At 61.6% G+C, this 56,455-nt stretch carries 57 protein-coding genes, 3 tRNA genes and 1 riboswitch (1 of these 61 cut by a window edge); of the genes, 26 read left to right on the plus strand and 34 right to left on the minus strand.

Annotation, left to right across the window (positions count from 1 at the left end):
• A partial coding sequence (locus G473_RS27825) for an IS110 family transposase (protein WP_035708337.1) occupies nucleotides 1-303 on the plus strand: 303 nt, incomplete at its 5' end.
• 92 nt (nucleotides 304-395) lie between these two features.
• On the opposite strand, the gene G473_RS0118935 is transcribed toward G473_RS27825, so the two are convergent.
• The gene (locus G473_RS0118935; RefSeq protein WP_029014394.1) at nucleotides 396-770 is read right to left on the minus strand and encodes an Mth938-like domain-containing protein; all 375 of its coding nucleotides are present in this window, start codon (nucleotides 768-770) and stop codon (nucleotides 396-398) included.
• 141 nt (nucleotides 771-911) lie between these two features.
• Nucleotides 912-1,265 carry a preprotein translocase subunit YajC gene (gene yajC / locus G473_RS0118940; RefSeq protein WP_029014395.1) on the minus strand — a complete coding sequence of 118 codons (354 nt, stop codon included), beginning with the start codon at nucleotides 1,263-1,265 and terminating at the stop codon, nucleotides 912-914.
• A 223-nt stretch (nucleotides 1,266-1,488) separates the two neighbouring features.
• Between yajC and G473_RS0118945 the strand changes: the two genes are divergently transcribed.
• The 4 genes from G473_RS0118945 to G473_RS0118960 all read left to right on the plus strand — a co-directional run bounded on the left by G473_RS0118945 (nucleotide 1,489) and on the right by G473_RS0118960 (nucleotide 5,112).
• Nucleotides 1,489-2,358: an ATP-binding protein gene (locus tag G473_RS0118945; protein WP_029014396.1), complete on the plus strand. Its 870-nt coding sequence runs from the start codon at nucleotides 1,489-1,491 to the stop codon at nucleotides 2,356-2,358.
• Nucleotides 2,359-2,451: 93 nt separating this feature from the next.
• Nucleotides 2,452-2,784 (plus strand): XdhC family protein, encoded by a 333-nt coding sequence (locus G473_RS0118950; protein WP_029014397.1) that lies wholly within the window; start codon nucleotides 2,452-2,454, stop codon nucleotides 2,782-2,784.
• On the plus strand, nucleotides 2,781-3,512 hold the full coding sequence (locus G473_RS0118955; protein ID WP_029014398.1) for an XdhC family protein: 732 nt from the start codon (nucleotides 2,781-2,783) through the stop codon (nucleotides 3,510-3,512). The genes G473_RS0118950 and G473_RS0118955 overlap by 4 nt, the downstream gene beginning before the upstream one ends.
• 4 nt (nucleotides 3,513-3,516) lie before the next feature.
• Complete coding sequence (locus tag G473_RS0118960; RefSeq protein WP_029014399.1) at nucleotides 3,517-5,112, plus strand: NTP transferase domain-containing protein; 1,596 nt, start codon at nucleotides 3,517-3,519, stop codon at nucleotides 5,110-5,112.
• Here G473_RS0118960 and G473_RS29550 read toward each other — a convergent pair.
• The 7 genes from G473_RS29550 to G473_RS27840 all read right to left on the minus strand — a co-directional run bounded on the left by G473_RS29550 (nucleotide 5,096) and on the right by G473_RS27840 (nucleotide 11,397).
• On the minus strand, nucleotides 5,096-5,968 hold the full coding sequence (locus G473_RS29550) for an alpha/beta hydrolase (protein WP_051330481.1): 873 nt from the start codon (nucleotides 5,966-5,968) through the stop codon (nucleotides 5,096-5,098). The two genes, G473_RS0118960 and G473_RS29550, sit on opposite strands and share 17 nt — an antisense overlap.
• Nucleotides 5,968-7,794, minus strand: coding sequence for an ABC transporter ATP-binding protein (locus G473_RS0118970; protein WP_245580172.1), 1,827 nt, complete (start codon nucleotides 7,792-7,794; stop codon nucleotides 5,968-5,970). Before G473_RS0118970 ends, G473_RS29550 begins: the two co-directional genes overlap by 1 nt.
• A 126-nt stretch (nucleotides 7,795-7,920) precedes the next feature.
• Nucleotides 7,921-8,262 carry a PilZ domain-containing protein gene (locus tag G473_RS0118975; RefSeq protein ID WP_029014401.1) on the minus strand — a complete coding sequence of 114 codons (342 nt, stop codon included), beginning with the start codon at nucleotides 8,260-8,262 and terminating at the stop codon, nucleotides 7,921-7,923.
• A 1-nt stretch (nucleotide 8,263) separates the two neighbouring features.
• Entirely contained in the window at nucleotides 8,264-9,457 is a 1,194-nt protein-coding gene (locus G473_RS0118980) for a PP2C family protein-serine/threonine phosphatase (protein ID WP_029014402.1), read from the minus strand.
• Nucleotides 9,454-10,209 (minus strand): ATP-binding protein, encoded by a 756-nt coding sequence (locus tag G473_RS29555; protein ID WP_154667480.1) that lies wholly within the window; start codon nucleotides 10,207-10,209, stop codon nucleotides 9,454-9,456. Before G473_RS29555 ends, G473_RS0118980 begins: the two co-directional genes overlap by 4 nt.
• A 19-nt stretch (nucleotides 10,210-10,228) precedes the next feature.
• Nucleotides 10,229-10,534: an STAS domain-containing protein gene (locus tag G473_RS0118990; protein WP_029014403.1), complete on the minus strand. Its 306-nt coding sequence runs from the start codon at nucleotides 10,532-10,534 to the stop codon at nucleotides 10,229-10,231.
• A 17-nt stretch (nucleotides 10,535-10,551) separates the two neighbouring features.
• Nucleotides 10,552-11,397, minus strand: coding sequence for a protein phosphatase CheZ (locus G473_RS27840; RefSeq protein WP_161631013.1), 846 nt, complete (start codon nucleotides 11,395-11,397; stop codon nucleotides 10,552-10,554).
• A gap of 288 nt (nucleotides 11,398-11,685) precedes the next feature.
• Here G473_RS27840 and G473_RS0119000 point away from each other — a divergent pair, with 288 nt between their 5' ends.
• Nucleotides 11,686-12,639, plus strand: a complete 954-nt coding sequence (locus G473_RS0119000; protein WP_029014404.1) for a hypothetical protein — start codon at nucleotides 11,686-11,688, stop codon at nucleotides 12,637-12,639.
• A gap of 59 nt (nucleotides 12,640-12,698) precedes the next feature.
• Nucleotides 12,699-13,886 (plus strand): sialidase family protein, encoded by a 1,188-nt coding sequence (locus G473_RS0119005; protein WP_210163366.1) that lies wholly within the window; start codon nucleotides 12,699-12,701, stop codon nucleotides 13,884-13,886.
• A 24-nt stretch (nucleotides 13,887-13,910) separates the two neighbouring features.
• Here G473_RS0119005 and G473_RS0119010 read toward each other — a convergent pair whose 3' ends face one another.
• From G473_RS0119010 to G473_RS0119055, 10 genes are all read right to left on the minus strand, one after another.
• Nucleotides 13,911-15,782 (minus strand): acetyl-CoA hydrolase/transferase C-terminal domain-containing protein, encoded by a 1,872-nt coding sequence (locus G473_RS0119010; protein WP_029014406.1) that lies wholly within the window; start codon nucleotides 15,780-15,782, stop codon nucleotides 13,911-13,913.
• Between the two features lies 1 nt (nucleotide 15,783).
• Entirely contained in the window at nucleotides 15,784-17,889 is a 2,106-nt protein-coding gene (locus G473_RS0119015) for a 3-hydroxyacyl-CoA dehydrogenase NAD-binding domain-containing protein (protein WP_035708341.1), read from the minus strand.
• Entirely contained in the window at nucleotides 17,886-19,238 is a 1,353-nt protein-coding gene (locus G473_RS0119020) for an acetyl-CoA C-acetyltransferase (protein WP_210163367.1), read from the minus strand. Before G473_RS0119020 ends, G473_RS0119015 begins: the two co-directional genes overlap by 4 nt.
• Nucleotides 19,238-21,508, minus strand: a complete 2,271-nt coding sequence (locus G473_RS0119025) for an acyl-CoA dehydrogenase (RefSeq protein WP_029014409.1) — start codon at nucleotides 21,506-21,508, stop codon at nucleotides 19,238-19,240. Before G473_RS0119025 ends, G473_RS0119020 begins: the two co-directional genes overlap by 1 nt.
• A gap of 68 nt (nucleotides 21,509-21,576) precedes the next feature.
• Complete coding sequence (locus G473_RS0119030; protein WP_029014410.1) at nucleotides 21,577-22,734, minus strand: MFS transporter; 1,158 nt, start codon at nucleotides 22,732-22,734, stop codon at nucleotides 21,577-21,579.
• Complete coding sequence (locus G473_RS27845; protein WP_210163368.1) at nucleotides 22,731-23,945, minus strand: HdeD family acid-resistance protein; 1,215 nt, start codon at nucleotides 23,943-23,945, stop codon at nucleotides 22,731-22,733. The genes G473_RS0119030 and G473_RS27845 overlap by 4 nt, the downstream gene beginning before the upstream one ends.
• Before the next feature lie 377 nt (nucleotides 23,946-24,322).
• Nucleotides 24,323-24,398, minus strand: a tRNA-Lys gene (locus G473_RS0119040).
• 118 nt (nucleotides 24,399-24,516) lie between these two features.
• Entirely contained in the window at nucleotides 24,517-25,026 is a 510-nt protein-coding gene (coaD, locus tag G473_RS0119045) for a pantetheine-phosphate adenylyltransferase (RefSeq protein ID WP_029014411.1), read from the minus strand.
• Between the two features lie 92 nt (nucleotides 25,027-25,118).
• Nucleotides 25,119-27,869 carry a DNA gyrase subunit A gene (gyrA, locus tag G473_RS0119050; RefSeq protein ID WP_035708608.1) on the minus strand — a complete coding sequence of 917 codons (2,751 nt, stop codon included), beginning with the start codon at nucleotides 27,867-27,869 and terminating at the stop codon, nucleotides 25,119-25,121.
• Nucleotides 27,870-27,981: 112 nt separating this feature from the next.
• A complete protein-coding gene (locus G473_RS0119055; RefSeq protein ID WP_029014413.1) occupies nucleotides 27,982-29,340 on the minus strand; it encodes an MATE family efflux transporter in 1,359 nt (452 codons plus the stop codon).
• 144 nt (nucleotides 29,341-29,484) lie between these two features.
• Here G473_RS0119055 and G473_RS30445 point away from each other — a divergent pair, with 144 nt between their 5' ends.
• The gene (locus tag G473_RS30445) at nucleotides 29,485-29,676 is read left to right on the plus strand and encodes a hypothetical protein (RefSeq protein ID WP_154667481.1); all 192 of its coding nucleotides are present in this window, start codon (nucleotides 29,485-29,487) and stop codon (nucleotides 29,674-29,676) included.
• Nucleotides 29,677-29,799: 123 nt separating this feature from the next.
• The gene (gene trmFO / locus G473_RS0119060) at nucleotides 29,800-31,152 is read left to right on the plus strand and encodes a methylenetetrahydrofolate--tRNA-(uracil(54)-C(5))-methyltransferase (FADH(2)-oxidizing) TrmFO (protein WP_029014414.1); all 1,353 of its coding nucleotides are present in this window, start codon (nucleotides 29,800-29,802) and stop codon (nucleotides 31,150-31,152) included.
• A gap of 105 nt (nucleotides 31,153-31,257) precedes the next feature.
• Here the strand turns inward: trmFO and G473_RS27850 are convergent, their stop codons facing one another.
• The 3 genes from G473_RS27850 to G473_RS30450 are packed head-to-tail and all read right to left on the minus strand — an operon-like array spanning nucleotide 31,258 to nucleotide 32,740.
• The gene (locus tag G473_RS27850) at nucleotides 31,258-31,539 is read right to left on the minus strand and encodes a PspC domain-containing protein (RefSeq protein ID WP_051330484.1); all 282 of its coding nucleotides are present in this window, start codon (nucleotides 31,537-31,539) and stop codon (nucleotides 31,258-31,260) included.
• A 60-nt stretch (nucleotides 31,540-31,599) separates the two neighbouring features.
• Nucleotides 31,600-32,274, minus strand: a complete 675-nt coding sequence (locus G473_RS0119070; protein ID WP_029014415.1) for a PspA/IM30 family protein — start codon at nucleotides 32,272-32,274, stop codon at nucleotides 31,600-31,602.
• Nucleotides 32,275-32,329: 55 nt separating this feature from the next.
• Nucleotides 32,330-32,740: a hypothetical protein gene (locus G473_RS30450; RefSeq protein WP_154667482.1), complete on the minus strand. Its 411-nt coding sequence runs from the start codon at nucleotides 32,738-32,740 to the stop codon at nucleotides 32,330-32,332.
• Between G473_RS30450 and G473_RS0119080 the strand changes: the two genes are divergently transcribed.
• The 4 genes from G473_RS0119080 (at nucleotide 32,739) to G473_RS0119090 (ending at nucleotide 36,679) form a co-directional block, all read left to right on the plus strand.
• Nucleotides 32,739-33,701, plus strand: coding sequence for a homoserine kinase (locus G473_RS0119080; protein ID WP_035708343.1), 963 nt, complete (start codon nucleotides 32,739-32,741; stop codon nucleotides 33,699-33,701). The genes G473_RS30450 and G473_RS0119080 overlap by 2 nt on opposite strands.
• A gap of 5 nt (nucleotides 33,702-33,706) precedes the next feature.
• Nucleotides 33,707-34,180 (plus strand): ribonuclease HI, encoded by a 474-nt coding sequence (rnhA, locus tag G473_RS0119085; protein ID WP_029014417.1) that lies wholly within the window; start codon nucleotides 33,707-33,709, stop codon nucleotides 34,178-34,180.
• A 281-nt stretch (nucleotides 34,181-34,461) separates the two neighbouring features.
• Nucleotides 34,462-35,394 (plus strand): YveK family protein, encoded by a 933-nt coding sequence (locus G473_RS30005; protein ID WP_084438369.1) that lies wholly within the window; start codon nucleotides 34,462-34,464, stop codon nucleotides 35,392-35,394.
• The gene (locus G473_RS0119090; protein WP_161631014.1) at nucleotides 35,387-36,679 is read left to right on the plus strand and encodes a hypothetical protein; all 1,293 of its coding nucleotides are present in this window, start codon (nucleotides 35,387-35,389) and stop codon (nucleotides 36,677-36,679) included. Before G473_RS30005 ends, G473_RS0119090 begins: the two co-directional genes overlap by 8 nt.
• A gap of 27 nt (nucleotides 36,680-36,706) precedes the next feature.
• On the opposite strand, the gene G473_RS29560 is transcribed toward G473_RS0119090, so the two are convergent.
• From G473_RS29560 to G473_RS0119135, 9 genes are all read right to left on the minus strand, one after another.
• Nucleotides 36,707-37,204: a hypothetical protein gene (locus G473_RS29560; protein WP_154667484.1), complete on the minus strand. Its 498-nt coding sequence runs from the start codon at nucleotides 37,202-37,204 to the stop codon at nucleotides 36,707-36,709.
• Between the two features lie 65 nt (nucleotides 37,205-37,269).
• Complete coding sequence (locus tag G473_RS27860) at nucleotides 37,270-38,499, minus strand: LysM peptidoglycan-binding domain-containing M23 family metallopeptidase (protein ID WP_154667485.1); 1,230 nt, start codon at nucleotides 38,497-38,499, stop codon at nucleotides 37,270-37,272.
• Nucleotides 38,496-39,134 (minus strand): protein-L-isoaspartate(D-aspartate) O-methyltransferase, encoded by a 639-nt coding sequence (locus tag G473_RS0119105; protein ID WP_029014420.1) that lies wholly within the window; start codon nucleotides 39,132-39,134, stop codon nucleotides 38,496-38,498. Before G473_RS0119105 ends, G473_RS27860 begins: the two co-directional genes overlap by 4 nt.
• The gene (gene surE / locus G473_RS0119110) at nucleotides 39,131-39,913 is read right to left on the minus strand and encodes a 5'/3'-nucleotidase SurE (protein ID WP_029014421.1); all 783 of its coding nucleotides are present in this window, start codon (nucleotides 39,911-39,913) and stop codon (nucleotides 39,131-39,133) included. The genes G473_RS0119105 and surE overlap by 4 nt, the downstream gene beginning before the upstream one ends.
• A complete protein-coding gene (serS, locus tag G473_RS0119115; protein ID WP_029014422.1) occupies nucleotides 39,913-41,181 on the minus strand; it encodes a serine--tRNA ligase in 1,269 nt (422 codons plus the stop codon). Before serS ends, surE begins: the two co-directional genes overlap by 1 nt.
• 123 nt (nucleotides 41,182-41,304) lie before the next feature.
• Nucleotides 41,305-42,120 (minus strand): twin-arginine translocase subunit TatC, encoded by an 816-nt coding sequence (tatC, locus tag G473_RS0119120; RefSeq protein ID WP_029014423.1) that lies wholly within the window; start codon nucleotides 42,118-42,120, stop codon nucleotides 41,305-41,307.
• Nucleotides 42,117-42,665: a Sec-independent protein translocase protein TatB gene (gene tatB, locus G473_RS29565; RefSeq protein WP_051330485.1), complete on the minus strand. Its 549-nt coding sequence runs from the start codon at nucleotides 42,663-42,665 to the stop codon at nucleotides 42,117-42,119. The genes tatC and tatB overlap by 4 nt, the downstream gene beginning before the upstream one ends.
• Nucleotides 42,666-42,709: 44 nt before the next feature.
• On the minus strand, nucleotides 42,710-42,961 hold the full coding sequence (locus G473_RS27870) for a Sec-independent protein translocase subunit TatA/TatB (RefSeq protein ID WP_154667486.1): 252 nt from the start codon (nucleotides 42,959-42,961) through the stop codon (nucleotides 42,710-42,712).
• An 88-nt stretch (nucleotides 42,962-43,049) separates the two neighbouring features.
• The gene (locus G473_RS0119135; protein WP_245580176.1) at nucleotides 43,050-44,234 is read right to left on the minus strand and encodes an ABC transporter ATP-binding protein; all 1,185 of its coding nucleotides are present in this window, start codon (nucleotides 44,232-44,234) and stop codon (nucleotides 43,050-43,052) included.
• 239 nt (nucleotides 44,235-44,473) lie between these two features.
• Here G473_RS0119135 and sseA point away from each other — a divergent pair, with 239 nt between their 5' ends.
• The 11 genes from sseA to G473_RS0119190 all read left to right on the plus strand — a co-directional run bounded on the left by sseA (nucleotide 44,474) and on the right by G473_RS0119190 (nucleotide 52,593).
• A complete protein-coding gene (sseA, locus tag G473_RS0119140; protein ID WP_029014425.1) occupies nucleotides 44,474-45,346 on the plus strand; it encodes a 3-mercaptopyruvate sulfurtransferase in 873 nt (290 codons plus the stop codon).
• Nucleotides 45,343-45,954 (plus strand): GNAT family N-acetyltransferase, encoded by a 612-nt coding sequence (locus G473_RS0119145; protein WP_029014426.1) that lies wholly within the window; start codon nucleotides 45,343-45,345, stop codon nucleotides 45,952-45,954. Before sseA ends, G473_RS0119145 begins: the two co-directional genes overlap by 4 nt.
• Before the next feature lie 16 nt (nucleotides 45,955-45,970).
• Nucleotides 45,971-47,152 carry a cystathionine beta-lyase gene (gene metC, locus G473_RS0119150; RefSeq protein WP_029014427.1) on the plus strand — a complete coding sequence of 394 codons (1,182 nt, stop codon included), beginning with the start codon at nucleotides 45,971-45,973 and terminating at the stop codon, nucleotides 47,150-47,152.
• 5 nt (nucleotides 47,153-47,157) lie between these two features.
• Nucleotides 47,158-47,586: a phosphoribosyl-AMP cyclohydrolase gene (gene hisI, locus G473_RS0119155; protein ID WP_029014428.1), complete on the plus strand. Its 429-nt coding sequence runs from the start codon at nucleotides 47,158-47,160 to the stop codon at nucleotides 47,584-47,586.
• Nucleotides 47,587-47,694: 108 nt separating this feature from the next.
• A complete protein-coding gene (locus G473_RS0119160) occupies nucleotides 47,695-48,066 on the plus strand; it encodes a hypothetical protein (protein ID WP_029014429.1) in 372 nt (123 codons plus the stop codon).
• A 114-nt stretch (nucleotides 48,067-48,180) separates the two neighbouring features.
• A complete protein-coding gene (locus tag G473_RS27875; RefSeq protein WP_035708348.1) occupies nucleotides 48,181-49,089 on the plus strand; it encodes a DMT family transporter in 909 nt (302 codons plus the stop codon).
• Nucleotides 49,090-49,174: 85 nt separating this feature from the next.
• A tRNA-Pro gene (locus G473_RS0119170) sits at nucleotides 49,175-49,251 on the plus strand.
• A 36-nt stretch (nucleotides 49,252-49,287) separates the two neighbouring features.
• Nucleotides 49,288-49,593, plus strand: a complete 306-nt coding sequence (locus G473_RS0119175) for an ETC complex I subunit (protein WP_029014430.1) — start codon at nucleotides 49,288-49,290, stop codon at nucleotides 49,591-49,593.
• 34 nt (nucleotides 49,594-49,627) lie between these two features.
• Nucleotides 49,628-49,704: transfer RNA gene (locus G473_RS0119180), tRNA-Arg, on the plus strand.
• Nucleotides 49,705-50,302: 598 nt separating this feature from the next.
• Nucleotides 50,303-52,174 (plus strand): flagellin N-terminal helical domain-containing protein, encoded by a 1,872-nt coding sequence (locus G473_RS0119185; protein ID WP_029014431.1) that lies wholly within the window; start codon nucleotides 50,303-50,305, stop codon nucleotides 52,172-52,174.
• Nucleotides 52,175-52,347: 173 nt separating this feature from the next.
• A complete protein-coding gene (locus G473_RS0119190; protein ID WP_029014432.1) occupies nucleotides 52,348-52,593 on the plus strand; it encodes a DUF6460 domain-containing protein in 246 nt (81 codons plus the stop codon).
• Nucleotides 52,594-52,615: 22 nt separating this feature from the next.
• Here the strand turns inward: G473_RS0119190 and G473_RS0119195 are convergent, their stop codons facing one another.
• The 3 genes from G473_RS0119195 to G473_RS0119205 all read right to left on the minus strand — a co-directional run bounded on the left by G473_RS0119195 (nucleotide 52,616) and on the right by G473_RS0119205 (nucleotide 55,044).
• Entirely contained in the window at nucleotides 52,616-53,167 is a 552-nt protein-coding gene (locus tag G473_RS0119195; RefSeq protein WP_154667487.1) for a hypothetical protein, read from the minus strand.
• A gap of 163 nt (nucleotides 53,168-53,330) precedes the next feature.
• Nucleotides 53,331-53,840 (minus strand): DUF192 domain-containing protein, encoded by a 510-nt coding sequence (locus G473_RS27880; protein WP_035708356.1) that lies wholly within the window; start codon nucleotides 53,838-53,840, stop codon nucleotides 53,331-53,333.
• 40 nt (nucleotides 53,841-53,880) lie between these two features.
• The gene (locus G473_RS0119205) at nucleotides 53,881-55,044 is read right to left on the minus strand and encodes an acetoin utilization protein AcuC (protein ID WP_051330486.1); all 1,164 of its coding nucleotides are present in this window, start codon (nucleotides 55,042-55,044) and stop codon (nucleotides 53,881-53,883) included.
• Between the two features lie 101 nt (nucleotides 55,045-55,145).
• Nucleotides 55,146-55,251: riboswitch (TPP riboswitch) on the plus strand.
• Between G473_RS0119205 and G473_RS0119210 the strand changes: the two genes are divergently transcribed.
• Both G473_RS0119210 and G473_RS0119215 read left to right on the plus strand, forming a co-directional pair.
• The gene (locus G473_RS0119210; RefSeq protein ID WP_029014435.1) at nucleotides 55,244-56,002 is read left to right on the plus strand and encodes an ABC transporter ATP-binding protein; all 759 of its coding nucleotides are present in this window, start codon (nucleotides 55,244-55,246) and stop codon (nucleotides 56,000-56,002) included. (Overlaps the previous riboswitch by 8 nt.)
• Nucleotides 55,999-56,455, plus strand: partial view of an ABC transporter permease gene (locus tag G473_RS0119215; protein WP_029014436.1) — the 5' portion only. The gene runs 302 nt beyond the window's last position; 457 of the gene's 759 nt are visible here — the first part of the coding sequence; it begins with the start codon at nucleotides 55,999-56,001; its stop codon lies off the right edge, out of view. Before G473_RS0119210 ends, G473_RS0119215 begins: the two co-directional genes overlap by 4 nt.

Here is a 56,455-nt window from a genome sequence, read left to right on the forward strand (position 1 = left end):
CGGGCTTTCTCGCATAACAAGCAGATCACCGCCTTCGTCGGGCTGGACCCAAGAGACCATCAGTCCGGCAGTTCCGTAAACCGTCGAGCCCACATCAGCAGGGTCGGCAACCCCAGGGTCCGCGCCGTCCTCTACATGTGCGCCCTGTCCGCCAGACGCCATAATCCCGTCCTGAAGGCCTTTGCCGACAGGCTGATGGAAAACGGCAAGGCACCAAAAGCAATCCTCGTCGCCGTCGCCAGAAAGCTCTTGGTCATCGCCTACGGCGTCCTGAAAACACGCACACCCTTCAAACCCGCTTGACTGCAAACACGGTATCTTGATCGTAACCGATCCAGGGAGGTTTTGTGTTCCCTCACTCGCCGGGCGGGCGCATCCGCGCCCTTGGCTTGGTATTAGACCGGCAGCAGCGCGGCAGCCACTCGGCGACCTTCCGCCAGCAGGATATTATAGGTGCGGCAGGCGGCAGGGCTGTCCATGACATCGGCCACGATGCCCGCCTCCCGTAATTGCCGACGCAACGCCGACGGCATCAGTTGCATGCGCGGCCCGCAGCCGACCAGCAGCACCTCCACCTTCGGGTCAAGGCCCAGCAGCGGCGCGAAATCCGTCAGGGTCAGGGCGGCGAAGCTGGTAACCGGCCAGGGGATCGTCTGGCCCGGCTGCACGATCACGGCCCCCTCATGCACCTGATTGCTGACGCGGAAGATGCCGGGGCCATAGGTGTCGATGACCTGACGGTCAGCCGGGATGATCGGGGTGATGTCCATGAGTGCGCCTCCCCAGGTGCAGATGGTTTTCCATGCCGGACAAGGCAAGGCCCGCAAGTGCCAGGGACACTGCGGGCCTTATAACCAACCTTCCCGCTCGCCCTGGATGGGCAATCGGGCCGGCTCCGCCTGCAGGCGGTATTACTTCTTGGTCTCGACCTCGGCCTTGGCCGGCTCGGTCTTGGCCAGAACATTGGTGATGGTGCCGCGCATGACGCGCACACGCACGCCCTCGGCGATTTCCACCGTCACATCCTCTTCGGTGCCGACCTTGACGACGGTGCCGATGATGCCGCCACCGGTGACAACCCGATCACCGCGACGCAGCGCACCCAGCATCGCCCGGTGTTCCTTCATCTTCTTCTGCTGCGGACGGATCAGCAGGAAATAGAAGACGACGAAGATCAGCACCAGCGGTGCCAGCGACATCAGGGATTCCATACCGCCACCCGGTGCGGCCCCGGCAGCCTGGGCATAGGCCGTGGAAATGAACATCAACTGCTCCTCATGTGACTTTCGGCTTCGCGCCAGACGCCGGGACTATACAAGCCACTGGTCCGGTTGCAACCGAAACCGGCGGCCAGCCATGCGGCAGCGGCGTCTTCGGCTGGTGCCGGCTTGCATGATAGGGTCCATCGCATTGCCATCCCGCGCCAGATGGGCCCGCATACTCCCATGCGCAAGCCCTTGTCCGACCTGAAAAACGCCAGAAAGACCGATGACCGATCTTCAGGATAAAAACGCCCTGCTGCCGCTTCTGTCCCGTATCGCCGATGCGCTGGACCGGCTGGCCCCTTCCGCCGTGGCCAAAGCCGATCTGTCGGCTGCCGACGCCTTCGTCTGGCGGGCGGCGGAACTGACCCTGGTGCCGGTAACGCGCGTCTCCTTCGTGGAACTGGAGCTTTTGCAAGGGGTGGAACGCCAGTGCCAACAGTTGCTGGAAAATACAAAGCGCTTCGCCCAGGGGCTGCCGGCCAACAACGCCCTTCTCTGGGGTGCGCGCGGCATGGGCAAAAGCTCCCTGGTCAAGTCGGTCCATGCCCGCATCAACCGCGATGCGCCGGGCAGCCTGGCGCTGGTGGAAATCCACCGGGAGGATATCCCCACCCTGCCCAAGCTGCTGGATGTGCTGCGCGCCAGTGACCGGCGCTGCGTGCTGTTCTGTGACGACCTGTCTTTCGGCAGTGACGATGGCAATTACAAGTCGCTGAAGGCCCTGCTGGAAGGTGGGATCGAGGGGCGGCCGGATAATGTGATCCTCTACGCTACCTCCAACCGCCGGCATCTGATGCCGCGCGACATGATCGACAATGAACGTTCCACCGCCATCAACCCGTCCGAAGCGGTAGAAGAGAAAATCAGCCTGTCCGACCGTTTCGGCCTGTGGCTGGGCTTCCATTCCTGCAATCAGGATACGTTCTTTGCCATGGTGGAGGGCTATGCCGCCGCCTATGGGCTGGACATCCCGACGGAGGAACTGCATGCCATTGCCGTGGAATGGTCGGTGACGCGTGGCAACCGGTCCGGCCGTGTAGCCTGGCAGTTGCTGAACGAACTGGCTGGCCAGCATGGCAAGCGCCTGGACTGACAGCATAATGGGGGGCGGTGACAGGTATCACTGACGCCGCCCTGTCTGCCGCGTGATGCCATTCCCCGCAAGGTCGCCGCCAAGGGAGAAGAGATGAGCCTGATCGCTTCCGACAATGCCATGATACTGGAAAGTGCCGCTGGCTGGCTGGCGGCGGGTCGGGGCGTGGCCTTGGCCACCGTCACGGGCTGCTGGGGCTCTGCCCCGCGCCCTGTGGGCAGCCTGATGGCCATTGCCGATGATGGCGCCATGGCCGGTTCCGTTTCCGGCGGCTGTATTGAGGGGGCGGTGGCGATGGAAGCCGCCAGGGTGATCGAGGATGGCGAACCCCGTCTGCTCTCCTTCGGGATCAGCAATGAAATGGCGTGGGAGGTTGGGCTGGCCTGTGGCGGCAAGCTGGAAATTTATCTGGAGCCTCTGGCATGAAGCGCCGCCTGTTCGATGCGCTGCACCGCGCCCTGGCTGACCGGCGGGCTGTGGCCCTGGTCACTGATATGGGCACGGGCTTCCAGACCCTGGTGGGGGCCGATGGCCGCCAGCAAGGCGATGCCGGGCTGGAGGATGAGTTTCTGCCCACTGTGCAGGACGCCATCCGCCGCGACCGCAGCGGCATGGTGGATTATTATGATGGGCGCTTTTTCATCAACGTCTTCGCCCCGCCGCTGCGTTTGATCATCGCCGGGGCGGTGCATCTGGCCCAGGCCCTGGCACCGGCAGCGAAACTGGCGGGCTATGACGTGACCATCGTCGATCCCCGCGCCACTTTCGCCACACCGGAACGGTTTCCAGACTTTACCCTGGTGGGAGACTGGCCGGATGAGTCGCTGACGACGCTGAAGCCTGATATGCGCACGGCCATCGTCACCCTGACCCACGACCCCAAATTCGATGATCCGCTGTTGATTGCCGCCTTGGGCACGCCCGCCTTCTATATCGGTGCGCTGGGCAGCCGGAAAAGCCATGCCGCGCGGGCCGAAAGACTGGCGGCTGCGGGGGTGGATATGGCGGATTTCGTCCGGATCAAGGGGCCGGTGGGCCTGGATATTGGCGCTGTCAGCCCGTCAGAAATCGCCATTTCCATCCTGGCAGACATGACACTGACCCTGCGCGGCACAAAGCAGAAGAGCCCTGCCACCCCCGTTGAGGCGGGCTGAGCGCATGTGGTTCGGCACCCTCCCCAGCGGGGAAGCGGAAGGGGCGATCCTGGCCCATGGCGTGCGGCTGCCGGAAGGGCATTTCGCCAAAGGGCGCGTCCTTTCTGATGCCGATATCGCGCGGCTTCGGACGGCGGGTATTGATCACGTCACCGTCGCCCGGCTGGAGCCGGGTGATATCGGGGAGGATGAGGCGGCAGCCCGTCTGGCCGCGCGGCTGTGCGGCGCCGGGACCAGCGCCAGCGCTCCCTTCACCGGCCGGGTGAATTTATTCGCCGATACCGATGGCGTGGCGGTGATTGAAGCCGCCGCCATCCATGCGCTGAACCGCCGGGACGAGGCGGTGACCATCGCCACCCTGCCCCCCTTCACACCGGTGCGGGCGGGGCAGATGCTGGCGACGGTGAAGATCATCCCCTTTGCCGTGTCGGAAAAGGTGGTGACCGATCTGGAATGGATGATGGCGGGGCCCGCCCCGGTTTCCCTGTCGCCCTGGCAGGGCCTGTCCGTCTGCCTGATCCAGACCGTGCTGGATGGCACCAAGCACAGCGTGCTGGATAAGACGGAGATGGTGACCGCTGCCCGGCTGGATGCGGTCGGGGCCCGCCTTGCCCGCACCCTTCGCCTGCCACATCAGGTGGATGGGCTGACTGACGCCCTGTCGCACGTGACGGAGGATATGGTGCTGGTCGTGGGGGCGTCCGCCATCACCGACCGGCGCGATGTGATTCCGGCGGCGCTGACGGCTGCCGGCGGCACCATCCGCCATTTCGGCATGCCGGTCGATCCCGGCAATCTGCTGCTGCTGGGGGAAATGGACGGGCGTCCTGTCTTGGGCCTGCCGGGCTGTGCCCGCTCGCCCAAGCTGAATGGTGTGGATTGGGTGCTGCAACGCCTCTGCGCCGGGTTGCCGGTGGCGCCTTCGGACATCATGGGCATGGGTGTGGGGGGATTGCTGGCAGAAATTCCAGGCCGTCCCCAGCCGCGCAGCGCCGCCCCCCGACGTGCCCAGATCGCCGCCTTGGTGCTGGCCGGCGGCAGCAGCCGGCGCATGGGGCCTGAAAACAAGCTGCTATTGCCCTTCCAGGGCCGTCCTATCCTGCGCCATGTGGTGGAAGCTGCCCTTGCGTCCCAGGCCGGGCCGGTTCTGGTCGCGACCGGCCATCAGGCCGACCGTATCCATGCTGCGTTGGTGGGGCTGGATCTGGCGCTGACCCATGCCGATGCCCATGAGGACGGCTTGAGCGCTACCCTGCGTGCCGGCCTTGCCGCTTTGCCCGAGGATATTGACGGGGTGATGGTGTTGCTGGGGGACATGCCGCTGATCACGCCGGCAGAAATTGATCGGCTGATCGCCGCCTTCAACCCGGCGGAAGGGCGGCGCATCTGCGTGCCGGTCCAGGGCGGGCGGCGCGGCAACCCGGTCCTGTGGGACAGGACATTGGTCGCCGATATCATGGCCCTGTCAGGCGATCACGGCGCGCGGTCGCTTCTGGACCAGCATCCGGACATGATCTGTGAAGTACCCATGGCCAATCCCGGCATCCATCTGGATATCGATACGCCGGACGATTGGACCACACTTAACGCCGGGGGATAAGGGCGGTGCCACCACCGGGCCGACCCCGCTGTTCCAGGATCGGCCCTTCCGCCGGGCGATGTCCACCGGCCAGGAAATCCAGGATTTCCCCCAAGGCACCATGGGCGAAAAGATCATGATGCCCTGCCTGTGACGGCCGCCAGGATCGTACCGGGCTGGTGATCGCCTTTTCCAACGCCTCCCCCAGATGCACCGGCACCGTGCGATCAGCCCGGCCATGCAGGATGAGAACCGGCGCGCGGACATGGGCGATGGCAGCGGCGCAATCGGCATGGTGGCGCAACAGGGCACGCACCGGCACCAGCGGATAGCGACTGGCCGCCAGATCGACCAGCCGGGTAAAGGGTGCTTCCAGGATCAGGGATGCGATGCGCCGCTCCGCCGCCAGGGCAATCGCCACTGCCGTGCCCAGGCTCTCGCCATACAGTACCAGATGATGGCCGGAAATGCCCTGGCCGATCAGGTAATCCAAAGCCGCCCTGCCATCGGCCACCAGCCCCGGCATGCTGGGCACACCATCATTGCCGGCATAACCGCGATATCCGGCGATCAGCACGCCATAGCCGGCATCGGCCAGCCCGCGTGCCTTCTGTGCCCGCAAGCCCGGATGGCCGCCATTGCCGGGCAGGATGACGATGGTGGGTTTGGCAAAACCATCGGCTGGCCGATACCAGCCATCCAGAAACAGGCCATCACCGGTGGCCGCCTGAATGATGCGGAAATCCCCCAGCCCCCAATCCGCCGGGGCCACCCGGCCGCGATGGGGCCTGAAGATTAACTGGTCCTGCCGCAGGGCCAGCCAACCGATCAGGCCGGCATAGATCCCCAATAATATCAGCAGCAGGACCAGAAACATCAGCCCTCCCCGGTCGCCGCCGGTTCCAGCCCCGCCTGGAGCGCGTAATAGCGGGCATAGGCCCCGCCGCGCGCCAGCAACTCCTCATGCGTGCCGGATTCTACAATGCGCCCATGATCCATCACATGGATGCAATCGGCATCGATGATGGTGGACAGACGATGGGCGATAACCATGGTGGTACGCCCGACTTGCAGACGGCGCAGCGCTTCCTGGATCAACCGTTCCGACTGGCTGTCCAGGGCAGAGGTCGCCTCATCCAGCAGCAGGATAGGCGCATTCTTCAGCATGGCGCGGGCAATGGCGATGCGCTGGCGCTGACCGCCTGACAGCTTCACCCCCTGCTCCCCCACCATCGTTTCATAGCCTTCCGGCAGGTCGAGGATGAAATCATGCGCGGCCGCGTCGCGGGCCGCCTGTTCGATCTCCGCCTCCGAGGCGCCCTGGCGGCCATAGGCGATGTTGGCACGGATCGTATCATCGAACAGGACCGATTCCTGGCTGACCAGCGCAATATTGGCGCGCAAGGATGCCATGGAGACATCCCGCACATCCTGCCCGCCAACCAGCACCTGCCCTTGGCCCACATCGTAAAAGCGCGGCACCAGGTTCAGCATGGTGGTCTTGCCGGAACCGGAGGCCCCCACCAGCGCCACGGTGCGCCCCGCCGGCACATCCAGATCGACCCCATCCAGGGCACTGCGATCCCCGCCATACCCGAATTGCACGGATTTGAACTGGATGCCATGCCGGGCCGTGGGCAGGGCAATGGCGTCCGGCCTGTCGACGATGGCCGGCTTGGCATCCAGCACCGCCAGCACCCGCTCCGCCGCCGCCAGGCCGACCTGAAGCTGGGCATTCAGCTTGGTCAGTGCCTTCATCGGCTGGAAGGCCAGCATGAAGGAACCGATGAAGCTGACCAGCTGACCTGCCGTGCTTTCCCCGGCGGCGATAGCAATGCCGCCATAGACGATGACGCCAACCACAGCCATACCGCTGAAAATCTCGTTGATCGGCATGGTGGTGGCCGCCGTGCGATAGCTCTTGGCTGTCAGCTTGCGCAGCCGGTCGATGGTGCCGCCGACCCGCTTTTCCTCATACGCCTCCATGCCATAGGCCTTCACATGGCGCGCGCCCTGAAAGGTCTGGCCCAGCACGGCGGAGAAATTGCCAAGTTCCGCCTGCTGGCTTTTGGCGATACGGCGCAGTTTTTTGCCCAGACGGGACAGGAACCAGCCGGAGAATGGAAAAACCGTAAAGGCGATCAGCCCCAGCCGCCAATCCTGATAGAACATGACCCCGATCAGCACGATCAGCGTCAGGCTGTGATTGACCAGCCCGGTCAGGCATTCCGACACGGCCAGCCGCATCTGGTTCACATCATTGACCAGATGGGAGATCAACTGGCCCGACGCATGGCCTTGCAGGAAAGCCAGATCAGAGCGGATCAGGTGGCTATAGACCTGTCCCTGGATCTTGGCCACGACCCGCTGGCCGACATGGTTGACCATGACGGAATGGCCATAAGAGGCCGTGCCCCGGATGACAAACGCCAGGAAGATCAGAAGGCCGAAAGGCAGCAGAAAACCCTGATTATCCGGCTGGAACGCAACATCCAGCAGCGGCTCAAAACCCCAGCCGATGGCGCCGGTGGCCCCGGCTTCCATCGCCATCAACAGCAGCGCCAGCCCCAGCCGCAGGCGATAGGGGCCCAGATAGGCGCGCATCAACCGGCCCAGCAGCTTGGACGTGCTGTTGCGGGGCGAACCAGCCAGATCCAGCGGGCGGGCCGGGGCGGAATTGTTCAACGAGGCGGCTTTGGACAATATGAAGGGCTTTTCTGGCAATGTGGATCAGAATGGCAAAGGTGCATCCATGCCAGGGAATATCGGTCCCTGCCCGCCAGACCGCAAGGTTCGGCTGCGCATGGCGGCCCCTGTTTTACTTTGCCATCATCCTGCCAGGGGTGTTTGCCCCTGGGTCCAGCCGGCAATGATGGCCCCGACCCCGTCCCTGGAAAATTCGATGGCAATACCCGCCGGCAGGTTCCGCACCACGCGCGCCTCCGCGCACAATGCAACGGCCGGAATTTCCAGTATTACCGGTGTGCCGGGGGGAAGTACCGGTGCGCCGGAAAGAAGCGCGCCGCTGGGCGATACATCCCGGATCAGGCAATCATGTCCGGCATCCTGCACAAGCAGCCGCACCGCGCAGGCAACATTACGCCGGTCGTACCGCCGCCGGTTCAACTTCATCTGGGTAAGCCAGGCACGGATGAAAGCGGGCATCGGCATATTATAACCTGCTGATGCAGATCGCGGTCAGGTCATCGGCCAGGGGCCGCTGTACTTCATTGTCAAAGGCTGCGATCAGGCGTGCAAGCCTGTTCTCGCGATGCGGGAAAATATCGCGCACCAGACGGATCAACCCGTCCTCTCCCAATAGATGCCCCTGACGATCCAGCGCCTCTGTCACCGCATCGGAATAGATCAGCAGGCATGCCCCGGCAGGGAACGGCACCTGATCGGCGGTCATGATCGGGTTGCGCGTTACCCCCAGCATCAGGCCGCTGGCATCCAGCATCGTGACCTGACCATCCAGGAACATAAGCGGGCTTGGCGCCCCCGCCGCCGCATAGGAAAGCGTGCCTTCCCGGCTATCGATGATGGCATAAAAACAGGTGGCAAACTGGCCAACCGGCAGCAAATCCTTCAAGGGCCGGTTCAGCATTCCCAACCATTCCGCCGGTTCATACCCATGCGGGGGGATGCGTTCGATCAATGTATGGAAACGGAACGTGTTGATGGCGGCAGAGATACCATGACCGGAAAAATCAGCCGCCAATATGCCCAGACGGCCTTCGCCCAGGTCGAACAAGGTCCAGAAATCACCGCCCAATTCGTCAGACGGCTCGAAACGGCCTTCGATCATCAGGCCATGACGGGCACCGGCATCGGCCAGGACACGATTGTCCGGAATCAGGGATTTTTGCATGCCCCGCGCCAGTTTCAGATCATTCTGCAGGCGGCGGTGAAAGTCCGTCAGATTGCGGAAGAAAAACTGTTTCTCCAGATTAAGCCGCACCCGGGCCATGAACTCCCCGGCATTGATCGGCTTGCCGATAATGTCGCTGGCGCCCGCTTCAAAACAGCGGACTCCTGCCGGATCGGAGGCGGGTGATGTCTGCATCAACACGGGCAGGTCGGCCCAGCCGGGCGTCGCGCGGATGCGGCGGCACATTTCCAGCCCGTCCATGACAGGCATATCGATATCGAGCAGCACCAGATCATAGGTCTGGGCCGCCATCCGCTCCAGCCCGCTTTCCCCGTCGGCGGCGAAATCAATCCCGCCGATACCAACCCATTGCACGAATCGCGACAGGATTTCCCGGTTGAAGCGGCTGTCATCCACAACCAGAACCCGGCAATCAGAAAAGCTGATACGGTTGGGACCGGCAATCGGGGCAGGCAGATCAAGAGCGGGGATCATGGGCGGAAAATCAGCATTACACGCCGTCCCCCGTCAGAGAAGACCACATCATCGGCCAGTTCCCGCATGATCTGGATGCCCCGTCCCGATTTGGCATCGGGCGGGGCAAGGCTGCGCCCCTGATGGGCCTTATGGCCCTCACCTTGATCCTGAATGGTGATACATAATCCTCCTGCATCGGCGGCGGCGTCAATGATCACGCGGCGCCTGGCCCGGTCAGGATCATCCAGCCGACGCCGGATTTCCGCATAAAACCGGTCGAAGGCCCCCTCTTCCCCACCCGGACCTTCCTTCAGGCCCAGATTGCCATGGATCAGGGCATTATTGAGCGCTTCGTGCAGGCAGATTTCTATATCCCCACGCCGCATGGGTGGCAGCCAGCCCCGCAGCTCCATTGCTGCGCAGAGAAGAGGTGCCAGATCCAGCCCGAATGTACCCGCCGTGGTAAGGCACAAATGCAATGAACGGGGCCGTTCAACCAGTCGGGAAAGGCCATCTTCTGTCAGGTCCGCAGCACCGCGCCGTTCCACATAGGCCCGACACCCGGACGCCAGCACATTGATTAACTGGCGCGGATCCGCCAGGGCGGTGAGGAAAATCTGCGGTTTCTCGCCCTTTTCCGGATCGGCGACGGTAAGCCCATGCCGGATGGCAGTGGCAGCCAGCTCATCCGGCGGCAGGGTCCCGCCAACAAGGAAAGCCGGCAGCGGCGGAAGCGGTGGCGGAGGTGTGCCGGGAAGCGTGCTGGTCACATCCACACACTCCCGCTGGTCAGGGGGTGACCCGGAACAGGGTGTTGAACTTGGCGATCTCCAGGATACGTTTTACCGTATCCTGCGCACCGGCAAGTTCAATCTCCACGTCCTTGGGTTGGGCAATGTCGCGGGCAATCAGGAACATGCCCAGGCCCGAACTATCGACAAATTCCAGACTGGAAAGGTCGAACACGCAAACCTGCCCCTCCATCCGTTCGATCGCTTCCACGACGGCACGGAATTTCTCGTGATCGATCAGAGTCATACGACCGTTAAGGGCGACACGCATCCCGTTGGGGGTGGTGTGGACGGTATAGTCCATCAAAGGTCTCCGTTTGATCAGTCGAACAGATTGTCGATTTCCGATTGGTCCAGCGGGTTGGGAGGATCATCATCCGCCGCTGCCGGTGCGGCGGGCCGCGCCGGGGCCGCAGCCGCCGGTGCAGGAGAGGCAGCCGGCTTCGCAGCCAGTGTCTGACCGGACAGAAGCGCATCCACATCATCCTGATCCACACCGTCCGACCGGGGGCCGCCCAGCAGATGCGCATCAGGACGGTTGTCCACCGGACCGGTGGCCGTGGGCGTGATCCCCTCAATGTTCCAGATGGAGATCATGGCATTGACGCGTTGTTCGACATAGCGCAACGCATTCACCACCTTGCTGGTCCGCTGGCCGGTCAGGTCCTGGAACGAGCAGGCGGTGAAGATATTGGTGACTTCGTTCTCGATATCGGCGCAAAGGTCGGGATCAGCCCCCAAACGCTTCAACCGGCCCGCCACTTCCATCAACCGCTCGGCCGATTGCAGAATCTCGATGGATGCCCGTTCCGTGGTGGAGACGATGGCATCCAACTCGTTCGTGGCGATATCCAGCCGATTATTCTCTGTATCCTTGGGGCGGAGTGCAGCAATTTCCCGCCGCGCCTGCTCAATGGAGGCGGCCATTTCCAGAAGTTCGTTGCGCAAGGCTGCGGCGCGACCGGCAGTCTGGTGCATGCTGGCCTGGGAAACGAACATCTGCCGCAGATCGCCCATCAGCGCATCAAGCCGTGTTTGCCCGCCATCGCCGGCACGGCGCGCATGTTCGCGCAGGAATGCCAAACCCTGCGGCGATTGCGCGATACGATCATAGAAGGCCGCGTACTCGCTTTCCGACAGGCCCAGAATAGTGCCCATTTCGTACAAGATACTGTTCTTCCCTGCCCTTTTACCGGTTCGTCCCGCACACCACCCCGATGCCCGATCCCCGGCCTGACCATATTGCTACCACCATCCGGGTTAGGGCAGCAAATTGATTACAGCACTCTTCCGGTCAGCTTTTTACCCTTGCTTGTGTTTCATTTCAGATACCGGAAATTGATACGTTTCCTTGATGACATCTTTTCCATCTTTCCAGACTGGACATAGGCAACGGCCTTGATATGTTGTCCAAAATGGACAGGCAATGGCTTTGGATAGGGCCGCACCCAAGCGATGCTGGATTTTACGAAACTGGCCAAGGTCCTGGCCCTGGCCGACAGCCCTAATGTGGGCGAAGCATCGGCGGCGATTGAATCGGCACGGCGCATCCTGGCCCGTGACGGCAAAGGCTTTGCCGACCTTGCATCATTGCTGATCAAGGCACAGGGCGCTTCTGCCCTGCCAGCCACTGCCGCTCCACCCGCCACACAGCATCCCCCAGGCCCTGCCGCCACCCAGGCTGAAAGCCCTACCGATGCACAGCGACTCCAGTCCCTGATCACACGCTATGGCAGCCGGGAAGCGGTACTGGCCCCTTGCAGCCGGGAAAAGTTGCTGCGCCAGGCCGTAAACCGCTGGGCCCGCCATGCGCCTCCCCCTTATGAGCGGTGGACGGTCAGTCTGGACGGTTGGACGGTGGACAGCCCGCCGCGCCACATGCCGGCAGAGATACGTCGCGCTGTGGAGGCTGCCTACTCCCTGCCGACCAGCGTGACAGGGGCCATTGCTGAACTGGAATATTGGGAAAGGCGGGATGGCGAGATTGCGCTGTTACGCCCAGCGGCAAGCCGGGGCACGGAACGGGCCGACGTTTCACAACTCGACCTGCCCGCCCTGGCGCGGGCCACGGTGATCCGACGCATGGTTGAACATGGGTTGCGTGCCCGGACCGTTGGTGACGCCCTGGCCCGTGTGGAATATTGGCGGCGGCGCAATGGGCGCGGCACATGGATGGAAGCGGCAATCCTGGAGGATTTGCGCCATCTGGCCAGCCAGGAATTGGCCTCGGCCCCACCGGATCAGGGCGAAAAGCCCCCCACGCATTTCCGCACCGCGTCGGAACGCCGAGAAGAGGTGATTCGTCTTTTGAGCGATGAAGCCATTGCCGCCCTGCCGGACCGGGAAATTGCCCGTCGTGTCGGCGTCTCACCGCAGACGGTCGGTAATCTCCGCCGCCGCGTAGGGTGACAGGCGCCCCCTATCCTCTTACCATCAGGCGCAACGAAGAATGATCATCGGGAGCGCCCATGGTTTCCCCCTTTCTCAAAGCAGGCTTTGCAGCCTTGCTGATGATCGCGGTTCCTTCTACCGGCCTGGCAACGTCAAAGCCGCCCTACACCATTGCACCCGACCTGTTCGACATGACAAGGCCAGGGCATCTGGGCCTGGAACTGGCACCGGGAACGGAAACCTTCACCATCTTCGCCCCTGATGAGACGAGCGATAAATTCCACAATGGTGTGGTGCTGATCCCCTTCAAAGGGCGGCTTTACGCACAATGGCAGGCCTCCGCCTGCGACGAGGATTCCGCCGATACCTGGGTCGCTTACAGTCATAGCGACGATGGCGCGCGATGGAGCCCGCCCGCCACCCTGGCCCCCAGGGGCAGCCGGCCGGGGGAGATGCGGTCGAACGGCGGCTGGTGGACCGATGGCAAGGTGCTGATCGCCTTCACCAATGTCTGGCCTACCGGCTTCCAGTCCGGCGACGGTGGCCATGCGGAATATCAGGTGAGCAGCGATGGCACCCATTGGTCACCGCCGTCACGGGTGATGGGGCGGGATGGCCAGCCGGTCGAGGGCATTATCGAACAGGACCCCCACGCTTTGCCCGATGGCCGCATCATCACGGCCTTCCATCGCCGGCCGGGGCTGATTGCCACCCCCTTCTATACCGATCATCCTTTGGGGATTGCCGGCTGGGTGGCAGGGCAGATGGAAAATCTGCCCCAGGACGCCAAGGCGGAAAAGAATGTCAGCCGGGAGTTGGAGCCCAGCCTGTTCCTCCGGCCCGATGGCTGTGCTGTGATGGTGTTCCGCGATCAGGCCAGCAGCTTCAAGCAGTTAGCGGCGGAAAGCTGTGACCGGGGGGAAAGCTGGACCCGGCCAGTGCTGACAGAGATGCCGGATTCCCGGTCCAAGCAAAGTGCGGGCAACCTGCCCGACGGCACCGCCTATCTGGTCAACGCGCCATCACAAGACCGGGTACGGATGCCACTGGCCGTGACGCTCAGCCCTGATGGCCGGCATTTCACCAAGGCCTATCGGCTGCGGGGCGTGGACGACCTGCAGCCCCTGCGATTTGCCGGGCAATATAAGCGGCCCGGTTACCATTATCCCAAAAGCACGCTTTGGCAGGGCTATCTCTATGTCGGATACACCACCAACAAAGAGGATGTGCAGGTGACGCGGATACCGCTCTCTTCCCTTCAATAAGGGAGAGGGTGCGCTTCAGACAGCTTATGGCTTATCTTCATCCTTTACCTGACCTAATGCCCATAACAGCATGGATTGATAGATTTTTTCTTTAAAATCATCAGGCTGGTTAAGTTTCATACGCGACAGGGCGTCAACATGGCCACCCGCATTCTGTTTCGCTGTCAGGGCGGCCAGAACCGTCTTTGCCGCCCCCCATGTCGTTGCCGTCTTTTCCTTCAACACGCCAAGCGCCGGCAACAGTTCCCGCTCCACCGGTGTAAAGTCCGTCCCAAAAGGAAAAGTCTGACAATGGCCGGCATCGCGGGCTGGTCGCAGGGCATGGCTGATCTGGTCGGGATTGTTGCGGTGGGCGGGGCGGTAACCCGCTTCGATCTTCCCCACCTTCTGCGCCTGCTCCAGCAATTCATCCTGAGAGGCGCTATCTGTAATCGCCAGCATCGCATCAATACAATCGCGGTCACTTTTGCCGCGAAGATCGGCGATGCCGTATTCGGTGATGAAGATATCGCGCAGGTGGCGGGGAATGGTGATATGCGGGGCACGGGCCAGGATGCGCGACTGGCGCTGTCCCTTTGATTGCCTTGTGGCGTTAAGGGTGATGATCGACCGCGCACCTTCCAGCGCGAAAGCCTGGGAGACGAAATTATACTGCCCGCCAACGCCCGACACGACACGGCCATCGTCCAGCGTGTCGGAAACGGTTTCGCCCAGCAGCGTCACCATCATCGCACTGTTGACGAAACGGGCATCTGCCCGGTCCCGGCGTTTATCCGCTTCCCCGCCATAAAGCTCATTAACGAAAGAGATGCCGCGCATGGCGAAAAGATCGCGTTCCGCCGCCGGCAGATCGCGCAGAAAACGATAAAAATCCCGGGTTCCGAGGAAGAAGCCCGCATGGAGAACAGCCCCATCCGCTGCCTTGCGCTTCAGGATGCCCGCTTGATAAAGCAGCATGAAACCATCGACGAACATCTCCGTCGCGGCATAAAGTCCAGCCTCAAAAGGCCCGGTTTCCAGCCCCGCCGGCAAGGTGCCGCCATTCAAGGCGGTCAGGGTTTGGCGGAACAGGTCTGGTGCCTGATGGCGCATTATCAGCGCCGCAACGAAGGCATCACCCAGAGAGCCAATGCCGATCTGGATCGTGCCACCATCCTTCACCAGGGAGGCGGCATGGATGCCGATGGCATGGTCAGCAGCGGATACAGGCTGTTTTGGCACCACGAACAGGGACGGCTCCCGCCCCGGCGTATGCAGCACATGGTCGAATTCATCGGCGGACAAGGCCGCCTCGCCCCCCATGAAAGGCAGGTCGGCGCTGACCTCTGCCGTGAGCAGGAAGGGGCGCCCGGCTTTCCGCAGGCTGGAGAGGATATCCAGGGTGATGTCGCTGTTACAGGCGACGCTGTAGCGGGTTTGGCCGTCAGTGTCCTGACAGGCGACCAGTTGCGCCAGGACATTGACGCCCTTATCCAGCAACATCTGGCCAGCATGGGTATAGTTGGCGGAAATATAGTCCTGCTGCACAGCAGGCACCCCCAGCCAGCGACCGGCCATCAGGAAAAATTCGCTGACCCGGATATTGTCCGGCAGGGAGCCATCTCGCAACGCCTCGGCATAGGCCAGCCGCTCGTACCCGCCATAAAGCCGTTCGGCAAACGGCTCTATGAAACGCTTTTCCATGTCGGATGTGCCGACGGGCGGCGCCAGCGTCAAGGCCGTAATGATGTGCAACGATATGGCCGGATCACCCGCTGCGCGGCGATAAAGCGCGTTGGCGATACGGTTGGCCTTGCCCAGTCCCAAGGGCAGCCCCAGCACGATACGCCCATCCAACGTTTGGATGATGCGGTCAGCCAGCCTGTCCGCATCATCATGGATTATAGGGCCGGCCATATCAGGCCCCCAGGCGCAGCCGGGCCCAGCCCTCATCGGGGGTGAAACGGGCACCATGGGTGGCCGCCAGACGATGCAAGGTCGCCTCCACCTCTGCGATACCGCGCTGGCGGGCATAATGAAGGGGACCACCCCGGAAAGGTGCGAAGCCGGTGGCAAAGATCATGGCAGCGTCCACCGTCTCCTCATCCGGGGCCACACCTTCCCGCAGCAGGCGGACACAGGTGTTCAGCACCGGCAGGATCAGACGATCGGCCATATCGGCAGGCGGGGTACCGGCTTCTCCCTTCCTGGGTTTGCCCTTGTCATCATAATCATAAAGGCCCCGGCGGACCTTGCGCCCGATTTCCCCCTTCTTCACCTTGGTTTCCAGCCAGGCGGGAATGTCCGGCACCTCACCGGGGAAGGTTTCACGCAGGGTGCGGGCAACCTCCAGCCCGATGTCCAGGCCGACACGATCAGCCAGTTCGACCGGCCCCATGGGCATGCCGAATTCTTCGGCCGCACGGTCGATCACCTCCTTCTTCACGCCTTCATCCATCAGCAAGAAGGCTTCCACCAGATAAGGCGTCAGCGCGCGGTTGACGAGGAAGCCGGGCGCACTTTTCACCGCAGCCGGCAAACGCCCGATATCGCCACAAAAGGCCGCCGCCCGTTGCACAACATCTGGGGCGGTTCCGTCATGGGCGACGATCTCCACCAGTTCCATCTTCGTGACGGGATTGAAGAAATGGATACCGACCAGTTGGCCCGGATCCGGCAGCCCGTCACGCAGCATTTCCAAGGGGATGCTGGATGTATTTGTTGCCAGGATGGCGCCCGGCTTCAGGCGCGGCACCAGATCGGCGAATATCTTGCGCTTGATCTCCACCTTTTCGGCTGCCGCCTCGATAATCAGATCGGCACCAGCGACACCATCGCCATTGAAATCCGGGATCAACCGGTCCAGCGCATCCCGCCGGTCGATGCTGGAATGCAGCTTCTTGTCATAAAATTCGGTAGCAATGCCAATGGCCTTGGCCAGCGCTTTGGGGTTCAGGTCGGCCAAGGTCACCCTTTTACCGCGGGCGGCACACCAGGCGGCAATCTCCGCCCCCATGGTGCCGGCACCGATAACATGGACATGGTGAATGTCAGAGACACCCTTGCCCGCTGCGCGCAGACCTTCCCGCAGGAAATAGACCCGGATCAGGTTTTGCGCCGTCTCCCCCGCCAACAAACCGGCAAAGGATGTTATCTCCGCTGCCCGCATGGCGCGGATGTCATCGCCATGCTGTTCCCACAGGTCGATCAGCCGTTGCGGGGCGGGATAATGCCGCGCCGGGGCTCGCTTCTCCACCTCCGCCCGCATGCGCTTTGCAATGATCCGCCGGGCTGGCGCCAGGACCATCAACCGGGATTTAAGGCTGGTGGCTGGCCGCTTCAACGTGCCATCAGCCGCCGCCTTTACCGCGGCCGCCGCATGCCGCTCCTCCACCACCGCATCCACCAGACCCAGGCGCTTGGCCTTGACCGCCGGCACGGATTTGCCGGTCAGCATCATGGTCATGGCGGTTACCGGGTCGATCAAAGCTGGCAGGCGGAGTGTGCCGCCCAGGCCTGGATGCAGGCCCAACAACACTTCCGGGAAGCCCAGCTTCGCGTCCGGCGTGGCGATGCGATAGCGGCACGCCAATGCCAGTTCCAACCCGCCCCCCAGACAATGGCCATGGATCAGCGCGATAGTGGGAAAGGTCAGGCCGGCAAGACGGTCAGTTATGCGGTGCGCCTCCTTCATCCGGGTTTCGATTTCCGCCGCATCGGTGACGCCACGGAAATCCCGGATATCGGCACCGGCGGCAAAACCACCCTTCTTGGCCGACCGGATCACCAAAGCGCGGGGGGACAGGCCAAGGACGCGATCCAACATGGCATCCAGTTCCGCCAGGACGGTCGCCGACAGGGTGTTGGTACCCTCCCCGGCCCTGTCCAGGGTCAGCCATGCCACGCGGTCTTCATCCACCGCCAGACGCCAATGGGTGAGATGGTGCTGAACCGCTGCCGGTCCGGCTTCCCGCTCGCGATCCGCAAGGGCGGCGCGCACGCCTTTTTCCGCTACCTCGATCATACCGCCTCCAGCAGCATGGCGCCGCCCTGACCGCCACCAATACATTCCGTCGCGATGCCGCGTTTGTCGCCGCGGCGGCGCATGGCATTGGCGAGGTGAAGCACGATGCGGCTGCCGCTCGTCCCCACCGGGTGGCCCAGGCTGATGGCCCCGCCATCGACATTCAGCCGCTGATGATCGATACGCCCGAAGGGCTGGACCAGGCCCAGCACATCACGGCAAAAGCCTTCATCCTCCCAGGCTGCCAGACAGGCCAGCACCTGCGCCGCGAAGGCCTCATTCAATTCCCACAGGTCAATATCCTCCCGAACCAGCCCCTGGCGCTGCAGGATCGGCGTGGCGGACATGACCGGCCCCAGCCCCATGATGGACGGGTCCAGGGCCGCCCATTCACTGTCCAGGATGCGGGCGAGCGGCGTCAGCCGGTGGCGCTCCACAGCCGCTTCCGATGCCAGCACCACCCAGCAGGCGCCATCGGTGATCTGGGATGAATTGCCGGGCGTTACCTTGCCATAGGGCCGTTCGAAGGCCGGTTTCAGCCTTCCCAGCTTTTCCATACTGCTATCCGGTCGTACCCCGTCATCCGCCTCATACAGGGTGCCGTCACGGGTGATGGCGGGCACCACCTCTCCCGTCAGGTCGCCCGCCGCCTGGGCGCGCGCCAGCCTCTGGTGGCTTTCCATCGCATAGGCATCCGCTGCTGTGCGGGAAATATTGAACAGATGCGCCAGCACTTCCGCCGTCTGGCCCATATTCAGGCTGGTCACGGGATCGGTCAGCCCCCGTTCCAGCCCGATGACGGGGGACAGGAAATGCGGTCGCAGACCGGCCAATGCCCGCAGACGCTGGCCAACATTTTTGGCCATGGCGAAACGACCGAACCATTCCGTTGCATCACGCCGCAGCACCAGGGGGGCATGGCTCAAGGCTTCTGTGCCGCCCGCCAGGATGAGATCGGCCTTGCCGGCCTGGATGGTGCGGAAAGCGGTGTCGATGGATTGCATGCCGGAGCCGCAATTAATCTGCACCGTGAAGGCGGTCATCTCCTCCCCCATGCCCATGCGCAGGGCCGCCACCCGGGCCGGGTTCATTTCATCCGCCACAACATTGACGCAGCCGAGAATGACCGTATCGAACAGCGTGGGCGCGAAGGGCTGACGCATCAACAGCGGTCGCCCGCATTGCACCGCCAGATCAACCGGGGTGAAGGGACCGGGCCTTCCCTTGGCACGAAGGAAGGGTGTACGCGTCCCATCCACCAGATAAACCGGGCGCCCGACAGATTGCGCATTCTGTTGAAGGGCCAAGGGGTCCAGGGCTGGCATCAAGGCTGTTTCCAGGGGTGCCATTACTCTGCCGCCTCCTGCGTTCGCAGAGACGGATCAGGCCGGTGCTGGCGTGACAGGGGGGAAACCTTTTCCATGGGGAAAGCATCCACCGCCACCACACGGGCACTGGCCGCCTGGGCGGCACGAACCCGCGCCAATTCCTCATCCGTGATGATGCCAGCGCTACGCGCCTCTGCGGCATCCCGGATTTTCGCTTCCTTCATCTTCTTTTCGATCGGGCCGATGCCGACGACAAGACGGAACGCTTCCTCCAGATCGCGGGCCGGATGCTCGTCATGCTCCTCGCCGAGATAAAGGTTCGGGGTCAACCGTTCCCGTTGGGCCGTAGGATGCAGCAGGATTTCCGCCACCTCATTCACCAGCCTGTCGGACGGCGTGGCATAGGGAACACCCGTTGGGAATGCCAGGAAACGCACCAGCCACGCCGCCCACCGCGCCGGCAGGTTGGCCAGCACGCCATCAAAAGCCACGGCGATACGGTCCAGTCCCCGCAGCATCAGGTAATCGACGATGGGAAGGTCTTCTTCCGGACGCCCCTCATCCTCATACCGTTTCAGGACCGCGCCCAGCAGGTAAAGCTCGGCCAGGATGTCACCCATCCGGGCCGACAGCATCTCCTTACGCTTCAGCGCCCCGCCCAGGGTCAGCAGGGAAAGGTCGGATAACAAGGCGAAGGCGGCGGAAAAGCGGGAAAGCTGGCGCCAGTGATGCGGCAAGGCCGCATTATCCGGCACAGGCCCTACCCGGCCACCGGTCCAGCCCCGCCCCAGGGTGCGGAAGGCATTGGTGATGGCGTGGCCGGCATGGGCCCAGAAATTCCGGTCAAAGGCATCCAGCCCCGCATCTGTGTCGGGATCTGACAGGGCCGCCATTTCCTTCAGCATATAGGGGTGGGACCGGATGGCGCCCTGACCGAAGATCATCAGGTTCCGCGTCAGGATATTGGCCCCTTCCACCGTTATGCCGATCGGCACCGACCGGTGCTGGCCGCCCAGATAATTTTTGGGGCCGTCGATGATGGTTTTGCCGCCATGGATATCCATGGCCTTTTCAATCGACCGGCGCATATGCTCGGTCGCGTGATATTTCATGATGGCGGAAAGCACGGAAGGCCGGTGGCCTGCATCCAGCGCCGCCACAGTCAGGCGCCGCGCCGCGTCCACCAGATAGGCATTGGCCGCCAGTTCGGCCAGATGCTCCCGCACCCCCTCGAAATCACCGATGGCGATATTGAACTGGCGGCGAACGCGGGCATAAGCACCCGTCACCCGCGCACACATGGCCGTGGCACCGGCTGATTGGGATGGCAATGAGATGCCGCGACCGGCGGCCAGCGCCGTCATCAGCATCTTCCAGCCCTGGCCGATCTGTTTCTCCCCACCCAAAATCCAATCCAGCGGGATGAAAACATCCTTGCCGTAGAGCGGACCGTTCTGGAAATGGGTGAATTGCGGGATATGACGCTCACCATGGCTGACGCCGGGTGTGCTGGTGGGGATCAGCGCTACGGTGATACCCCGATCCACCCCGCCGCCCAGCAGATTGTCCGGATCGCGCAATTTGAAGGCCAGCCCCATGACGGTAGCGATGGGGCCCAGCGTGATGTACCGCTTATGAAAATTCAGCCGGATGCCCAGCGTCGGCTTTCCCTCGAACATCCCCTGTTCGACAATGCCCATATCGGTCATGGCCGCGGCATCGGACCCCGCATCTTCAGATGTCAGGCCGAAGCAGGGTATTTCCCGCCCATCGGCCAGACGCGGCAGCCAATGGTCTTTTTGCGCCTCGGTGCCGAAATGCAGCAGCAATTCACCGGGCCCTAAGGAGTTGGGCACCATGACGGTGACACCCGCCACCACGCTGGCCGTGGAAATGGTGCGCACCACTTCCGAATGCATGGTGTTGGAAAAACCCAGGCCGCCATACTGCTCCGGGATGATCATGCCGAAGAATTTCTGCTCCCGCATGAAGGACCAAACCTCCGGCGGCAGGTCATGATCTCTCCAGGCGATCTTCCAATCATCGATCATGCCGCAAAGCTGGCGCACCGGCCCATCCATGAAGGCCTGTTCGCGCGCATTCAGCGTCGCTGGCGGCAGGGAGAGCAGCGCGTTCCAATCCGGGTTGCCGGAAAATAGCTCCCCATCCCACCAGACAGTGCCGGCATCAATCGCATCCCGCTCCGTTTCCGATATGGGCGGCATGACGGTGCCTGCCCAACGGAAGATCGGCTTGGTGAGATAATCTCTGCGGAAGGTCTGGAAGGGCATGGCTTTTTCCCGGCAAAATCAACCGGTAAACACCTCTTGCCCCTTAAATGTTCCCCATAAAACGGTAGTCAGGCCCGCCCGCGCCCGATCAATGTAGAGGCTGCAAAGGCCAGACAGGCACCCGCCGCGAAGAAGGCCAGACCATGACGGTACCATTCCATCGCCGTACCGGCCATGACCGGCCCGGCCAGCGCACCGATCCCCCAGACCAGCCCCATGGCAGCATAAATGCCTACCAGCATCGCCCCCTGGAAGCGGCTGCCAACAATGGCCAGCATGATCGTATAGATGCCGACAAAGGCCCCGCCCCACAGGAACAGCAACGTATAGGTCGCCAGCGCATGGCCCAGTGCCAGGGGCCAGGCCAGCGCGCCAGCCGCCGCAATCAGCGCCAGGATGCGGACCAGCAGCACACGGTCCATCTTGTCCCCCAGCCAGCCGATGGGAAGCTGAAGCAGGATGGCCCCCACCATCATGACGGACATGAGTTGTGTGGCTTCTGCCTCCATCCAGCCGAGTTGGGTGGCGTAAATTGCCAGGAAAGACAGACCCGCAGTCTCAATCGCCGCATTCAGCATCACCGCCCCCATGGCAACAGGGGCAAGGCGGATGAAGTAAAGCGGTGTCTCCCGCGCAGGCTTGTCGAAAACAGGGGCCACCACGCGCGGTGAGGCGATCAGCAGTGCCGCCGCCCCGGCAATGATGCTGCCTGCCAGATAAGGCAGGAAGCCACTGGTGCCGATAACCGATAAAAGGCCGGGGCCGGCAGCAAACCCCACCGACAGGGCCGCCGTATAGGCCGCCATGGCACGGGCGCGGGTGGCTTCGGTGCTAAGGCTATTGGTCCAGGTTTCCGACAGCACGAACAGCACTTCCGATGCGGCCCCCAGCAACAGGCGCAGCGGAAACCAGAGCCAGACCAGCGGCAGAAGCGGAAACAGGCTTAAAAGGATGGAAGCCGATAGCAGGGCCAGAATGACCATGACACGGATGCCAACCCGCGATACCAGCCGGGGCAGCAGAAACGCCATGATCAGCACCCCGATTGCGTGCATGGCCGCGTTGGCACCGATCAGGCTTTCCGACAGGTCGCGCCGCGCCAGGTCCAGCGCGATAAGGGTGGCGGACAGGCTGTAGGTCAGCCCGAACATCATCGCCACCACAATGACAGCCGCCCGCGACAAAAGACCGGGCGGCATTTGCGTTGCGGGTTGGGCTGGGGTCATGATGTCTGGACCTTACTGTCATCATCAGGGGACGAAGGCAGGTTTGCCGCCCGCCTGGCGCGCAACGCCGCCAAAAAACCGCGCAGGCGTCGGCCCCAGGGGGCTTCACGGCGATCCACAATGCGGCCCAGCACGCGGGCATAATCCAGGATGAAGCCTGGCGTCCAGGTCATGGATTCCGCGCGCCCCCGGACCAGGGCCGCCAGCCATAAATCCGGATCAGCCAGCAATCGCAGCAGACGCAGCCAGGGGTAACGGCCAGCCAGTGCCCCTTCCAGGGCCGCTTCCAGCCCTGCTGCCACCACCACGGCGCAATTCCGGTTGGTCACGTTATAAGTATCGCTCTGACGATAACCGGCCCAGAAGGCGCGCAGCCGGCGCGGGTTGTAGCGATGGATGCGTAACTGCACATCCGGGGGGCACCAATCCGCCACCTCCAACGCCAGGGATGGGACGAACCGTCCCTTCACATCATTGCGGGGATCGGCATTCAGCGCCTGGATGAAATCGTCACTGGATCGTTCAATCTCCTCAGCCGGGTAATGGCTGATATAGAGATCCGGGGCCATTTCCAACGCAGCATGGCCTGTGGAAATAGCGCCATTGGCATCCACCGCCGCGACATATCTGTCGATCACCAGCCGGCGGGAGGTGACATTGGCAGACCCGACCGGCGTCCAGATATGCAGCAGCAAAGGCGGATCATCAATATTACGTGGCGGGTCCGCCCCAATCAGGATCGGCGCATGATCATGCCAGCCGCGCCCTGCAAAGATCGGCAGCATCAGGATGGCCACCTCTTCTTCCAGGTTTCGCAGCATGAACCCCATGCGCAGCATCATCCAGCCTGACAAGCCGATAAACAGGCCGATACCCAGCGTAATGTTGCCTGTATGAGAGAGCGGCCATTGCAGCAACAAGCACAAGGCGGCCACCAACTCCGCAGCGCCATAAGAAGCGGAATATCGCCATCGCGGAAAACGGAAGATCGACGCGATGAAGATGCGCACTACCCCATCAGTCGCGAAACCCAAGGCGACGATCAAGGACAGCACCCATTCGCTATGGAATGGGGAGAACAGCATCACCCCACCGGAGAACAGCGCCAGGCTGGCACGCAGTACCTTTACCCGCCGTTCTGCCCGGTCAGCCGCTACCAATATCGGAACCACGGAAACCAGCCCGTAGAACAGGACCAATAAGCCCGTCAAACGGTCTGTGAAGCCTGATGGTCCGGAAATGGCGTCCAGCACGGCCAATCCCGCAACCCCTATCAGGGCCACCCCAACCAAAGACAGGACATACCATCGAGCCCGGAATGCCTCGGGGCCGATGAGCAGGAAGGCGAGTTTCAGCATATAAAGACGGTTCGCAATTATTCAGCGACCCGAATTACATACCATCTGCTGTCTAGGTTGCGCCATGTGTGTATATGGACCCGCATCCAGCAGATCGAAATCCATTCAGAATTTTCTGAAAGGATTAATATCAGAATGACTATCTGGAAAATTTAACCGGCTCTCTCAAGCCAACAGCACCGTTTTCGTAAACCTGATTTAAATCCAAGGTCTTTACGGCTGCTGTTCGATGGTGATCCCGGTGGGATTCGAACCCACGACCCCATGATTAAAAGTCACGTGCTCTACCGACTGAGCTACGGGATCGACCAGCGAAGTGGCGCGCACCATAGGCGGGAGGATGGGACACGTCAATAATGAGATTGCCTAATCCGCCCTGCGTTCCGGGAAACGCACCATCCCGCACGCAACCCCTTCACAAAGCTTATGCTTTTTCGGCAGCAAAACGATTCGCAAGGCTGGCCGCCACGCGGGGGCTGACGAAATGGGAGATATCGCCCCCCAACCGGCCAATCTCTTTCACGAAGCGGGAGGAGATGAACTGGTGGCGATCAGACGCCATGAGGAACACTGTGTCCACGGCCGGGTTCAACCGGGCATTCATCCCGGCCATCTGGAATTCATATTCGAAATCCGATACGGCCCGCAGGCCCCGGATGATGACGCTGGCCCCGCATTGCGTGGCGAAATTCATCAGCAACTGGTCGAAGGACCGCACCTCGACGCTGATCCCCTGCTTGATCAGGCTTTGCAGTTCACCTGACACCAGTTCTACCCGTTCAGCGGCGGAATAGAGCGGCCCCTTGCCGGCATTGCTGGCCACGCCGATGATCAGATGATCGACCATCCGGGCCGCCCGCTGGATGATGTCGAAATGGCCGTTGGTGATGGGGTCGAACGTCCCCGGGTAAACACCGATGCGCGATCCCGCCATGATCTCTCTTCCCTTGGCCCCCCGCGGTTCCAGCCGCGGCTTATATCAGAATAAAAAGCCGGCCCTTGATGGGCCGGCTTGTTTCACACCGTTTATGACGGCTCCTGACCCGTTTCCGGCACAGCGACATCGTCGCCATTCTCCGGCTCCTCCGTGCCGTCATCTTCCAGACGGGCAACAGAGACGACCCGTTCCTCTCCATTCAGACGGAACAGGGTGACCCCCTTGCTCTTACGGCCGGTCAGGCGAATATCATGCACGGGCATGCGGATCACCTGACCGGAGTCGCTGACCATCATCAACTGATCGCTATCATTGATGGGGAACACGGCAGCAATCGCCTTGTTGCGGTCGCCCATATCCATGTTCCAGATGCCCTGGCCGCCGCGACCGGTCAGCCGGTATTCATAAGCCGAGCTGCGCTTGCCGAACCCTTGTTCGGAAACGATCAGGATGAACTGCTCGCGCGCCTGCATCTCGGCGAATTTCTCATCCGACAGGGCTTCTCCCCCTTCAGCGGATTCGGTTTCGACATCGGCGCTGTCGTCCCCTTCTTCCCCTTCCAGGCGACGCAATTCACGCGACCGCTTCAGGTAGGCATCCCGCTCCTCCGCCGTATAGTCGGTATGATGCAGGATCGACATGCCGATCACTTCATCACCCTCTGCCAGACGAATGCCGCGCACGCCGGTAGAGGTGCGACCACTGAACACGCGGACTTCTGCCACGTCAAAGCGGATGCAGCGTCCCAGACGGGTGGAGATCAGCACATCGTCCATTTCACCGCAGGTGCGGACCGCGATCAGCCGCTCTCCCTCTTCCTCCAGCTTCATGGCGATCAGGCCATTGGCACGGATATTCTGGAAGTCGGACAGTTTGTTACGGCGGATGCCGCCCCGGCTGGTGGCAAAGACGATCTGCAGGCTATCCCAGCTCGTCTCATCCTCCGGCATGGGCATGACGGTGGAGATGGTCTCCCCCTCCTCCAGCGGCAGCAGGTTGACCAGGGCCTTGCCGCGGGTCTGTGGCGTACCCTGGGGCAGACGCCACACTTTCAGCTTATGGACAATGCCCCGGCTGGTGAAGAACAGCATGGGCGTATGGGTATTGGCGACGAACAGATCGGAGACCGTATCCTCCGCCTTCAAGTTCATACCGGAGCGGCCTTTGCCACCACGGGCCTGGGCACGGTATGTTGATACCGGCACGCGCTTGATATAGCCGCCCTGGGTAACAATGACGACCATATCCTCGCGCTGGATCAGGTCTTCGATATCGCTCTCGAACTCCGAATCTTCGATCGTCGTGCGGCGCGGTGTGGCGAAGCGGGCCTTCATCTCCCCCAACTCGTTGCGCAGGATATCCAGCAGCAACGAACGGTCGGACAGGACGGCCAGGAAATGCTTGATCTGATCGGTAACGCCGGTCAGTTCCTCGCCGATTTTGTCGCGTTCCAGCCCGGTCAGGCGATGCAGGCGCAGGTCCAGGATGGCGCGGGCCTGGATTTCCGACAGCTTGTAAGTGCCAGCGTCAGAAATGCCACGGCCCGGCTCGTCGATCAGGGCGATCAGCGGTGCCACGTCATGGGCAGGCCAATCATGCGCCATCATCTGCTCACGCGCCGTCTGCGGATCGGGCGCGTTGCGGATCAGGGCGATCATGTCGTCGATATTGGCGACGGCCACGGCCAGACCGACCAAGGTATGGGCGCGTTCACGCGCCTTGCCCAGTTCAAATTCGGTCCGGCGGGTGATGACCTGTTCGCGGAAACGGACAAAGGCGGCAATGATGGCCTGCAGGTCCATCAACTCCGGTCGGCCGCCATTCAGCGCCAGCATATTGACGCCGAAACTGGTCTGCAGCGCCGTGTGCCGGTAAAGCTGCGCCAGCACCACGTCAGGCACGGCATCACGCTTCAGTTCCACCACCACGCGCACGCCGTCGCGGTCGGATTCGTCGCGAACGTCGCTGATACCCTCAACCAGCTTTTCATTCACGCATTCAGCAATGCGTTCCAGCAGCTTGGCCTTATTGACCTGGAAGGGAATCTCGGTGGCGACGATGGCCCAGCGATCCTTGCGGATCTCCTCCACCTCCGTCCGGGCGCGCATGATCACGCTGCCACGGCCGGTATGGAAGGCGGAACGGATGCCGGACCGACCGAGAATCAGCGCGCCGGTCGGGAAATCCGGGCCGGGCACAATCTCCATCAGTTCTTCGATGGAGATGTCGGGATTTTCGATATAGGCGATACAGGCGTCGATCACCTCCCCCAGATTATGGGGGGGGATGTTGGTCGCCATGCCCACCGCGATACCACCGGCGCCATTGACCAGCAGATTGGGGAACTTGGCTGGCAGAACCGTCGGCTCTTCCAGTGATTCGTCGTAGTTGGCCTGGAAATCGACCGTTTCCTTGTCGATATCATCCAGCATGAATTCCGCCACCTTGGCGAGACGCGCCTCGGTGTAACGCATGGCCGCCGCAGCGTCGCCGTCCATGGAACCGTAGTTGCCCTGGCCATCGACCAGGGGGAGGCGCATGGAAAAATCCTGCGCCATGCGGACCATGGCGTCATAAATCGCGCTGTCGCCGTGCGGATGGTATTTACCCATCACGTCACCGACGATACGCGCCGACTTCTTATAGGGTTTGGTGCTGTCGTAGCCGCCTTCCTTCATGGCGTAAAGGATGCGGCGATGCACCGGTTTCAACCCATCGCGAACATCCGGCAGCGCACGGCTGACAATCACGCTCATGGCGTAATCGAGGTACGAACGCCGCATCTCATCTTCGATGGTGATGGGCGAGATATCGGACGGCAGAGCGGGCGAAGAAGTCACCGAGCGGAACTCGTCATTACGGGGCGGAAAACGAAGCCGCCGGCCAAACCGGCGGCAGGCAGCCCTTGTAGCATCATTCGCGGATGCGAACAATCAAAGGGCCACCTCCCCCTCAAGCCCGGCGCGAAAGCCACCAGAAACGCAGGCTGAGAACGGCGACGGAGAAGAGGCTGGCGATGAAGATTGCCTCGAACAGGCCCATCACACCCCGCCCCAGCGGCACAGCCAAGGCCCACCCCAGGGGAATCATGATCAGGTAATAGCTGATGACATGAAGGATGGTCGGCATCCAGGTATCGCTGCGCCCCCGCAGCGCCTGGGCCATCACCACCTGTCCCCCATCGGCCACCAGCAGCCAGGCGCTGAAAGCAATCAGCGGGGCTGTCACCAGCACCAGGGCGGCATCATTGGTGAACTGGCTGGCAATCCAGGTCGGTGCCCCCAGGAAGAAGGCCCCGACGAGGCAGAGGATGAAACTGGTAACCCCCAGACCGGTCCAGCCGGCCAGCACCATTTCCTGCCGGTCACCAGCACCATAGGCGTTGCCGACCCGTACCGCCGTGCCTGAAGCCAGCCCCAAGGCGCACATAAAGGGCAAGGCAATCAGGTTCAGCCCGATTGTGTAGGCCCCCACGGCATCGCTGCCCAACCAACCAGCGAACAGACCCAGCGCCGCAAAGGCTGAGCCTTCCACCATGTTGGACATGCCACCGGCATAGCCGATGCGCCGCTGCCCCCCTGTGCCAGACCACCAGCCCTTGAAGGTACCCCGTACACCCCATTGGTCTCGCAGAGGGTGGTTCCAGACGTAATAGATCAGCCCGATGGCTGCCAGCCAGCGCAGGATGGTGGTGGAACAGGCTGCCCCCGCCGCCCCCAGCGGCGGCAAACCGAAATGCCCCCAGACGAACACCCAGTTCAGCCCGACATTCAGCACATTGCCGATGATCATGGCGACCATGCCGGGGATGGGCCGCTTCAACCCTTCCAGATAAAGGGTGGTGGCAAAGTGAAGGGCAGCCGCCGGCATACCCAAGGCGATGATCATCATCACCTTGCCCGCCCCCGCCGCCAGATCCGGCGCCTGTCCCGTCAACAACAGGAACTGTTCACCCAGCAGGCATAGCACCGCCACGCCAGCTCCCAGCAGAAAGGCATAGGGCAAAGCACGGCGCCAGATGCCGCCGGTTTCCCCGGTGGCGCCGCGTCCCACCTGCTGCGCCGTCATCACCACGACGCCCAGCATCAACCCAACCAGCACGCCAACCATCACATTGACCGGCGTGTTGCCCAGCCCGTAATAGGCGAGTTCCTGCGCCCCGAAACGCCCGACCATGATGGTATCCACCAGCGCCATCATGATGATGCCGGTGCGGGCGATGATGACAGGGATGGAGAGGCGGACCAGATCGCTCACATGGCGGCGGATGGTGCCAAGGGACGTTTGGTGAGTGGGGTTAGCTGGCAACATATCAACACGAAATTCCGAAAGATGAATGCATCCCATATCGGAACTGTTGCGATATTGCCATCCGAAATCCGTCTGTCCGACGGAACGCCCGCCCTCCCTTCCCGTTCAAAGAAAGACAGCACGGAACCGCAGAGGAAAAAGATCATGGGTATCGTTCCCCCGCTTCCCGGTACGCCCGACCCCGGCAACACGGAAATGCCACCGCCGCCGGAACAGCCGATTCCCGGCCCCAGCAACCCGGGCGAATTGCCACCGGATGTGCAGGAACCCGACGTCCCCACGCCACCGGGCCCAAAGGAACCACCGAAACCCCCTTCCCCCCATCCGGCCCTTTGACAGGGTGACACCCCCCAAGGCGGTGGTGCTTCAAGGCACTACCGCTTTTTTTGTCCTTAAGGCACAGGGCTATGCAGAGGCGGCGCTTGACGGCGGGCGACCCGCGGGCCAAACCCTGCACCCATGACACAGCACAGCCCCATCCATGTGATCGGCGGCGGTATGGCAGGCAGCGAGGCGGCCTGGCAGATCGCGCAAGCCGGTATCCCCGTGATCCTGCACGAAATGCGCCCCGTGGTGAAAACGGATGCGCACCAGACGGAGCATCTGGCCGAACTGGTCTGCTCCAACTCCTTCCGGTCTGACGATGCGGAATATAACGCCGTCGGGCTGCTGCATGAGGAGATGCGCCGCTGCGGGTCGCTGATCATGGCCGCCGCCGACGAGCATAAGGTGCCGGCCGGCGGCGCGCTTGCAGTGGATCGCGATCATTTCGCCGCCAAGGTGACGGAAAAGCTGACCACTCACCCCCTGGTGACGCTGGAGCGCGGCGAGGTTGCCGGCCTGCCCCCGGAAGAATGGGACAATGTGGTGGTGGCCACCGGCCCGCTGACCAGCATGAAGCTGGCGGAAGCCATCCGCGCCTTTACCGGCGAGGAGCAGTTGAGCTTTTTCGACGCCATCGCCCCCATCGTGCATACGGACAGCATCGACCTGTCCAAGGCCTGGTTCCAGTCGCGCTATGACAAGGTCGGCCCGGGCGGTACGGGCAAGGATTATATCAACTGCGCCATGGACAAGGAGCAGTACGAAGCCTTCATCCAGGCCCTGATTGATGGCGAGAAGGGCGACTTCAAGGAATGGGAAAAGAACACGCCCTATTTCGAGGGCTGCCTGCCGATCGAGGTGATGGCCGAACGCGGCGTGGATACGCTGCGCTATGGCCCGATGAAGCCGGTGGGCCTGACCAACCCGCATACGGGCAAGCGCCCCTATGCTGTGGTGCAGTTGCGCCAGGATAATGCGCTGGGCACGCTGTATAATCTGGTCGGGTTCCAGACTAAGCTGAAATATGCCGAACAGGTGCGGGTCTTCCGCATGATCCCGGGCCTGGAGAATGCGGAATTTGCCCGTCTGGGCGGGCTGCACCGCAATACCTTTATCAATTCTCCGCGTCTGCTGGATGGGGCGCTGCGCCTGAAATCCATGCCGCGCCTGCGTTTTGCCGGTCAGATCACGGGCTGCGAGGGCTATGTGGAGAGTGCAGCCGTGGGTCTGCTGGCCGGCCGCTTCGCCGTTGCCGACCGCACAGGCGCCACGCCCTCCACCCCGCCACGGACCACGGCGCTGGGTGCCTTGCTTGCCCACATTACCGGAGGCGCGGAGGCGGAGACTTTCCAGCCGATGAATGTGAATTTCGGCCTGTTCCCGCCGGTAACAGAGCGCCAGCCCAATGGCAAGGAACTGCACGGCAAGGACCGCAAGCTGGCCTACAGCCGTCGTGCGCTGACCGATCTGACAGGATGGCTGGGGTAAAAGACCGCCAATGCCGCAAGGGGTATCGGTCATTCTGATCCGACACCCCTTATAAATAGGGATACGGGGCCCCCCACCAGGAGGCCCCGTTCCTTTTAGGGAAGATTACCGGCGATACGGCTCATAATCCGGGCCGAAAGCGCGCTGATAGCGGTCATAGCGGGCCACCGGACGACGCGACAGCACCATGGCGGCGATGAAGTAGGCGATCAGGGTCGGGCCGGTCAGGAAGATCAGGCCCAGCACCGCAATCATGCGGGCAACCCAGGTCTTGATCCCGACCCATTCGGCAAAGCCGGCGCACACGCCACAGACCATGCCGTTGATGCTGTCCTTATAGAGCTTGTGGCTACGCACATTGTGGGCGAAGCGGTCGAAGCGGCTCATCTCTCTTGTCTCCTTATCACAGGGTCATAGCTTCGGTCGCCTGTCCGGCGCCAGGGCGGTTCAGTCCGGCCGGGAACGGTCGGCCATCCGGCGCTTCAGCGCCTCCAGCTCGTCATTGACCTTCCCGTCATTCTCCAGCGCGGCGATTTCCTCCGACAAGGTGCGGGGGCGCCCCATGGTCAGGGCATCACCGGCCGCTTCCACCTTGTCGATCGTGCGGTCAACCTCATCACAGCGGGCCAGGGCCTCGTCCAGCCGGCCGTCGTAAAGCGCGCTGCGCGCCTTCAGCCGATCCACCGCACCCCGGTAGCGGGAAGCCAGAACACGGCGGCGGGCATGGGCCTCGGCCAGCTTCTCCTCCAGACTATGCGCATCAGCCTTCATGCTGCTGATCGCCTTATCCAGCGCCTCAACCTCACGATTGGTGGGCTCTGCGGCGCGGCGGATCTGTTCCCTGGCGGCCAGCGCGGCGCGGGCCAGATCTTCGCGCCCATGGGTCAGGGCCGTTTCAGCTTTGCGCTCCCAGTCCAGCATCTCGAACTCGGCCTCCCGCCAGTTGGCGGACAGTTCCTTACGTTCAGCGATCATCCGGACGGTGGCGCAACGCAGGTCGGACAGCGTGTCCTCCATCTCCCGGATGGCCTGGTTCAAGGTATGTTCGGGGTCTTCCGCCCGGTCCAGCAGGCTGGACAGATTGGCATTGATGACATCACCGATACGGTCGATCAGGCCCATGTCCAAAACTCCTTGCGCGATATCCAGGCAAAACAGCGACTTAACAAGTTCGGCGTCAGACGACGCTGGCCAGCGCCGCCACCAGCAACAAAGCCCAGCTCAGGACGGGGATCATCTCCATCAGGCCTTCGACAGTGGTGTCGTTGCTGGGATTGCGGCGGAGGAAGGTGGCGGTGCTCATTTTAGTGCTCCATCGGGGCGTTTTGCGGCGGCCGGTGTGGCCATGCACCAGTAAACGCAACAGGCGTGCCAAGTTAATAAAACGGCGGAAATCCGCCAGTTCTCTATCAGGCAACGCAAAGAGCGGGCCGGGATGTTGGTCATTTAGGCGATCAAATCGCCAATTTCGCCAATTTTGAAAAATGACAAACAACAGCTTGCCTGAAGCCCCGCTCGATCCACCGGCCTTTCCCTTCGCTGGAAGATTGACCAGGGTGCCGGAACCGGTTACGCAAGGACCCATCATGGCCGTCTATACCGAAGTATCCGATGAGGATGTCCGCGCCTTCGTGACCCAGTATGATCTGGGTGACGTGATTTCCTGTAAGGGGATCGCGGAGGGGGTGGAGAACTCCAACTTCCTGCTGGTCACTGACCAGGGCCCGCATATCCTGACCCTTTATGAGAAGCGGGTCGATCCGGCTGATCTGCCGTTTTTTCTCGGCCTGATGGACCATCTGGCTGCGCGCGGCCTATCCTGCCCACAGCCTGTTGCCGGACGCGACGGCGTGGCGTTACGGGAACTGTGCGGCCGTCCCGCCGTACTGGTCACGTTCCTGAAAGGCATGTGGCCCCGGCGCATCCAGACCGACCATTGTGCGGCCTTGGGTGAGGGGCTGGCGCGGCTGCATATGGCTGGCGACGGCTTCACCCTGACCCGGCGCAACGCCCTGTCTGTCGAGGGCTGGCGGCCCCTGCTGGAAGCCAGCAGCGCCCGCGCGGATGAGGTGAAGCCCGGCCTTGCCGATATGCTGGCGACTGAACTGGCCTATCTGGAAAAGCACTGGCCGCAGGATGGCCTGCCGGCTGGCATCATCCATGCCGATCTCTTCCCGGATAATGTGTTTTTCCAGAATAACAAACTGTCCGGCCTGATTGATTTCTATTTCGCCTGCAATGACCTGCTGGCCTATGACGTGGCGATCTGCCTGAACGCCTGGTGTTTTGAGGCGGACGGCGCCTTCAATGTCACCAAGGCGCGGGCCCTGCTGGCCAATTATGACCGGATCCGCCCGCTGACCCCGCAGGAGCGGGAAGCATTGCCCCTGCTGGCGCGTGGCAGCGCCATGCGGTTCCTCCTGACCCGGCTTTACGACTGGTTGAACACGCCGCCAGGCGCGATGGTGAAACGCAAAGATCCGCTGGAATATCTGCACAAGCTGCGCTTCCATGCGCAGGTGCGCACGGTGAATGATTACGGATTCTGACAGCAATGACCGATAGCGCCAGCGACGATAACAGCGTCGATATTTTCACCGATGGCGCCTGCTCCGGCAATCCGGGGCCGGGCGGATGGGGCGCCATCCTGCGCTGGCGCGGGGTGGAAAAGGAATTCAAGGGCGGGGAACTCCACACCACCAACAACCGGATGGAACTGCTGGCCGCGATCAGCGCCCTGGAAGCGTTGAAACGCCCCCTGCCCGTCCGGCTCCATACCGACAGCCAATATGTGAAAAACGGGATAACCACCTGGATTCATGGCTGGAAGAAGAATGGCTGGCGCACCGCCAGCAAAGACCCGGTGAAGAATGATGATCTCTGGCGCCGGCTGGATGAGTTGGTCAGCCGTCATCAGGTGGAATTCCACTGGGTGAAAGGCCATGCCGGCCACCCGGAGAATGAACGCGCAGACCAACTGGCCCGCGATGGGCTGCGTGAGGCGCGGGAAGCCGACGCAGCGGTTTAGCAAAGCGTTGGCACCCTTTATCCCAATCGGTATTTATCCCAATCGGTCAATGTTTCCTAAACTTCCGACCCGATATGCCTTGAGATGGAACCCTGTGACTCCGAAGAACCGTGCAATTGCCTGCAAGACACGATTACCGACTCATACAATGATTCTAACGGAGTAGATTGCAAATCGACTCTATAACAGATTATACAGGCGTCGGTAAAATCAAGCCAGGCGTTTACGGTGAGTTATCAGTTTGACTTATTTTACCTGTCTGCAATGCCTAGGAATAGCAAATGACCGCTTCACAGCCTTATTCTGATTCCCGTCCGGCGGATGATGGTGCTTTGTCGCTCCAGGACCTGTGGTCAGTTGTAAGCAAGCACAAGATAAGGATTGCCATTCTTGCGTTCCTTGGAGTTGTTATCGGTTTAATATTTTATGTTAACTCGACACCGCTTTATCGCGTCAAGATGACGGTTACAGCCACGGAAGACACCACGTCGGAAGCCGGCGCTGGTAGCGGGGTTCTTGGTCGCTTGACAGGCATGCAATCCAGTAGCCAGCGTAACTTCGAACGATTTAAAGTTATGCTCACGACTGCTGCTGTCGCACAGGAATTAGCTGATAAACACGCCGCTTTTACGATATTCTTCCCTCAATTGTGGGATGAAAAGCAAAAGAAGTGGAACCCACCATCTGGCCTCCGTGCATCAATCAGCGGCTTTATTAAAGGCATGATTGGCGCAAAAAAATGGACCCCACCCACCTCGGACGATTTGCGTCAAGAAATATCAAAACGGCTAACCATTATAGAGATCAACGACAATACAGTAGACTTGGCATTTGAATTTGATGACCCTGAAATAGCGGCAAAATTACTTCTGGCTATGCATCATGCCGCCGATACTATACTAAGAAATGAAGTCAAACAAACTGCTACTGCTCGCATTAAATATCTTGAAAATACATTGCCTGATGTCAGCGATGTAAATAATCGATTGACGTTGATTAATCTTATGTCCACTCAGCAAGTGATGCTGATGCTTAGCCAAGCGACCCCTCCATTTTCAGCCACTATTCTGGATAATCCAGTCATTCCTTCAAGCCCAGCAAAGCCCCGGCTCATGTTGGCGATCTTGGGTGGACTGATTCTGGGTGTTGCTGTTGGTATAATCTGGGCCTTCCTACTCTCTCCTTTCGGACGCCGTGTCGGTAATCATGACTGAAATAGGATTATATCGCGGACGCGCCGCAGGATACACGTCATGGCGCATGGGGGCGCTCATGACCTGCCTTGGCGTGCCTCTTTTATTTTTACCAAAGATCAATCTTCTCGGTGTTTCCGGCGAAACGGCTGGCGTTCGTATTGATGACTTTTTATTGGCAATTACATTAGGTTTGTTAGCCTGCTCCTACATGGCCTTGCGCAGGGCTATTTTTTCATATGCTGAAGCAGCCCTCCTATTATTTCTGTTTCTTGCCTTACTCAGCAATATAATTTACGGCGGAAATCCACTTTATCCGCTTCGGCTGGTCGAATATTTTGCATTTTTCTACATAGGAATTCATGCAGCTCGCTGGGTAAGCCTTAAGAAGGTCCTTCTTGCTTTTTTATACCTGAACGCAGGATTGATTATTCTCCAATATATGGGATTTGTGGGAGCTTTCGCCCTTGGGACTTACTCTATGGGAACGCCCATAGGAATTGGTTCAGGGAATTGGGAGATCGGCCTTTTATTAAATATCGTCTTCATTTCTCTTGCGTTTGGAAAACTTTGCAAGCCCTCTGTTGCCTGCATTTACGGCCTTGTCATTCTAGGCCTTCATCTCGTTGTTGGCTCACGTACGCCCGCTGCAACATTACTGATTTTCTACGGTATTTTTATTTTAGGATTTTTTAAGAAAAACCCACTGGTAATCGTCATAATTGGATTCTTAATAGGTATTATTACGACAGTTATTTACGATTCATTGATGGACATGGTCTCTGAATCTTATTTATTCAGCCGAATGGGCGACATATCGCTGGCCAGCTTAACTACGGTTATTGAGAAAATGTGGGCGACAATTCCGCCTGCCTCTAGTTTCTCAAAGTACAAATATGCCGAAGAAATATTTAATGCTATCGAAGGAAGCGATCTTAGCCTAATTTTTCGGCTGGAGAAAGTCATTGGAGCCATCAAATATTTTTATGATAGTGGCCCCATGACATGGCTTATCGGCACCGGTCCGGGTCGATACGGAACAGCAATGGATAGCGGGAATGTCAGACTTTTCGTAGAGAATGGCGCTTTAGGGTTTATCGCATTTTTTCTTATATTAATATTTTCTCTGCGAAAATTTTCGGCCAGATGGCACCTTATTTCTGTTTTTATAGTGAGTATGTTCACCTTGGACACTTATCTTGCTTATAAAATTATGAGCATGTTATTTTTCATTGCTGGTATCAGCACAGGATATAATGTGCTCTATGTTATCCGTGAAAAGGAGCACCCTGTGCCAGCAGCCTGATAGCTGCTGGCGGCGCCTTTCTCGAGTTCACCATGTCAGGAATAATCCTGCATCACCTGGTATTCCTTCCGGGAAATCGACGATATACGCCGTGATGCCGTAGCCTAGCCGGACCAGATTTTCCTCCCAGTAGGCATAAATCTGCCGCGGCGGGCCGACCAGGGTCTGATACCAGCCATCCTCGAAATTATTGATGGCCCGGCCGCGATCCGTGCAGAGGTCGCTGGGGAAACGTTCGAGCAGAAGCTGGTACTCTCCGCTCTCCGCTACCTCCCGTATCCGGGCCAGACGATGACGGATATCAGATTCGCTTAATTGCTGGTGCCGCAGTTTGTCCAACAGGGCCAGTCGCGCCGCTTCATCCACATGATGATGGCGCGCTTCACGGGCGACTGCGCGCGCGTGTTCCGTGCGATGGCGCATCTCCAGGCTGGCGGGAAAGTGAAAATCAGCGCTGTGATCAGCGGTTACTAAAGACATCGGCACTTTCCAAACGGTGAAGGGTAAAATCCGTGTGGCCGACATAAAACGCCGGTCACGGCACGTCACTGATCTGGATCACGCCGCGGTCTTGCACTGCCGCGTGCGGGTTATTTTTCCAACTGCTGCAATGGATTGACCACCTGCTCCCCCTTCCGGACAGCAAAATGAAGCTGAGGCGCCCGGACATTGCCGGTCTGGCCGACCGTACCGACCGTCTGGCCGCGCGCGATCTGCTGCCCCTGTTGCACTTTGATCTCATCCAGATGAGCGTAAACGGTCACCCATCCATCATCATGCCGGATAAGGACAAGATTGCCAAAAGATTTCAGTTGGTTACCCGCATAGGCAACGGTACCGTTACCTGCCGCTGTTACAGCCGTACCACGGGCGGCCTCTATATTGATGCCATCATTGCGCAGTCCGCCCGGCTTATCACCGAATCCGGAAAGTATCTTGCCACGCACCGGCCAGACGAAGCGGGCACCATCGCGCGGTGCAGCGGCGGCTGGCGGTGTTGAAGGCGCCGGGGGGATAGAAGTGGCGACCTGTTGCTGGACAGGGGGCGCTGACTGCGGGGCCGGGGCCACTGGCGCTGGTGCGAGGGGCGCGGGGCTGACGGGAGTCGAAGCTGTCGGTGCCGTGGTAACAGAGGGCGCCGGGGATAGTGGGGCTGGCCGATGAGCAGGCGGATTGCTGCCTGATGACGGCGGAGCCAGCGCTTCCGCCACAATCCCCTGACGGGCCGGCGCACTGGGCGCCACAGCAACAGGGGCGGGCGTGGCCGGCCCTGGACGTGGCGGCTCCAGGGGGGCTGCTTCCACCGACGGACGGGGCGAGGCTGCCGGCGGCGGGTCCATCGGCCGATAGGAGGGGGCGGTGGCGGGTGCTGGTGCCGGACGGGAAGCTGTTGCCACCTGCGTATTGGCGGGGCCCCGGCTGTCCCCTGGCAGGCGCAACTCCTGCCCAACCCGGATTACATAAGGGGCCGGGATCTGGTTCAGCCGGACCAGTTCCGCCATATCGATATTATAGCGTCGCGCCACGCCATAAACGGTATCGCCTGCCTGGACTGTATAGGTCCGGGGTTTGGGCAGGCTCAGGCGCTGGCCGGGCTGTAGCACATAAGGCGGGGCGAGATTGTTCTGCGCGATCAGGTCACGCTCAGGCACACCATATTGCTGCGCCAGCGTCTGAACCGTATCGCCGCGTGAAACAAAGATGCTGTTGGCGGGCGCGGCACGGCGGACCGGCAGGTCGCTGCCCGTGGAACACCCCGCCAGAAAGACCAGGGAGACCGCCACGGCCATCCCCAGCGGGGCAAGAGCAGGGCTTTTCACGGGACGATATCCGGCAACAGGGGGACGAACCTGACAGGCCACAGTTCTTCTCGCTCCAATCCATCCACGGTCCGGCGGATGCGCACCACCTTCAGTTCCCGGTGACCCGGCCCCAGCGGCATGATCATGATACCGCCCACAGCCAATTGGTCCACCAGATCGGGCGGGGGTTGCCCCACGCCACCGGCCGTAACCATGATTCGTTCGAAAGGTGCCGCCTCCGGCCAGCCCCGCAGGCCATCGGCAACCCGAACACTGATATTATGTTGACGCAAAGTGGCGAACTTCTGTTCGGCCTCCCGCGCCAGGGCGCGGTGGCGCTCCACCGTATAGACGCGGCGACCCAGCTTGGCCAGCACCATGGCCTGATAACCGCTGCCGGTGCCGATTTCCAGAACCTTGTCTTTCGGCCCCACTTCCAGTGCCTGGGTCATCAACCCTACCACCTGGGGCTGGCTGATGGTCTGGCCATGGCCGATGGGCAGGGCCGTGTCCTCATAGGCCTGATCCCGGAAAGGGGCCGGAACGAAAGCATCGCGCGGCACTGTTTCCATCGCCCGCAACACTTCCACATCCGTCACCCCCTGGCGGCGCAGCAACATCAGCAGTCTGATCTTGCTGGCCGCCCGCGTCACGCGAAGGCCCCCTTCAAAGCCTCCAGGCACCCGTAATGGGTGAGGTCCAGATAGATCGGCGTCACCGCGATGCCGCCATGGGCGACAATATGGACATCGGTATCCGCCGGCACTTCCGTCTCTCCCCGTGCCAGGCCAATCCAGAAATAGCGCCGGCCGCGCGGGTCGATCCGCTCATCCAGCTCATCCCCGATCTTGCGGTTGCCATGACGCACGACATGGATGCCGGTGATATCATCGGGCGGCACGGCCGGATAATTCACATTCATCAACACATGGCGGGGCCATTCCACCGCCATGATGCGGCGGACGACATCGGCGCCATAGCGTTCTGCCACCGACCAGTCGGGCGCCTTGTCGGGAACGGTCCGCTGGCTCATGGCGATGGCGCGCACGCCCAGAAGCGTGGCTTCCATCGCGCACGCAATCGTGCCGGAATAGGTGACATCCTCACCCAGATTGCTGCCATGGTTGATGCCGGACAGCACCAGCGTCGGCTTCTTGTCCTGCATCAGATGGTTGATGGCCAGCAGCACGCAATCGGTGGGCGTGCCGTCCACCGTATAGCGCTTCGGCCCCACTTCCCGCAGGCGCAGGGGCCTGTGCATGGTCAGGCTGTGGCTGGCGCCGGACTGTTCTGTCTCCGGCGCCACCACCCACACATCATCGGTCAGGGAGCGGGCGATCGTCTCCAGCACGCCCAATCCTGCGGCATGAATGCCGTCATCATTGCTGACCAGGATACGGGCATTGGTAAAATCGAAACCGGGCGTCATCATCAGGCGGTGATCCGCTCCAGCCCGCCCATATAGGGGCGCAAGGCCTCGGGAACCAGGATGGAGCCGTCGGGCTGCTGGTAATTTTCCAGCACCGCGATCAGGCAGCGGCCAACAGCCAGCCCCGACCCGTTGAGTGTGTGGAGGAACTGGGTGTTCTTCTCCCCCTTGGCGCGGAAGCGGGCCTTCATGCGCCGGGCCTGGAAATCCCCGCAGTTGGAGCAGCTTGAGATTTCACGATACATGCCCTGGCCAGGCAGCCAGACCTCGATATCGTAAGTCTTCTGGGCAGAGAAACCCATATCGCCGGTGCAGAGCTTGACGGTGCGGAACGGCAGGCCCAGACGCTTCAGCACAGTTTCGGCGGCGTCCGTCATCCGTTCATGCTCGGCTTGCGACTGGTCGGGCCGGGTGATGGAGACCATTTCCACCTTGTAGAACTGGTGCTGGCGGATCATGCCGCGCGTGTCGCGCCCCGCCGACCCGGCTTCAGACCGGAAACAGGGCGTGCGGGCGGTGAAGCGCAGCGGCAATTCATCGGAATCCAGGATCGCATCATTGACCAGATTGGTCAGCGGCACCTCTGCCGTGGGGATCAGCCAGAAGCCATTGGTGGTCTGGAACAGGTCTTCGGTGAATTTCGGCAACTGGGCCGTACCGAAGGCGGCATCATCCTTCACCAAGAGCGGCGGGGACACTTCCTCAAAGCCGAACTCATTGGTCTGGATATCCAGCATGAAATCGCCGAGCGCGCGTTCCAGCCGGGCCAGCTTGCCGCGCAGCACCGTGAAGCGCGCACCGGACAGCTTGGCCGCGGCATCGAAGCTCATCAGCCCCAGCGCTTCGCCCAGCTCAAAATGCTGCTTGGCGCCCGCGATTTCTACGGGCGTGCCGACGCGGCGGATTTCCACATTGTCATGCTCATCCTTGCCTTCCGGCACATCGTCCGCCGGCAGGTTGGGCAGGCTGGCCAGAATGCCATCCAGTTCGACGCCCAATTCCTTTTCCTGCTGTTCCAGGGCGGGCATCTTCTCCTTCAGGGCCGCCACTTCATCCAGAAGCGGTTGGGCATCCTTGCCTTCCTTCTTATAGGCGCCGATCAGCTTGGAAGCCTCGTTGCGACGGGCCTGCAGCTCCTGGAACTCGGTCTGCAGCGCACGGCGACGCTGATCCAGGGCCAGAATGTCGCCGGATTGCGCAGACAGGCCGCGTCGGGCCAGACCGGCGTCGAAGGCTGCGGGATTGTCGCGGATGGAGCGGAGATCGTGCATGGAAGCCAGGTTCAAGCGATTGAAATCGGAACCAGACTTATAGGCGTCGGGCGATACGGCGTCCAGCCCAGGGCAGCCTTGTTTTAAAAGTTGCGCGGGCCGGGCAGACCCGCGCAAACCTTTTTAGCTGTTCAGTTCTTTGTCCAAAGCCGCTTCCCGGGCCGCGCGCTGCTTTTCAATCCGCTTGGCCATGAAGATCGAAACCTCGTATAGCAGCAGCAGCGGGATGGCGAGGCCTACCTGGCTGATCACATCAGGCGGTGTCAGGATGGCGGCCGCCACGAAAACGCCGACAATGGCATAGCGCCGCTTGGACGCTAGCCCCGCTGCCGATACCAGCCCGGCACGGGCCAGCAGCGTCAGCAGTACGGGCAACTGGAACGCCAGACCAAAGGCGAAGATCAGCGCCATGATCAGGGACAGATAATCCGCCACACGGGTTTCCGCCTGGACCGCCAGGGTGGTGGCCGTCGCCTCCGTCTCAAACGAGAAGAAGAATTTCAGCGCCAGCGGCATGATGAAGTAATAAACCAGCGCCGCGCCCAGCAGGAACAGCACCGGTGTCGCCACCAGAAACGGCAGGAACGCCTTGCGTTCATGCTTATAAAGGCCAGGGGCAACGAACTTATAAATCTGGCTGGCGATGATGGGGAACGCGATCATCGCGCCCGCCCAGAAGGCCACCTTCACCTGGGTCAGGAAGAATTCCTGCGGGGCGGTGAAGATCATGCGCCGTTCATGGGCCTTGGCCCCCAATCCCTGCACCAGCGGGTGCATCAGGAACTGGTAGATATGATCGGCGACGGCAAAGCAGAGCAGAAAGGCCAGGATCAGGGCCCCGAGGCTCCACATCAACCGGTTGCGCAGCTCGATCAAATGGTCGAGCAGCGGCATCTTGCCGGCATCCAGATCATCCGGCGGCGAAACAGGATCGGTCACGGCCGGTCACCTTGGGGCTTGGAAACAGGGGCATCAACGGTATCAGCCGGCTTTGTTGCCGGCGATGGCGCTTCGGTTGCCGGGGTTACGGCAATGGCTGGCGTATAGGAGGGGACGGCAGCAGCGGCCAGATCCGACTCCTCCTCCGGATCCGGTATGACCACCGGGGCGGCAGGTGCCGCCACCGCGGTGGAGCCGTCGGCTTTTGCCGGTTCTGTCTGGCCCGCTGGCTTCGGGTCGCCAGCCTTGCTGGTGAAATCCTCCACCTGCAGGGCGTCACGCACCTCCCCCTTGGGGTCGATGCTCTTTTCCAGTTCCTGCTGAAGGTTGAAGGAACGGGCCTGTTCCACCTGCCGGCGCAGGTCTTCCAGTTCCGTCTGCCTCACCATATCGTCCACATTATTCTGGAACTCACGGGCAAGGCTGCGGGCCTTGGCGACCCATTTGCCGACCGTGTGCAATGCACGCGGCAGGTCCTTGGGCCCGATGACGACCAGCGCCACAACGGCGATGATGAGGAGTTCGGACCATGCGATGTCGAACATGACGGATCAGGCGTCCATACGGGGTGGGAACGGGCGGGCCCGGCTCAGGCGCGCGGCCCGTCGCCATCCTTGGTTACCGGGCTGGACGGGGGCGTGGCAACCATCTTGTCACCGGTAACGGCAGATGGGGATGGATTGGGGGCGGTTTCCGCCGCCGTCTTGTCCTTCATCCCGTCTTTGAAGTTACGGATACCCTTGCCGAAATCCCCCATCACCTTGGGCAGCTTACCCGCACCGAAGATAATGGCAACGATCACCAGGATCAGCAGGATTTCCGGGATACTCAACGGACCCATGAACAACCCCATTCCAATGCCCGACCAGGGGCGCGCGGATCATGGCAGAAAGCCCCCGGCGCCGCAACGCGGCGACCCGCCGCGTTCGTCAGGCGGCATCATCCATGGGAAAGATGAACGCCTGATGATGTTCCAGCGTCACGATCACATGGCTGCCATCGGGCGGCAGGAAGTGACCCGGCACCCTGGCATGCAGATGGTGCGGCTGCCCTTTGGTGTCCAGCACCCGCAAATGCACAAGGCTGGCCCGGCCCAACAGGCGCGATGCCTCCACCTGGGCCAGATCGGATACCTGCCCCCCACCCTGCCCTGCCATTTCCAGGCGCAAGCCTTCCGGCCGGATCAATATCTCCACCCGTGCGCCCTCGGCATGGCCGGGGGCAGCGATCGGCCCCAATGGCGTGGAAACCCGCCCCCCTTTCACCTGCCCTTCCAGCCGGTTCACCTCGCCAAAGAAGCTGGCGGCAAAGCTGTTCGCCGGTTTGGTGTAAAGGGTTGCAGGCGATCCCACCTGGACCAGAACGCCATCCCGCATCAACACGATGCGGTCAGCCAGGAACATGGCCTCTTCCGGGTCATGGGTCACGATCATGGTCGCGGCCCCGCTGCGCTTCAGCACATGCAGCGTTTCATCCCGCACCGTCTCCCGCAGGCGGGTATCCAGGCCGGAGAAGGGCTCATCCAGCAACAGAACAGACGGTTTCGGCGCCATGGCGCGGGCCAGGGCCACCCGCTGTTGCTGACCGCCGGAAAGCGCGTCGGGATAGGCATTGGCGTAGGTTTCCATGCCCACCTGCCGCAGGGCCGCCAGCGCCCGCTCCTTCTGTTCAGCAGCCGGTAACCGGTTCAGCCCGAAGCGAACATTGTCCATAACGCGCAGGTGCGGGAACAGGGCGTAGTCCTGGAACACCAGGCCGATGCCGCGCCGTTCTGGCGGCAATGAACTGCCGGGCCGGGCAATGACCTGTCCGTTAATCGCAACTTCGCCTTCCTGCAAAGTTTCCAGCCCGGCGGACAGGCGCAGCAGCGTGGATTTGCCGCAGCCGGACGGGCCGACCAGGCAGACGATCTCCCCCTGCCCGATGGACAGGCTGACATGGTTCAGCGCCCGCTTGGTACGATAGTGATGGGTAACATTTTTCAGGGTCAGGGCCGGCAGGGCATGGGCATCTACGGGCGTTGCCATCGCCGCATCCAGGGGCGGTGCAAACCGGGTGGTGACGGCCGAATCCTGCTGTATGCGGCGCGATCCTTCGGTAACCGTCGTGTCCATGCAACGACACTTTCCCTGCTGCAAGCCCGCATCGGGCCCATGGTCCATACTGGATAGGTAGGGCGACAATAGAATCTTTGCAAATCGTTATTAACACGCATCTGTCATATCCGTTGGGGGACAAGCAGGGCTGCCTTTCCGAAAAACGGCAGCAGCTTGGATTCCCGCTGGCCGGAAAATAACGCTAAGCTGCGGCCCCGACGGGGAGAATCCCTGACCCGACAGGATGGAGCGATGCCATGGCCGATACGCCATCGACAGACCCGCTGGTTTCCCCCCTCTGGCTGCGCACGGTCTTGGCCCGGCCGGATATCCGTATCGTCGATGCCACCTGGCATCTGCCGACCGCCGGCCGCGATGCCCGTGCCGAGCATCAGGTGAAGCGCATTCCCGGCGCCGTTTTCTTCGATATCGACGCCATCGCGGATAAGGAAAGCGACCTGCCCCATATGCTGCCCAGCCCGCAAGGTTTCGCAGCTTCCATGTCGGCGCTGGGGATCGGGTCGGCAGATACCGTTATCGTTTATGACAGCACCGGCCTGTCCAGCGCGGCGCGGGCGTGGTGGATGTTCCGCATCTTCGGCCATGATGCTGTTTACGTTCTTGATGGGGGCTTGCCCGGCTGGCAGGCCGCAGGCGGGGAGCTTGAAACCACACCGGCATCAGCAGACCCGGTGCCGGCTGCTTTCCGCGCCACATTCCGCCCGGAAATGGTCCGCACTGTCACAGATATGCAGGCCAATCTGGAAACTGGGGCCGAACAGGTGCTGGATGCCCGCACGGCTGGCCGGTTTGAGGCAACGGCGCCGGAACCCCGCGCCGGTCTGCGTGGAGGCCATATACCCGGCGCCCGCAGCCTTCCCTTTACCGAGCTTCTGGAAGCCGAAAGCCGCTGCATGCTGGAAGGGGAGGCTTTGCGTGCCCGCTTCACCGCCGCCGGGATTGATCTGTCCCGCCCGGTCACGACAAGCTGCGGCAGCGGCATCACCGCCGCTGTGCTGGCCCTGGGGCTGCACCGCCTGGGGGTGAGTGATGTAGCGGTTTACGATGGCTCGTGGACTGAATGGGGCGGCCGGCATGATCTGCCGGTGGCGACGGGACCCGCACAATGACGTTCGATCCCGATAGCCCCACGCCCCCCGGCCGGATGCGCACCACGGTCACCTATCTGGAGATGACAGCGCGGCCAGTCCGCCGGCAGCGGCCCCTGCCGCTGGAACGGCTGGCCCTGATGCGGGCGGAGAACTGCACCGTCTCCTTCTACCGCTATCTTTATGACAATGTGGGGCAGGATTGGCTCTGGTGGTTCCGCCGGGCGATGCCGGATGCGGAATTGAGCGCCATCCTCTCCGACCCGCTGGTTGATATCTATGTCGCCTATGTGGCGGGGGTTCCCGCCGGATATGTCGAACTGGATCGCCGCCAGGCCGGACATTGCGAACTGTCTTATATGGGCCTGCTGCCGGAATTTATCGGTCGTGGCCTTGGCGGCTGGCTGCTGGACTGGGCCGTAGAAGCCGCCTGGAACGGGCCAGGGGTGGAGAAAATCGGCGTCAATACCTGTACGCTTGACCATCCGCGGGCCCTGATGACCTATCAGAAAGCCGGTTTCCAGCCCGTACGGCAGCAGGAAAAGGAAGAGGATGACCCCCGCGTCACCGGCCTGATTCCCCGTCATGCCGCCCCGCATGTTCCCCTGATTGAACCGACCGCCGATTAAAGAAAAGAAGAGAGCCATGAGCAGCGACAGCACCGACCGTCCCGATACCAGGCTGATCCATGTCGGGCGGGCGCCGGAAAAATATGCCGGTGCGGTCAATATCCCTCCCTTCCGCGCCTCCACCATCCTGTTCCCGACGCTGGAAGCGCTGGAAACCTATGATCCCGCGCTGCGGTCGGTTCGCTATGGCCGCACGGGTAACCCGTCCAGCCACGCGTTTGAAGCAGCGATGACAGAGCTTGAAGGCGGGCATGGGGCTGTTTCCTACGCGTCGGGCCTTCAGGCCATTACCAGTGCCCTTCTGGCTTTCCTGAAGGCGGGCGACCACCTGTTGATGGTGGACACGACCTATGGTCCGACGCGGACCTTCTGCGATGGCATCCTGGCCCGCGCCGGTGTGGTGACGGAATATTTCGATCCCGCCATCGGCGCGGAGATCACCAGCCTGATCCGGCCGGAAACTGCGCTGATCTTCCTGGAATCACCGGGATCGCAGACCTTCGAGCTGCAGGATGTGCCGGCCATTGCTACCGCTGCGCGGCAGGCCGGCATCGTGACCATGATCGACAATACCTGGGCGGCAGGTGTGCTGTTCAAGCCACTGGCCCATGGGGTGGATATCTCCATCCAGTCGGCAACCAAATATGTCGGCGGTCATGCCGATGCCAGCCTGGGCGTGGCCGTGGCCGCCACGCAGGCCCATTGGCTGCGCCTGAAAAAGACCGCCATTGAACTGGGCGCCACGGCCAGCGCCGATGAATTGTTCCTGGGCCTGCGGGGCCTGCGCACCCTGACCACCCGCCTGCCCCGACACCAGGAAACCGGGCTGGCCCTGGCGCGCTGGCTGCAGCAACAGCCGGAGGTGACGCGCCTGCGCCACCCCGCCCTGCCCGGCAGCCCCGGTCATGAATTGTGGCAACGCGATTTTAGCGGTGCCTGCGGTCTGTTTGCCTTCGAGATGCGGAAGGTTCCCCCAGCGGCATTGGCCGCGATGGTCAATGGCATGCGGCTTTTCGGCATGGGTTATAGCTGGGGTGGCTTTGAAAGCCTGATTCTGCCCTGTGACCCCACCCGTATTCGCACCGCCACACCCTGGCAGGGCGATCAACTGATCCGCATCCATGCGGGACTGGAAGATCCGGCTGACCTGCTGGCCGACCTGGATGCTGCTTTCACCCGCTTGCGCAAGGCCTTGTGATTCCCATGACCTATCCCCTGCCCGACAGCGTGATCGATGCTGTGATTGAGGCCACCCGCTTCACCGATGACGGGCTGGTGCCAGCCATCGCCCAGCAGCATGATAGCGGCGAAATCCTGATGATGGCCTGGATGAACCGGGACACGATCCGGGAAACACTGCGCAGCGGCCGGGCCTGCTACTGGTCGCGGTCGCGTCAGTCCTTCTGGCGCAAGGGTGACAGTTCCGGTCAGGTGCAGAATCTTGTGGAACTGCGGGTGGATTGCGACGGCGACACCCTGTTGCTGCTGGTGGATCAGTTGGGTGTTGCCTGCCACACCGGCCGGCGATCCTGCTTCTATCGCGCCGCCCGCCCGGACGGGCTGACGGTTACCGCGCCGGTGCTGATGTCACCCGATGCGCTTTACGGCACCAAGGGCGGAAGCAGCTTTTAGAGACGGTGCAAGAGGATAGGGTCAGGGCAAGCGGCCAACGGGAACTGGCGGGCCGCTTGCCGTAAAGGTTAATCTCAAGACTGTATCGGATTGCCTCAGGCCTGCATCATGAAGGAATTGCGCTGCATCCTGTTCACCAACCGGGAGGCGTTGATCGCCATCCTGGAGCGGCGGCGTAAAGTGAACGACCCTCTCCCCGTGAGTGCCATTAGCGGCTTTCGCCTGGAAAGGCTGGAGAACAGCGTCAAAGCCACCATCCTGGCCGATCAGGGCCGGGAGGTTTTGACCATCCCGGAGGCCGAGCTGCAGGCGGCATTGCTCGCCCATTGCATGGCGCGGAACGTGCCGCTGCCGGTCGATGCGGATAAGAGCGTCCATCTCATAAGGGGACGCGCCACCTTGATTATCACGATGAATTTCAACAAGGCCGCCCGCCTTGTCACTATGGCCGCTTCAGAGGAAGAGGTTGCGCGCCATTGAGACGGCGTCAGGGAATGCGGCAGCCGGGAATAATGTCTCCCGCACAACAAACCCATTGGTGACGACAGGGCGCAGGCCTATAGGCTGCGGCAGAACGGCCCTTCGGACGCCATCATGCCCGTCAATATCCTGCTTTTCTTCACCGTCACCCTGATCTGGGGATCGACCTGGTACGCCATCACCTTCCAGTTGGGTGCTGTCGATCCCTCTGTCTCCATCGGCTATCGCTTCCTTCTTGCCGGCAGTTTGCTGCTGGCATGGCAGATGCTGCGCCGTCAGCCGGTGATGCCCAGGCCGGGCGGCTGGAAGCTGATTCTGGGATCGGGCATTCTCACCTTCTCCATCAATTATCTACTGGTCTATCAGGCAACGATGGTGTTGCCCTCCGGACTGGTTGCGGTTGCCGGCTCGGCGCTCAGCCTGATGAATGTGCTGAATGCCCGCCTGTTCCTGAAACAGCCATTGCGCCCGGCGGTGGTGATTGGCGGATTGATGGGCTTTACCGGAGTGCTGTTGCTTTTCACCCCGGAAATAGATGGCGGGGTGCTGGCCAGCGGCGCCCTGATCGGGCTGGGTTTGATGATGGCGTCCAATTACAGCGCCTCTCTGGGCAATATCGTCGTCTCCAAGGCCCGGCGCAGTGGCATGCCGCTGATCGCCACGACGGGGTGGAGCATGCTGGCGGGCGCTGCCTTGATGCTGGCCCAGGCCGGACTACGGGGGGCCAGCTTCCAGGTCGATCCCACGCCAGCATATCTCCTGTCGCTGCTCTATCTCGCCCTGCTCGGCTCCATCGCTGCTTTCCTTTCCTATTTCTATCTGCTGGGGCGTATCGGCCCGGACCGGGCAGGATATGTGGCCATCATGACGCCAGTGGTGGCGCTTGTTGTCTCCACCCTGTTCGAGGATTACCAATGGACCCTGGCGGGGGTGTTGGGACTGGTAATGGCCCTTGCCGGCAATCTGCTGGTCATGGCGCCGGTGGGCTGGCGGCCCGGCTGGATGCGTCGCCAGACGGCCTGAAAAGGCAGCTATTCACAACAGCTTGTATTTTAATGCGTGGAACGCTTGCCCCCAGCCTAGCGCTGGTGTATTCCCACCGGCGGCACGGAGCGTAGCGCAGCCTGGTAGCGCGGCTGGTTTGGGTCCAGCAGGCCGGAGGTTCGAATCCTCTCGCTCCGACCATTCTTTTTCTGTCGATTGCCAAGCGATGGTGCAGCCATGAAGGTCCGGATTTACCAGCCCGCAAAGACGACGATGCAGTCTGGCCGCGCCAAGACCGGCGCCTGGATTCTGGAATATGAATTGGCAACCGCCCGCCGTCCCGAACCGCTGATGGGCTGGACCAGCTCCGGCGACACGCTGAACCAGGTGCGCATGTCTTTCCCCACCAAGGAAGAAGCCCTGGCTTTCGTCGCGAAGAAGGGCTGGGATGCCGATGTGGCGGAACTGCATGAGCGCCGGGTGATTCCGAAGAACTACGCGGATAATTTCCGCACCGACCGGCCGCGCATCGGCCGGTTCTGATCCAGGCGACACAGCGTCGATCCATAGGGTCAGTGGCCCCTTAGCTCAGTTGGATAGAGCAACCGCCTTCTAAGCGGTAGGTCGCTGGTTCAAATCCAGCAGGGGTCGCCACCAATTTCGAAAAAGGCCAGGAGCATTTGCCCTGGCCTTTTTCTTTTGCCGCCTTATGGCGGCCCCCTCCCCCCGTCTCTTCCTTCTGAGGGGAAACGGCCTGTAGATGGCCATCTGCCAGGGCTTTTTCGCGCCGGCACCCCTCATTGTTTCCCTATCAAACCTGGGCAGGAAATGCCGAGCTAGGCAAAAATGGCCCGGTCCATCATGGCGATGCCGGCCGCCCCTTGCCGCCCATGATGCGGGCCCTTCGCTACAAAAGTTGGCGGATTTCCTGGAATTCATAACCTTTCGATCAGTTGGCACGCTTCCTGCTTACCTTGTCAGCGAACCCATCGTGTCCACCCGCATAACGAGGAAGCGAACTCTGGACTGAAAGGCGTCGAGCGGAAAGCGGAGCAGGATCAGCCTACGGGCGCATGCCCATGCAAGCCTGATACCGCGATCAGCACGACGGACTGCCGATACGCAACCGAAACTGCCGGTTCTGCTTCGCACCCGGCGTCTTCCTGGAAGGGTATCGCGTCCTCTGTCCTGCGGATGTCCACGAGATCGACGGGGCCTAAACGGCTCCATTCGGCTCAAAAGGAGATGAAAAATGTCGACGAATGATATCCAACTGACCGCTGGTATGCGCAACAACCTGCTGCTGCTCCAGAAGACGAACAAGCAGGTCGAAACCATCCAGACCCGTCTGGCCACGGGCAACAAGGTCAACAGTGCGCTGGATGGCCCCGCCAACTTCTTCGCCGCCAAGGGCCTCAGCACCCGTGCTGGCGACTTGAGCAAGCTCAAGGAGAGCATGGGTCAGTCGATCAGCACCATCCAGGCTGGCGACAAGGGCATCACCGCCATCTCTGACCTGATCGAGCAGGCCAAGGGTATCACCACGTCGGCATTGGGCAATCTGGCCAACACGCCGGAAGCCATTGCTTCCCGTAAGGCCTTGGCTGAACAGTTCAACCGCCTGAAGGACCAGATCGACAAGATTGCCCGTGACAGCGGCTATGCCGGTAAGAACCTGCTGGTTGGTAATGGCAAGACGCTGGACAGCACGTCGGAAAGCCGTCAGGCCGTCAACTCCATTACCGGCCTGTCCAGCAGCCGCGTGACAAACGTCGTCAGCACTGACACCTACTCCGTCAAGGTGACCGGTACGGGCGAACTCAGCGGCGACCTTGAAGATATCGCGAAGGCCGAACAGGAACGCGGTCTGTCCTCGCTGAAGATTTCCGGCACCCTGTCCAGCACTGCTGGTAACTTCTCCGACGTCACCATCGAAATGCGCGGCAATGTCGGCCGTGAGCGCACCGTGGTGGTGTCTGAAGGGTCGGAAAGCCGGACGATCAAGTTCTTCGACAATACGCAGAGTGCTACCGCCAGCCTGCAGACGGCCGGCACCTCCACCGTGGCACAGGTCTCCCAGATCAAGATCAGCGGCGCGATTGAAGAAGGCGACACCTTCACCGCCACGGTGAATGGTCAATCCTTCACCTACAAGGCGACAGCAGCAGACCTGTTTGACCCCGGTACGGGCGCCGATCTGGATGCCAGCACCCGTCAGGCCAATGTTGCCGACAAGCTGCGTGACCTGGTGTTTGCCGGCCTGGATACCGCCAAGTTCACCGTGGGTGCCACAGCAGCCAATGGCTTCACGGTCAGCGCTGCCGCCGGTTTGTCCGGTACGGCCAACAGCTTCACTGTCAGCGCCACCACGGGCAATGCGGCACAGAAGGCGATTTCGGTTACCTTCTCCTCCGGCACGGTCGTGAGCTTCAAAGTGGAGGCCGATGCGCTGGCCAAGTTGGAAAATTCGGCCAACAAGATCTCCACGATCGAAAAGAACGTCGATCTGGAAGTGTCGGCCACCAACCTGAACGGTGTCACGGTCACCCGCTCCGGCATGAACAGCCGCGGTAACGCCAAGCTGTCGGAAGGTGAGAATTCGCTGAACTTCTCCAGCGGCACGGTGCGGTTCGATGTGGATGCCAGCACGCTGATGCAGTCAGCCGCCCTGCAGTCCACCCAGAACCTCAGCACGGTACAGCGTACCGACGCCAACACCGAAAACGACCTGCAGGTGCAGCTCAACGAAGCCAACACCTCCAACATCTCGGTCTTGTCCGTCAACGTTCAAACCGATGGCCAGGGTCTGCGTATCGACTATGCCCAGAACAACTTCCTGGACCGGTCCGATATCGAACGCGCCGTCGATAGCCTGAATTACGCAACCACCACGCTGCGCTCCGCTTCGCAGGGCCTGTCCACCAACCTGAACATCATCCAGACCCGCGAAAGCTTCACGGATGAGTTCTCCAACGTGTTGACGGAAGGCTCCAACAAGCTGATCCAGGCCGACCAGAACGAGGAAGGTGCAAACCTGCTGCTGTTGCAGACCCGTCAGCAGCTCGGCACCATCTCCCTCTCGCTGGCCAACCAGGCCCAGCAGGCGATCCTGCGGTTGTTCTAAGTATCCTGAGCGCCCCTCAGCGCTCCCAAGCCCAAGGGTGGCGGCCGCAAGGTCGCCACCCTTTCTTTTTGCATCTCGATCCGATATGCAAAAAACAACACAACACGCCCTATCCAGCCGGCTTAGCCGGAGGCGAGATTGCGTCTTGTACCCGCATCGGGTACAGCCGGATTATGAGACTGCTGATTAACGTCCTGATCTGGTCGCTGCTTGTGGGCCTGCTGCTGGCATGGCTGCGGGTCAGCCCTGTTGAGCTGCTGGAAGCGACTGCCGATTTTCTGGCTGGTGTGCCCGCGTTTCTGGCCGACCTGTTCGGGTGGGCTTGGCCCTATATCGTAACGGGCGCGGTGATCGTAGTGCCGATCACGGTACTGATGCTGATCTTACGGCTCTTCAGCAAAAGGCGGCAACGCCCCTAAGCCCGTGGCACCGACCGTATTTTTAAATATCCAGATCGATCTGGTGGCTGTCAGCCGCTGTTCCCATCAAAGTGTGAAGATATGTTGCGATCTTCACAGCGCTGTCAGTGTGAAGCGACAGAAGGTGCCGCAGTTGATGGGCCAGTTCCTGCGCTTCTGTCCGTTCCTTTTGCACTTCAACTGGTTCACCGGTCTTGGCGTCGCTGGATGGCGGGGCCACAATGGCCAGCGTCTCTTCCAGATCAGGGGGAAGAATGACCGGTTGCAGTAACGAAGGCACCGCACCGGCAGAAGCAGCCGGAGGGGACGGGGTGCTTGGTGGGGTTCCGTCCGGTGGCTCTGCCTGTTGCCCTCCATCTGTCGGATCGGCAGGCACCACTGGCCAATGGGTGGCATAGCGGTCCAGATTACGCCGGATGCGCTGCTTTTGGGAACCGGTGATACCGGGGATGGTTTCCACCTCTTCCATCACCAGATCCAGCAGACGCTGGCGCAATGTACGCGCTTCACGCCCACGCCGGCCCTGGTCTGGATCGCCCCGTTTCCAGGCGCCGATCGCCGATGCGGCAGACACAGACTTATCCTTCGCCGGCGGGGACACCGGCATGGGAAGGCGCTGGATCGGGGGTGTGTATAAAACCATTCCCGATTCTATCATGGATTCCGCAGGAGGAAACCGCCCGTTAACGCCGAATTAACCCACCTGATCCCCGCATTTGCGCAAGGCGGGTCCTGGATCAGTTTGGCCGACGTTGGCCAAAGGCGGGATGCAGCAGCCGGTCACCCGGCCGGATGCCCAGCTTTGCGGCCAGCCCGCCATTGATTTCCAGCACAGCCAGGGCCGGGCGGGATGAGGGTAATGGCGTGACGTTACGCGGCTTGCCATGCTGGATATTGATCACCTCGCCGCTGGCATCAATGAAGATAATGTCCAAGGGGATAAGCGTATTCATCATCCAGAAGCTGAGCGGCTGTTCCTGGCCATAGAGAAACAACATCCCGTGATCATCGGCCATCTGCTCACGGAACATCAATCCCTGGGCCTGTTGGCGCAGGGTCAATGCCAGTTCCACCTCGAACCTGTGTTGTGCGCCGGATGCCGTTTCCACCACCAGCGTGTCGCGGTTAAGGCCCGTCTGCGGCTTGCCCTCCTCCTGCGCCTGGGCGGCGGGCATGATGGGGGCAAACATCATGGCGGGAACAGCCAGCAGGCTGACCAGGGCAAGGCGGCGGAACAACGCGGTCATTGACGATTTCCCGAAAGGATAGGCGCGGATTTCAGCTTTATCATAAATCGCCGATGCTGACGGCGATGTGCTGGACAGCCTCCCGCACCTCGGCCCGGATGTCGCCCTCGCGCGGGTCGTCTGCCAGCCGGTCGAACCAACGGGATGGCGGGTTGCGCCCTTCCCGCCGGTCCCATGTCAGCCCGCGCAGCACCTCCGATGCCGCCGGGCTGAGGGGTACTGTCGGATCAAGCCCGTTCAGCACCGCCCAGATACCGGCCCAGGCACGACCGACCGACCAGGGATTATAGCCGCCGCCGCCCACCACGAATGTGCGTGGGGCCAGCCCCACCAGATCCTTGACCGCCTGCCACAGGGCGCGGTTGGACAGGGAAAGCAGGGACAGCGGATCATCGGCCAGCGCATCGGCCCCGGTCTGGATCATCATGGCCTGGGGACGGAAGGCGCAGGCCAGCGGCACAATCGCATCCTCCACCACATGGCGGAACTCTGTATCGTTCAACCCGCGCGGCATCGGCAGATTGCGCGCGTGCCCGCCAGCACGGTCCGTCAGGATGCCGGTATAGGGCCAGCGCCCCGCCTCATGCACGGAAACCGTCAGCACCCGTTCATCATCATGGAATGCGTCCTGAACCCCATCGCCATGATGGGCATCCAGATCGATATAAAGAACCCGGTCCAGCCCCTGATCCAGCAGCGCCAGAATGCCCAGCACCGGGGCGTTGAAGAAGCAGAAGCCGCTGGCCCGTGCCGGCCGGGCATGGTGGGTGCCGCTGGCCGGGCTATAAACAATGCCGCCATCGCGGATCAGTTCTGCCCCCAGAATGGCGGCACCGGCGGCAATGGCCGGCCGGCGATACATTTCCGGGAAAACCGGATTCTCCAGCTTGCCCAGCCCATAAAGCTGGGCCGTGGCCACATCCACCCGCTGATCCCGCTCCGCCTGGGCGACGGCGGCGATATAGGCCCGGTCATGGAAGCGGGCCAGTTGTTCAGCGCTGGCGATGGGGCTTTCAATGTAGGCGCTTTCATCCAGCCATCCCATGGCCCGTACAAGATCCGTGGCAACGGAAACACGGGGAATCGAAAGCGGATGTTTTTTTCCATAACTGGAATGGCGATAGATCTCCCCACCCAGATAAAGCGGGCGCGCCGTGGCGCTGATCGGGGAGGAAACCGGATGGGGGATGGCGCTGTCTGGCATGATGGCCCATGCTATGCCGCAGCGCGGTAAGCGGCAAGGGGTTGCAACGACGGGCAAAGCCATCCCTCTTGCCGCACCCACGGGGCTTTGCCATAACCATATTCCTCACTGGGGGGAGCCGATGGGCGGCTGAGAGGTTCCGTGACGGAACGACCCCTGGAACCTGATCCGGTTGATACCGGCGTAGGGACAGTGACCCATGAGCGTTGATGGTGCCGCCGCACCTTCCCTTCATATCCATGATGCCAGCCTGACCCTGGGCGGACGCCCGCTGTTCAGCGGACTGGAACTGGCTGTGCCGGCGGGCCGCTTCACCGCCCTGCTGGGGCCCAGCGGCGTGGGCAAGACCAGCCTGTTGCGGCTGGTGGCCGGGCTGCTCACCCCAGAGGGAGAAAGCCCGGTGACGGTCGGGGACGGGCAGCCTGTCGCTGGCCGTATCGCCTGGATGGGACAGCAGGATCTGCTGCTCCCCTGGGCCAGCGCGCTGGACAATGTGATGCTGGGCCTGCGCCTGCGGGGTCAGCAACATGATGATCCGGCCAAGGCCCGCGCACTGGCCTTGCTGGAACAGGTGGGGCTGGCGGACAGGGTCAGTGCGCGACCCGCCGCCCTGTCCGGCGGCCAAAGGCAGCGTGTAGCGCTGGCCCGCACCTTGTTCGAGGACAGGCCCATCGTTTTGATGGACGAACCCTTCTCTGCCCTGGATGCCGTGACAAGGCTGCGCCTGGGCGATATGGCGTCCCGGCTGCTGGCGGGTCGCACGGTGATGATGGTGACCCATGATCCGATGGAAGCTTTAAGGCTGGCCGATCAGGTGCTGGTCATGTCCGGCAGCCCCGCCTGCCTGACACCGCCGATCCTGCCACCCGGCCCTGCCCCGCGCCCACCGGATGGCGAGGCATTGTTGCGCCTGCAGGGCGCACTGCTGACCGAACTGGCCGCCGGGGCACCGCCATGAACCGGTTTGTGCGCGGCCTTATCACCTTTGCCGGGCTGGTGCTGGCCTGGGACCTGTTGGTACGCCTGGGGGAATTGCCGCATTATATCCTGCCGGGGCCTGATCGGGTCGCCCTTCGGCTTTGGTCCGATCATGCCCTCTTGGCCCATCATGCGGGCCTGACCCTGGTGGAAATTGTGCTGGGCCTGGTGCTTGGCACGCTGCTGGGCTCCCTGGCGGCGCTGGTGCTGGCGGCATCGCGTGCCGCCCGGCGGTGGCTGCTGCCCGTGCTGCTGGTCAGCCAGGCTGTGCCTGTATTTGCCATCGCGCCGCTGCTGGTGCTGTGGCTGGGATATGGCATGGCGTCCAAGATCGCCATGGCAACCCTGATCATCTTCTTCCCCGTGGCGGCCACTTTTCATGACGGGCTGCGCCGGACGGAGCCGGGCTGGCTTGATCTGGCACAAACCATGG

This window comes from Niveispirillum irakense DSM 11586, assembly GCF_000429645.1.
Lineage (GTDB): Bacteria > Pseudomonadota > Alphaproteobacteria > Azospirillales > Azospirillaceae > Niveispirillum > Niveispirillum irakense.

Coding starts and splice junctions, on each gene's coding strand:
- G473_RS29560 (WP_154667484.1), bottom strand. CDS start 37,204: ATGTCGGCCACACGGATTTTACCCTTCACCGTTTGGAAAGTGCCGATG.
- G473_RS0119190 (WP_029014432.1), top strand. CDS start 52,348: ATGAGACTGCTGATTAACGTCCTGATCTGGTCGCTGCTTGTGGGCCTG.
- G473_RS0119205 (WP_051330486.1), bottom strand. CDS start 55,044: ATGCCAGACAGCGCCATCCCCCATCCGGTTTCCTCCCCGATCAGCGCC.
- yajC (WP_029014395.1), bottom strand. CDS start 1,265: ATGTTCATTTCCACGGCCTATGCCCAGGCTGCCGGGGCCGCACCGGGT.
- serS (WP_029014422.1), bottom strand. CDS start 41,181: ATGCACGATCTCCGCTCCATCCGCGACAATCCCGCAGCCTTCGACGCC.
- G473_RS30445 (WP_154667481.1), top strand. CDS start 29,485: ATGGGTATCGTTCCCCCGCTTCCCGGTACGCCCGACCCCGGCAACACG.
- G473_RS0118945 (WP_029014396.1), top strand. CDS start 1,489: ATGACCGATCTTCAGGATAAAAACGCCCTGCTGCCGCTTCTGTCCCGT.
- G473_RS0119030 (WP_029014410.1), bottom strand. CDS start 22,734: ATGACCCCAGCCCAACCCGCAACGCAAATGCCGCCCGGTCTTTTGTCG.
- G473_RS0119010 (WP_029014406.1), bottom strand. CDS start 15,782: ATGGCCGGCCCTATAATCCATGATGATGCGGACAGGCTGGCTGACCGC.
- trmFO (WP_029014414.1), top strand. CDS start 29,800: ATGACACAGCACAGCCCCATCCATGTGATCGGCGGCGGTATGGCAGGC.
- G473_RS0119020 (WP_210163367.1), bottom strand. CDS start 19,238: ATGGCACCCCTGGAAACAGCCTTGATGCCAGCCCTGGACCCCTTGGCC.
- G473_RS0119185 (WP_029014431.1), top strand. CDS start 50,303: ATGTCGACGAATGATATCCAACTGACCGCTGGTATGCGCAACAACCTG.
- coaD (WP_029014411.1), bottom strand. CDS start 25,026: ATGGCGGGATCGCGCATCGGTGTTTACCCGGGGACGTTCGACCCCATC.
- G473_RS0119005 (WP_210163366.1), top strand. CDS start 12,699: ATGGTTTCCCCCTTTCTCAAAGCAGGCTTTGCAGCCTTGCTGATGATC.
- G473_RS27850 (WP_051330484.1), bottom strand. CDS start 31,539: ATGAGCCGCTTCGACCGCTTCGCCCACAATGTGCGTAGCCACAAGCTC.
- rnhA (WP_029014417.1), top strand. CDS start 33,707: ATGACCGATAGCGCCAGCGACGATAACAGCGTCGATATTTTCACCGAT.
- G473_RS0119015 (WP_035708341.1), bottom strand. CDS start 17,889: ATGATCGAGGTAGCGGAAAAAGGCGTGCGCGCCGCCCTTGCGGATCGC.
- G473_RS0119135 (WP_245580176.1), bottom strand. CDS start 44,234: ATGGACACGACGGTTACCGAAGGATCGCGCCGCATACAGCAGGATTCG.
- G473_RS0118980 (WP_029014402.1), bottom strand. CDS start 9,457: ATGATCCCCGCTCTTGATCTGCCTGCCCCGATTGCCGGTCCCAACCGT.
- G473_RS30005 (WP_084438369.1), top strand. CDS start 34,462: ATGACCGCTTCACAGCCTTATTCTGATTCCCGTCCGGCGGATGATGGT.
- metC (WP_029014427.1), top strand. CDS start 45,971: ATGAGCAGCGACAGCACCGACCGTCCCGATACCAGGCTGATCCATGTC.
- G473_RS29550 (WP_051330481.1), bottom strand. CDS start 5,968: ATGTTTCTGGTCCTGCTGCTGATATTATTGGGGATCTATGCCGGCCTG.
- G473_RS0119055 (WP_029014413.1), bottom strand. CDS start 29,340: ATGTTGCCAGCTAACCCCACTCACCAAACGTCCCTTGGCACCATCCGC.
- G473_RS27870 (WP_154667486.1), bottom strand. CDS start 42,961: ATGGGTCCGTTGAGTATCCCGGAAATCCTGCTGATCCTGGTGATCGTT.
- G473_RS0118955 (WP_029014398.1), top strand. CDS start 2,781: ATGAAGCGCCGCCTGTTCGATGCGCTGCACCGCGCCCTGGCTGACCGG.
- G473_RS0118975 (WP_029014401.1), bottom strand. CDS start 8,262: ATGCCGATGCCCGCTTTCATCCGTGCCTGGCTTACCCAGATGAAGTTG.
- G473_RS0119070 (WP_029014415.1), bottom strand. CDS start 32,274: ATGGGCCTGATCGACCGTATCGGTGATGTCATCAATGCCAATCTGTCC.
- G473_RS0119175 (WP_029014430.1), top strand. CDS start 49,288: ATGAAGGTCCGGATTTACCAGCCCGCAAAGACGACGATGCAGTCTGGC.
- G473_RS0119080 (WP_035708343.1), top strand. CDS start 32,739: ATGGCCGTCTATACCGAAGTATCCGATGAGGATGTCCGCGCCTTCGTG.
- G473_RS0118990 (WP_029014403.1), bottom strand. CDS start 10,534: ATGGACTATACCGTCCACACCACCCCCAACGGGATGCGTGTCGCCCTT.
- tatB (WP_051330485.1), bottom strand. CDS start 42,665: ATGTTCGACATCGCATGGTCCGAACTCCTCATCATCGCCGTTGTGGCG.
- hisI (WP_029014428.1), top strand. CDS start 47,158: ATGACCTATCCCCTGCCCGACAGCGTGATCGATGCTGTGATTGAGGCC.
- G473_RS0119000 (WP_029014404.1), top strand. CDS start 11,686: ATGCTGGATTTTACGAAACTGGCCAAGGTCCTGGCCCTGGCCGACAGC.
- G473_RS27875 (WP_035708348.1), top strand. CDS start 48,181: ATGCCCGTCAATATCCTGCTTTTCTTCACCGTCACCCTGATCTGGGGA.
- G473_RS0119145 (WP_029014426.1), top strand. CDS start 45,343: ATGACGTTCGATCCCGATAGCCCCACGCCCCCCGGCCGGATGCGCACC.
- G473_RS0118960 (WP_029014399.1), top strand. CDS start 3,517: ATGTGGTTCGGCACCCTCCCCAGCGGGGAAGCGGAAGGGGCGATCCTG.
- G473_RS0119090 (WP_161631014.1), top strand. CDS start 35,387: ATGACTGAAATAGGATTATATCGCGGACGCGCCGCAGGATACACGTCA.
- G473_RS0118950 (WP_029014397.1), top strand. CDS start 2,452: ATGAGCCTGATCGCTTCCGACAATGCCATGATACTGGAAAGTGCCGCT.
- G473_RS0118935 (WP_029014394.1), bottom strand. CDS start 770: ATGGACATCACCCCGATCATCCCGGCTGACCGTCAGGTCATCGACACC.
- G473_RS30450 (WP_154667482.1), bottom strand. CDS start 32,740: ATGATGGGTCCTTGCGTAACCGGTTCCGGCACCCTGGTCAATCTTCCA.
- G473_RS0119210 (WP_029014435.1), top strand. CDS start 55,244: ATGAGCGTTGATGGTGCCGCCGCACCTTCCCTTCATATCCATGATGCC.
- sseA (WP_029014425.1), top strand. CDS start 44,474: ATGGCCGATACGCCATCGACAGACCCGCTGGTTTCCCCCCTCTGGCTG.
- G473_RS0119160 (WP_029014429.1), top strand. CDS start 47,695: ATGAAGGAATTGCGCTGCATCCTGTTCACCAACCGGGAGGCGTTGATC.
- G473_RS27880 (WP_035708356.1), bottom strand. CDS start 53,840: ATGACCGCGTTGTTCCGCCGCCTTGCCCTGGTCAGCCTGCTGGCTGTT.
- G473_RS0119025 (WP_029014409.1), bottom strand. CDS start 21,508: ATGCCCTTCCAGACCTTCCGCAGAGATTATCTCACCAAGCCGATCTTC.
- surE (WP_029014421.1), bottom strand. CDS start 39,913: ATGATGACGCCCGGTTTCGATTTTACCAATGCCCGTATCCTGGTCAGC.